At 51.3% G+C, this 57,671-nt stretch carries 41 protein-coding genes and 1 other RNA gene (2 of these 42 cut by a window edge); 33 read left to right on the top strand and 9 right to left on the bottom strand.

Features of this window, described 5'->3' with window-relative positions; translation table 11 throughout:
• Positions 1-724, bottom strand: partial view of a hypothetical protein gene (locus H7B67_RS25990; RefSeq protein ID WP_185122800.1) — the 5' portion only. It extends 668 nt beyond the left edge of the window; 724 of the gene's 1,392 nt are visible here — the first part of the coding sequence; its start codon is at positions 722-724; its stop codon lies beyond the left edge, outside the window.
• 277 nt (positions 725-1,001) lie between these two features.
• Between H7B67_RS25990 and H7B67_RS25995 the strand changes: the two genes are divergently transcribed.
• Positions 1,002-1,760: a sugar phosphate isomerase/epimerase family protein gene (locus tag H7B67_RS25995; RefSeq protein ID WP_185122801.1), complete on the top strand. Its 759-nt coding sequence runs from the start codon at positions 1,002-1,004 to the stop codon at positions 1,758-1,760.
• A 318-nt stretch (positions 1,761-2,078) separates the two neighbouring features.
• Here the strand turns inward: H7B67_RS25995 and H7B67_RS26000 are convergent, their stop codons facing one another.
• On the bottom strand, positions 2,079-3,293 hold the full coding sequence (locus H7B67_RS26000; protein WP_185122802.1) for an MFS transporter: 1,215 nt from the start codon (positions 3,291-3,293) through the stop codon (positions 2,079-2,081).
• A gap of 121 nt (positions 3,294-3,414) precedes the next feature.
• On the opposite strand from H7B67_RS26000, the gene H7B67_RS26005 reads away from it, so the two are divergent.
• The 10 genes from H7B67_RS26005 (at position 3,415) to H7B67_RS26050 (ending at position 14,718) form a co-directional block, all read left to right on the top strand.
• Positions 3,415-4,395, top strand: a complete 981-nt coding sequence (locus H7B67_RS26005; RefSeq protein WP_185122803.1) for a helix-turn-helix transcriptional regulator — start codon at positions 3,415-3,417, stop codon at positions 4,393-4,395.
• A gap of 143 nt (positions 4,396-4,538) precedes the next feature.
• On the top strand, positions 4,539-4,775 hold the full coding sequence (gene secG, locus H7B67_RS26010; protein WP_185122804.1) for a preprotein translocase subunit SecG: 237 nt from the start codon (positions 4,539-4,541) through the stop codon (positions 4,773-4,775).
• A 152-nt stretch (positions 4,776-4,927) separates the two neighbouring features.
• Positions 4,928-8,041, top strand: coding sequence for a ribonuclease R (gene rnr, locus H7B67_RS26015; RefSeq protein WP_185123028.1), 3,114 nt, complete (start codon positions 4,928-4,930; stop codon positions 8,039-8,041).
• Between the two features lie 232 nt (positions 8,042-8,273).
• The gene (pyrB, locus tag H7B67_RS26020; RefSeq protein WP_185122805.1) at positions 8,274-9,209 is read left to right on the top strand and encodes an aspartate carbamoyltransferase; all 936 of its coding nucleotides are present in this window, start codon (positions 8,274-8,276) and stop codon (positions 9,207-9,209) included.
• A gap of 227 nt (positions 9,210-9,436) precedes the next feature.
• Positions 9,437-9,922, top strand: a complete 486-nt coding sequence (gene smpB, locus H7B67_RS26025; protein WP_185122806.1) for an SsrA-binding protein SmpB — start codon at positions 9,437-9,439, stop codon at positions 9,920-9,922.
• A 238-nt stretch (positions 9,923-10,160) separates the two neighbouring features.
• Positions 10,161-10,525, top strand: a transfer-messenger RNA (tmRNA) gene (gene ssrA / locus H7B67_RS26030).
• A 173-nt stretch (positions 10,526-10,698) separates the two neighbouring features.
• Entirely contained in the window at positions 10,699-10,983 is a 285-nt protein-coding gene (locus H7B67_RS26035; protein ID WP_185122807.1) for an ArsR/SmtB family transcription factor, read from the top strand.
• Between the two features lie 158 nt (positions 10,984-11,141).
• Positions 11,142-12,311, top strand: coding sequence for an MFS transporter (locus tag H7B67_RS26040; protein WP_185122808.1), 1,170 nt, complete (start codon positions 11,142-11,144; stop codon positions 12,309-12,311).
• Positions 12,312-12,526: 215 nt separating this feature from the next.
• The gene (locus tag H7B67_RS26045) at positions 12,527-13,783 is read left to right on the top strand and encodes a hypothetical protein (protein ID WP_245363553.1); all 1,257 of its coding nucleotides are present in this window, start codon (positions 12,527-12,529) and stop codon (positions 13,781-13,783) included.
• A gap of 152 nt (positions 13,784-13,935) precedes the next feature.
• Complete coding sequence (locus tag H7B67_RS26050) at positions 13,936-14,718, top strand: hypothetical protein (RefSeq protein WP_185122810.1); 783 nt, start codon at positions 13,936-13,938, stop codon at positions 14,716-14,718.
• Here the strand turns inward: H7B67_RS26050 and H7B67_RS26055 are convergent, their stop codons facing one another.
• The 4 genes from H7B67_RS26055 to H7B67_RS26070 all read right to left on the bottom strand — a co-directional run bounded on the left by H7B67_RS26055 (position 14,719) and on the right by H7B67_RS26070 (position 18,623).
• A complete protein-coding gene (locus H7B67_RS26055) occupies positions 14,719-15,612 on the bottom strand; it encodes a CPBP family intramembrane glutamic endopeptidase (RefSeq protein WP_185122811.1) in 894 nt (297 codons plus the stop codon). It lies immediately after the preceding gene.
• 174 nt (positions 15,613-15,786) lie between these two features.
• A complete protein-coding gene (locus H7B67_RS26060) occupies positions 15,787-16,443 on the bottom strand; it encodes a response regulator (protein ID WP_185122812.1) in 657 nt (218 codons plus the stop codon).
• Positions 16,430-17,599 (bottom strand): sensor histidine kinase, encoded by a 1,170-nt coding sequence (locus H7B67_RS26065; RefSeq protein WP_185122813.1) that lies wholly within the window; start codon positions 17,597-17,599, stop codon positions 16,430-16,432. The genes H7B67_RS26060 and H7B67_RS26065 overlap by 14 nt, the downstream gene beginning before the upstream one ends.
• 133 nt (positions 17,600-17,732) lie before the next feature.
• Entirely contained in the window at positions 17,733-18,623 is an 891-nt protein-coding gene (locus tag H7B67_RS26070; RefSeq protein ID WP_185122814.1) for an AraC family transcriptional regulator, read from the bottom strand.
• Positions 18,624-18,897: 274 nt separating this feature from the next.
• On the opposite strand from H7B67_RS26070, the gene H7B67_RS26075 reads away from it, so the two are divergent.
• From H7B67_RS26075 to H7B67_RS26105, 7 genes are all read left to right on the top strand, one after another.
• Complete coding sequence (locus H7B67_RS26075; protein ID WP_185122815.1) at positions 18,898-20,337, top strand: ABC transporter substrate-binding protein; 1,440 nt, start codon at positions 18,898-18,900, stop codon at positions 20,335-20,337.
• Positions 20,338-20,409: 72 nt separating this feature from the next.
• A complete protein-coding gene (locus H7B67_RS26080; protein ID WP_185122816.1) occupies positions 20,410-21,333 on the top strand; it encodes a carbohydrate ABC transporter permease in 924 nt (307 codons plus the stop codon).
• Complete coding sequence (locus H7B67_RS26085; protein WP_185122817.1) at positions 21,330-22,199, top strand: carbohydrate ABC transporter permease; 870 nt, start codon at positions 21,330-21,332, stop codon at positions 22,197-22,199. The genes H7B67_RS26080 and H7B67_RS26085 overlap by 4 nt, the downstream gene beginning before the upstream one ends.
• Positions 22,200-22,238: 39 nt before the next feature.
• Positions 22,239-24,224 carry a glycoside hydrolase family 127 protein gene (locus tag H7B67_RS26090; protein ID WP_185122818.1) on the top strand — a complete coding sequence of 662 codons (1,986 nt, stop codon included), beginning with the start codon at positions 22,239-22,241 and terminating at the stop codon, positions 24,222-24,224.
• A 503-nt stretch (positions 24,225-24,727) separates the two neighbouring features.
• Complete coding sequence (locus H7B67_RS26095; protein ID WP_185122819.1) at positions 24,728-25,471, top strand: helix-turn-helix domain-containing protein; 744 nt, start codon at positions 24,728-24,730, stop codon at positions 25,469-25,471.
• 648 nt (positions 25,472-26,119) lie between these two features.
• A complete protein-coding gene (locus tag H7B67_RS26100) occupies positions 26,120-27,571 on the top strand; it encodes an SMEK domain-containing protein (RefSeq protein ID WP_342592491.1) in 1,452 nt (483 codons plus the stop codon).
• Between the two features lie 253 nt (positions 27,572-27,824).
• Entirely contained in the window at positions 27,825-29,033 is a 1,209-nt protein-coding gene (locus H7B67_RS26105; RefSeq protein WP_185122821.1) for an FRG domain-containing protein, read from the top strand.
• 535 nt (positions 29,034-29,568) lie between these two features.
• Here the strand turns inward: H7B67_RS26105 and H7B67_RS26110 are convergent.
• A complete protein-coding gene (locus H7B67_RS26110; protein WP_185122822.1) occupies positions 29,569-30,633 on the bottom strand; it encodes a type I restriction endonuclease in 1,065 nt (354 codons plus the stop codon).
• Positions 30,634-30,881: 248 nt separating this feature from the next.
• On the opposite strand from H7B67_RS26110, the gene H7B67_RS26115 reads away from it, so the two are divergent.
• The 7 genes from H7B67_RS26115 (at position 30,882) to srtB (ending at position 44,025) form a co-directional block, all read left to right on the top strand.
• On the top strand, positions 30,882-31,679 hold the full coding sequence (locus tag H7B67_RS26115) for a hypothetical protein (protein WP_185122823.1): 798 nt from the start codon (positions 30,882-30,884) through the stop codon (positions 31,677-31,679).
• A 21-nt stretch (positions 31,680-31,700) separates the two neighbouring features.
• On the top strand, positions 31,701-33,905 hold the full coding sequence (locus H7B67_RS26120) for an MrcB family domain-containing protein (protein WP_185122824.1): 2,205 nt from the start codon (positions 31,701-31,703) through the stop codon (positions 33,903-33,905).
• Complete coding sequence (locus H7B67_RS26125) at positions 33,877-36,288, top strand: restriction endonuclease-like protein (RefSeq protein ID WP_185122825.1); 2,412 nt, start codon at positions 33,877-33,879, stop codon at positions 36,286-36,288. Before H7B67_RS26120 ends, H7B67_RS26125 begins: the two co-directional genes overlap by 29 nt.
• 21 nt (positions 36,289-36,309) lie before the next feature.
• The gene (locus H7B67_RS26130) at positions 36,310-36,888 is read left to right on the top strand and encodes a hypothetical protein (protein ID WP_185122826.1); all 579 of its coding nucleotides are present in this window, start codon (positions 36,310-36,312) and stop codon (positions 36,886-36,888) included.
• A gap of 70 nt (positions 36,889-36,958) precedes the next feature.
• Positions 36,959-37,321, top strand: a complete 363-nt coding sequence (locus H7B67_RS26135) for a DUF423 domain-containing protein (RefSeq protein ID WP_185122827.1) — start codon at positions 36,959-36,961, stop codon at positions 37,319-37,321.
• 178 nt (positions 37,322-37,499) lie between these two features.
• Positions 37,500-43,148: a SpaA isopeptide-forming pilin-related protein gene (locus H7B67_RS26140; protein ID WP_185122828.1), complete on the top strand. Its 5,649-nt coding sequence runs from the start codon at positions 37,500-37,502 to the stop codon at positions 43,146-43,148.
• A 79-nt stretch (positions 43,149-43,227) separates the two neighbouring features.
• Positions 43,228-44,025, top strand: a complete 798-nt coding sequence (gene srtB / locus H7B67_RS26145) for a class B sortase (protein WP_185122829.1) — start codon at positions 43,228-43,230, stop codon at positions 44,023-44,025.
• Between the two features lie 251 nt (positions 44,026-44,276).
• On the opposite strand, the gene H7B67_RS26150 is transcribed toward srtB, so the two are convergent.
• Together H7B67_RS26150 and H7B67_RS26155 are read right to left on the bottom strand one after the other, a co-directional pair.
• Positions 44,277-45,164: a hypothetical protein gene (locus H7B67_RS26150; RefSeq protein ID WP_185122830.1), complete on the bottom strand. Its 888-nt coding sequence runs from the start codon at positions 45,162-45,164 to the stop codon at positions 44,277-44,279.
• Positions 45,145-45,705: an RNA polymerase sigma factor gene (locus H7B67_RS26155; RefSeq protein ID WP_342592490.1), complete on the bottom strand. Its 561-nt coding sequence runs from the start codon at positions 45,703-45,705 to the stop codon at positions 45,145-45,147. Before H7B67_RS26155 ends, H7B67_RS26150 begins: the two co-directional genes overlap by 20 nt.
• Positions 45,706-45,939: 234 nt before the next feature.
• Between H7B67_RS26155 and H7B67_RS26160 the strand changes: the two genes are divergently transcribed.
• From H7B67_RS26160 to H7B67_RS26195, 8 genes are all read left to right on the top strand, one after another.
• Positions 45,940-46,884: an ABC transporter permease gene (locus H7B67_RS26160; protein ID WP_185122832.1), complete on the top strand. Its 945-nt coding sequence runs from the start codon at positions 45,940-45,942 to the stop codon at positions 46,882-46,884.
• 13 nt (positions 46,885-46,897) lie between these two features.
• The gene (locus H7B67_RS26165; RefSeq protein WP_185122833.1) at positions 46,898-47,827 is read left to right on the top strand and encodes a carbohydrate ABC transporter permease; all 930 of its coding nucleotides are present in this window, start codon (positions 46,898-46,900) and stop codon (positions 47,825-47,827) included.
• A 107-nt stretch (positions 47,828-47,934) separates the two neighbouring features.
• Positions 47,935-49,461 carry an ABC transporter substrate-binding protein gene (locus H7B67_RS26170; RefSeq protein ID WP_185122834.1) on the top strand — a complete coding sequence of 509 codons (1,527 nt, stop codon included), beginning with the start codon at positions 47,935-47,937 and terminating at the stop codon, positions 49,459-49,461.
• Between the two features lie 155 nt (positions 49,462-49,616).
• Positions 49,617-51,377, top strand: a complete 1,761-nt coding sequence (locus tag H7B67_RS26175) for a sensor histidine kinase (RefSeq protein WP_185122835.1) — start codon at positions 49,617-49,619, stop codon at positions 51,375-51,377.
• Entirely contained in the window at positions 51,352-52,113 is a 762-nt protein-coding gene (locus H7B67_RS26180) for a response regulator transcription factor (RefSeq protein ID WP_185122836.1), read from the top strand. Before H7B67_RS26175 ends, H7B67_RS26180 begins: the two co-directional genes overlap by 26 nt.
• A gap of 7 nt (positions 52,114-52,120) precedes the next feature.
• Entirely contained in the window at positions 52,121-53,641 is a 1,521-nt protein-coding gene (locus H7B67_RS26185) for an ABC transporter substrate-binding protein (RefSeq protein ID WP_185122837.1), read from the top strand.
• Positions 53,642-53,775: 134 nt separating this feature from the next.
• Complete coding sequence (locus H7B67_RS26190; RefSeq protein WP_185122838.1) at positions 53,776-55,866, top strand: RCC1 domain-containing protein; 2,091 nt, start codon at positions 53,776-53,778, stop codon at positions 55,864-55,866.
• A 156-nt stretch (positions 55,867-56,022) separates the two neighbouring features.
• A protein-coding gene (locus tag H7B67_RS26195; RefSeq protein ID WP_185122839.1) for an ankyrin repeat domain-containing protein crosses the window boundary here: on the top strand, positions 56,023-57,671 show its 5' portion. 277 nt of this gene lie beyond the right edge of the window; the window shows 1,649 of its 1,926 coding nt (coding positions 1-1,649); it begins with the start codon at positions 56,023-56,025; its stop codon lies beyond the right edge, outside the window.

A 57,671-nucleotide genomic window follows, 5' to 3' on the forward strand; every position in this document is an offset into this window, starting at 1 on the left:
ATTCGAACGCGTCGTTAAGCTTCAGGTAGATATCCGCGTCGCTGGCGTAGCCGAGGTAGTGCTTATATTCGCCGTGAAAACTCAGAACCTTCCCGATCAGCGTCGCGGCAAGGCTGGCGGTCGTGCGGGCGTTCGGCTTCAGGTCGGAGTAGTAGGCGGACGGCAGAAGCTGGGTGTCGACGGCGGCGGCCAGTTCCTGCTTGGCTTGAAGGCTCAATGCGGACGACTTAACGGGAAGCTTGGCGATGGCTTTGACGGCCTTGGCTTCCGGGTAGGTGTACGCCAGCTCCTTCAGGTTGGCGGCTTTGAGCGCGATCTGAACCGCATTGACGGAGCCCAGCGGCTGGAGCGCGTTCACCGTATCCGAGGTCAGCACGCCGTTCTGGTAAAGGGCCTTGGCCGCGTTGTAGTAAGGGCTCGTAGACTCCAGATCCTTGGACGAGACGGCCTCTTCCGACGGCGCGAGCCCTAGAGCTTTCGCCAACGCGTTAAGGAATTCTCCCTTGGTCGGCTGGGCGGTAAGCACGATGCCGAACTTGTCCTGGAGGAAAACCGAATATTCCGCCGAAGAGACGTCAACCGCCGAAACGGAGGTAGCGGAGCTGACCGAATTCGGAGATGCCGCGTGCGAGACCGAGCCATAGCTAGGGAAGAGCAGGGAAGCGGATAGAACGGCGGCAATCAGCAGTTTGCCAGTCGTCGGAGCTTGAAGGGCGATTTTCATACGATAAAACCTCCTATGTACTATGTACGGATAATTAATTCAGACCGGATTAGTAGGAATATATTAGCATCGGCCCTAGCCCCTGTCAACGAGCATTTGCTCCTAATCCTCCACTCGCCAAATGCCATAAGAACTAAGCACAATTCGCTATCTCGTTATGAAAACGATTCCGTTATAATGAGGGCATAAGAAACGGCGTGCGAAGCGAACCTAGGGACGGCAGTCGGTGCGGCCCAGCGCGGAATCATGCCCCAATCAAACAAGGCGGTGCATAGCAATGGCTAAACCCCAATTCGGCATTCAGTTGTATTCGGTACGCGACCTGTGCGAGAAGGATTACCTCGGAACGATCCGCCAAATCGCGGAGATCGGCTACAAGAACGTGGAACTCGCGGGCTACTACGGAGTGTCGGCCAAGGAGCTGAAGGCGACGCTGGCGGACGCGGGACTTAACGCGAATTCCGCTCACATCGGTCTGAACCTGGCCGAGCCTATCGCCGACCAAGTGAAACGTCAGCTCGAGTACGCGCAAGAGCTTGGCCTGAAGCGTTATATCGTTCCTTATTATCCGCTGCAAGAGAACACGACCGAGGAAGGTGTCGCCAAGATGGCCGCGATTCTGACGGAAGCGGCGGAGATCGTGACGGCGGGCGGCCTGGAGTTCGGCTACCACAACCATGCGTTCGAATTTGCCAAAATCAACGGAGTTCCGGCGATCGACCTGCTGTTCGAACGTTTGTCTCCCGAGCTTGTTTTCGCGGAGTTCGACCTGGGTTGGGTGAAGGTCGGCGGCGAGGACCCTGCGGCTTACCTGCGTAAATATAAAGGAAGAGTGCCGGTCGTCCACGCGAAGGACTTCAAGGAAGACGGCGTCGACACCGAGATCGGCCGCGGCACGGTCGACTGGGATTCCGCTCTACAAGCGGCGGAAGAGACGGGCGTCGAGTACGTGATCATCGAGCAGGAACGTTACGACGTCGGCTCGCTCGAGAGCGCGAAGCTGAACTACGCTTGGTTCAAGGCGCGCGGCTGGTAAAAAGAAGAGAGGGGTTCGACGGATGCCGGAGGGCAGCTGTCGAGCCCCTTCTTTGCGCGATAGGGCATTAAAGGTGATTTTTCATGTTTATGTCTGCGGAAAATGGAGCGGTGGAGCCTTATAGGTGATTTTTCATGCTTAAATTGCCACTTTACCCTGGGTTGTCCCAAATAAGCGTGATATTTCATCTACAATTATCCATTTCGTCCTACTCCACTCGAATAAACATGAAATTTCATGTTCATTCGTCCGATGGCCCACCCTTATGCAAGAGCAGCCCCAACCGGTCGTTATCGACCGTGGGGCTGCTCTTGCGCGTCAATTGGACGCCGGGCGCCCTGCGGATGCGGCACGCGAAGACTCCCGGGCGAACAGGCCGCCCGCGAGAAACGTCGCCAGCGAAGCGGCCAGGCAGACGGCCGCGAACAGGCCTATGGCCGAGTAGCCGCCGAGATGGACGAACATAAGGCCGGCGAGCCAGGCGCCGAGCGTGTTGGCGCCGTTCATGGTGGCGTTCGCGAGACTGGAGATCGTTCCCCGCAGGGAGGCGTTCAGGGAGGTGAGCGCGCCCATGACGAGCGGGAACACGATGCCGAGCAGCGTGCAGATCGCGAAGTAGACGGCCGTTGCGGCGGACACCGGCGACAGCTGGGGAAGCAGCGCGTACAGGGCGGCGGCGCCTAGCATGGCGGCGGCGACCGTTCTCGCGGCGCCGAGCTTCCGCGAGGCGGAGCTGCTTATGGCGCTGCCGAGCAGGTTGCCGAGTCCGAGGAAGATGACCGCCGTGCCGATCTCGCCGACCGTAAGGCCGAAGTCCTCGGCCAGCCACTTGCCGGAGAAGGCGAAGGCGGCTCCGCTTCCGAGATGGATCAGCAGGTAGGCGAGGAAGCCGGCCCTTGCCTTGCCGCTGCGCGCGAGAGGGACGTAGCGGCGCAGAATGGCGCCGAGGCCGGTCGAGGCGCCGGCGGAAGAAGAAGGCGAAGGCATCGGCGGCATGCTCGGCAGGGCGAAGTAGGCGAAGACGGCGAGCAGAAGCGAGGCGCAGCCGATCGTCCAGAACGGCACGGACCAGCCGCCGGACGCGAGCCAGCTGCCGATCGGGACGCCGAACGCCTGCGAGGCGGCGAGTCCCGAGAAGGCGAGGCCCATCGTGCGGGCGATGCGCTGCGGCGGCAGGACGGACGGGATGGACGCCCACACCTGCGGCGCGGTGAACGCGGCGCTGATGCCGGCGAGCAGGCGGAACAGGCACATCGTCCAGAAGTCGGTCGCCAGGCCGCACAGGAACGTGCAGACGGAGAAAGCGGTCAAGCCGCACAATAAAACGACGCGGCGGTTCCAGCCGTCGGACAGGGGGCCGGCGATCAGCGCGAAGACGGCCGAGCCGAGCGCGTAGGCGCTCAGCATCCACCCGGCGGAATCGGTCGAGACGCCGAATTCGGCCTGCAGGGTGGGCAAGAGAGGCGAGACGAGAAACGTGTCCGTGCCGATCATGAACATGATCAGGAAGAACAGCGCGGGGAATTTGCTCATGGGGAGATCGCTCCTTACGAATGGGTTAGGTTGCGTTGCGAACCTATCGTAACGCATAATGGTGACAGATTCCGTCAACAACTCAGCGATTTTACATATAGAACAAAAGGAGCGATAAGAGATGCCGAAGTCCAAGCGGCTCATGGAGTTGATGATGACGGTCAACCGCAAGCGGCGGTTCAAGGTTCAGGAGCTGGCGGACGAGTTCGGCGTCTCTAAGCGCACGATCCTAAGAGATCTTCAAGAGCTGAGCGAGCTAGGGGTGCCGCTCTATTCGGAGCCGGGTCCCCACGGAGGCTACCAGGTCGTAAGGGAGCGGGTGCTGCCTCCGATCGCGTTCACCGAAGGCGAGGCGGTGTCGATTTTCTTCGCGGTGGACGCCTTGCGCCATTACGTGTCCCTGCCCTTCGAGAGCGAGTCCTCCTCGGCCCTCGGCAAGTTCTATCTTCATATGCCGGGGGACGTGAGAGACCGGATCGACGCCATGAAGAACAGGGTCGACATCGTGACGCCGCGAAGGAAGCTCGAAGCTCCTTATCTCTCCGTTCTGCTTGACGCGGCTATCCACGGCCGGGTGCTTCGGATCGAGTACGAGTCCGGCGGGGACGGACCGGAGAAGCCGAGCTGCCGGCACATTCAGCCGATCGGCATCTACGCGAACAACGGCCTGTGGTATTGCCCGGCCTATTGCTTCCTGCGCCGGGGAGTCCGGGTGTTCCACTGCGACCGGATCAAGGCGGCGGAGCCCGATGCCACGGGCATTCCGCCGATGGACCTAGAAGGACGCCACCTCGGCAACCGGAAGGAATACGAGCCCGGCTTCCCGACAAGGCGCGAAGAAGGTGCCGGAGCCTTGGAGCTGAAGGTGCGGCTTACCCCGGAGGGGGTCAGGCGCTGCGAGCTGGAGTCTTGGCTGACCGACTGCCTAAGCCTCCTGCCGGACGGGGAGGGCCTGCTGGAAGGACGGCTTCCCGCGGGAGAGCTGTCGTTCTATGCCCGTTTCTTCGCAAGTCTCGGAAGGGATGCGACCGTGGAGGAGCCCGCGGAGCTTCTGAAGGAGATTCGAAGCGAGCTGAAACGGACGATGGAGCATTATTCCTGAGCGGATCGGGGCGAATTTTGCGCAGGGCAGGTTGTCACAACTAGCGTCGTATGTTATTATGAAAATACTGTTTTTTGTGCTTATCAGACTACTTATCTCCGAACATGCTTCGGTTGCTGTCTTATCTTTAGGAGGTGGAAGCAGTGGAAATTGCTCTGAAGATCGTACTGATCCTATTCTCGATCGGCCTGATCCTGGTCGTCTTGTTGCAACGCGGGAAGAGCGCAGGTCTGTCGGGTGCCATCTCCGGCGGCGCTGAGCATCTGTTCGGCAAGACCAAAGCTCGCGGGATGGATCTGTTCCTGCAGCGCGCGACGATCGTACTGGCTGTCGGATTCTTCGTCCTGTCGCTGGTCGTTGCTTACGTGGTGCAAAATTAATTCCATCAATCACCAACCGAAAGCGGGAAGCAGGAGCTTCCCGCTTTTTTTGTATAGGTATCGCATGGGCAATGTTGGCAGGAGCGGGTCATCCGGTTGCCAAACGGGGAAAGAGTATATACTAGATGCAAGATGAGGTGATGCGGGTGCCATTGTGTACGGAGCAAGAGCTGCTCGGCTTCATGCGCGAGAGCGCGTACAAGCCGATGACGTACCAAGAGCTCGAGAAGCATTTGGAGATCAGCGACGCGGCGGAATTCAAGGAATTCCTGAGAATGCTGGCGGAGCTGGAGCAAGACGGGAAAATCATGAGAACCCGGACGGAGCGCTACGGCGTTCCAGAGAGAATGAATCTGATACGGGGCCGGCTGCAGGCCCATGCGAAGGGCTTCGCGTTCCTCCTGCCGGAGGATACCGACCATCCGGACTTGTATATCCATGCGAACGATCTTAAGGGCGCGATGAACGGAGATATCGTGCTCGGACGGGTTACGTCCAAGAGCGATGGCGGTTCGCGTCTCGAAGGCGAGATCGTCCGCATCGTGAAGCGTTCCGTGACGCAGGTCGTCGGCGTGTTCGAGAACCACGAGAGCTACGGCTTCGTCGTTCCGGACGACAAGCGGATCAACAAGGATATCTTCATCCGGCCGGAGAGCTTCCACGGAGCGGTCACCGGGCAGAAGGTCGTCGCGAACATCGTCAGCTATCCGGAAGGCCGATCGGCCGCCGAAGGGGAAATCATCGAGATCCTCGGGCATAAGGACGATCCCGGCGTCGACATCCTTAGCATTATTCGCAAGCACGGATTGCCGGAGGCTTTTCCCGACGAGGTCATGAAGGAAGCGGAAGCGGCTCCGGATTCCATCACGGAAGAGGAGATCGTCGCCCAAGGCCGGCGCGATCTGCGCGGCCGCACGATCGTGACGATCGACGGCCAAGATGCCAAGGATCTGGACGATGCGGTGAACGTGGAACGCTTGGACAACGGCAATCTGCTGCTGGGCGTCCACATCGCGGATGTCGGCTACTACGTGCGCGAGAAGTCCAAATTGGACGAGGAAGCGTACAATCGCGGGACAAGCGTGTACTTGGTCGACCGCGTGATTCCGATGCTGCCGCACAGGCTGTCGAACGGCATCTGCTCGCTGAACCCGAAGGTGGACCGGCTGACGCTCTCCTGCGACATGGAGTTCGATCCGGCCACGATGCGGGTCGTTCGCCACGACATCTACACGAGCGTGATCCGCACCGTCGAGCGCATGACGTATACGAACGTGCGCAAGATCCTGGTCGATCAGGATCCGGAGCTGATGGAGCGCTACGCCCCCCTCGTCGACACGTTCAAGACGATGGAGGAGCTCGCGATGGCTCTTCGCAGGCGCCGCATGCGGCGCGGGGCGATCGACTTCGACTTCCAGGAGTCGAAGGTTATCGTGGATTCCGAAGGCAAACCGGTCGATATTATCAAAAGAGAGCGGTCGATCGCGGAGCAGATCATCGAAGAATTCATGCTGGCGGCGAACGAGACGGTGGCGGAGCACTTCCATTGGCTCAAGGTTCCGTTCCTGTACCGGATCCACGAGGAGCCGAGCAGCGAGAAGCTGATGACGTTCATGCAATTCGCGGCGAACTTCGGGTACGCGGTGAAGGGCAAGGGCAACTCGGTCCATCCTCAGGCTCTCCAGCACTTATTGGAAGAGATCAAGGACACGAAGGAAGAGACCGTTCTCAGCACGATGATGCTGCGCTCGATGAAGCAGGCGAAGTACGACGCGCAGAGCCTCGGCCACTTCGGCCTGGCGGCGGAGTTCTACACGCACTTCACGTCTCCGATTCGCCGGTATCCGGACCTCGTGATCCATCGGATCATCCGCGAGGTAATCGAGAACGGCGGCATGCTTTCGGCTGAGAGGCTCGAGGTGCTGAACGCCCGCATGCCGGACATCGCGCAGCAGTCCTCGGAGCGTGAACGCCTCGCCGTGGACGCGGAGCGCGACACGGAGAAGCTGAAGAAGGCCGAATTCATGCTGGACAAGGTCGGCGAGGAATTCGACGGCATCATCAGCGGGGTGACCAGCTTCGGCATGTTCGTCGAGCTGGACAACACGGTAGAAGGGCTGATCCGGCTGAGCGACATGTCAGACGACTACTACCACTTCCATGAGCTGCACATGGCGCTCATCGGGGAGCGAACGAGCAAGGTGTACCGGATCGGCGACGAGGTGCGCATCCGGGTCGGCCGCGTGAACATGGCGGAGTATTCGATCGACTTCGAGCTGGTGGACATTCATCCGCGCAGCTTGAACAGGGTGAATTTTATCGATGCGAGAGGAGCCGGCCTTGGCGTCATGCGTGGCAAGCGCAAGAAAGGCGTCCGGGGCGGGGATCTCGCGGCTTCGTTCGGCGGCCGGGGAGGCCGTGGGGAAAGAACGGGACGAGGCGGAAAAAGACAGAATAGCGGTCGTGGTGACGGTCGTCGTGGGGGAAGAGGAATGGATAACGGACAAGTCGTAGGCAACGAAGTGGTGGACGAGCTGGGCGGAGCGGGAAGCGCCGCCGGGGAATCGCGCGTAGGCGGCCGCAACCGCAAGCGCAAGAAAGGCGGCCGGGGCGAAGCCGGCCGCAACGGAACGGGTGAGCGCCCTGGCGGCGCGGCCGCCATCGGCATTGCCGCGCCGGGCGCAACGCGCGGCGCGGCAGGAGGTACCGCCGCCGCACAGCCTAAGGCGGGCGGCGAAGGGCAAGGCCGCCGCGGCGACGGCGGCGGCAAGAAGCGCGGCCGCGACTCTCGCGGAGGCGGCCGGTACGATCGCGCGGCGATGGAGAAGCCGGTGTTCAGCGGCGGCGAGATCATCGGCGAAGGCCGGCTGAAGCCGATCAAGGCGACAATGGCGCGCGATGGCGGGCCGGTCAACAAGGACTCGGCGGATTACATTCCGCCCGCGGTCCCGCGCGGCAAAAGCGTGACACTCGACATGTGGGGTCTGCCGGTCACCGCGCGCCGCCGTTATGACGACGGCGGCGAGTTCGGCGGCGGCCGCCGCGGCTCCGGCGCGGGCGGCAAGCGCGGAGGCGGCCCGAAGGCCGGCGCTCCGGATGCGGGCGCCGAAGCGCAACAGGGCTCGAAGCCGCGCAAGAAGAAGAGCAAGAAGCCGGCTGCGGCCGTAGAGGCCGCGGCACCGGCAGCAGTCGAGCCTTCCGCCGCGAAGAAGCCGAAGCGCAAGAAGAAGAAACCCGTCGCACAGGTGCAAGAACCGCAACAGTAACGTAAGAAGGGGTCGCCGGCTCGTCCGGACGGCTCCTTTTTTACGGATAATTGGGGGCACCGCCGCTGGCCGCTCGAACGTATCCTGGTACGAAGGCTATTCCGCCTCTCCTCTTCACTCAGGTCGCGAGAATCGCCGGGTTGCGGAGGTCAACTCCCGATTTACTTTTGGAGGCGTATCCGATAGGATATTACTTGGTGTGTCAAGGCAACGGACGAAAGGATGGGACAAGATGAACCCGAATCTGTATCACGTACTGGGAGCGAAGCAGTTCAGCCGTTCGGAGCTAGACGAGCTGTTCGTCGCCGCCAAGGGAATGGAAGAGGTCGTCCGGACGGGCGGGAACCGGAGCCATCAGGGCGCCATTATGACGACGTTGTTCTTCGAGGCGAGCACGCGGACGAGGCTGAGCTTTGAAGCGGCGATGTCCCGCCTGGGAGGAAGCGTCATCGGAACGGAGAACGCGGCGCAGTTCTCGTCGGCGATCAAGGGAGAGACGCTGGAGGATACGATCCGCATCATCAGCGGCTACAGCGACGTCATCGTCATGCGCCACACGGAGATCGGAGCGGCGAAGCGCGCGGCGGCGGTGGCGGACGTGCCGGTCATCAACGCGGGCGACGGAGCGGGAGAGCACCCGACTCAAGCCCTGCTCGACGCGTACACGATCCAGAAGGAAGTCGGCCAGCTGGACGGAGTGCGGATCGCGATGGTCGGCGACCTGGCGTACGGCCGGACGGTCCACTCGCTGAGCTACATTCTCGCCAACTACAGGAACGTCATGGTCTACTACATCTCCCCGGAAAATGTCCGAATCCCCGGTTACGTCAAGCGTTACATGGACGAGAAAGGGATCCGCTACGAGGAGACGGGCGACCTGGAGTCGGTGGCGGGCTCGATCGACGTGCTCTACCAGACTCGCATCCAGAAGGAACGGTTCCCGTCGCTGGAGGAGTACGAGAAGGCTTCCGGCCACTTCATCGTGGACGAAGAGCTGATGTCCCGCATGAACAAGAACTCCATCGTGCTTCACCCGCTGCCTCGCGCGGGGGAGATCGCGGACGCGGTTGACAACGACCCTCGCGCCGCGTACTTCCGCCAAGCCCGGAACGGCCTGTATATTCGGATGGCCCTGATCGACAAGGCGCTTAGCGGCATTAATCGTTAATCCGGCATAAAGGCAGGGGCGTTAACGATTCGACATTCGTCTGGGTGCGCCCCTCCTAGCCCCGATTATCCGCACGCAGAGGCGACCGACTCCAGGTACTTCTTTTTCCCCATTATGCTTCTTCTCCCTTTCGCTCAGGCAGCTGCCTTGCTCCATGTTGTTTCGGGGGAGCCTGCCGTGATATAATGAGAGACCGATGACTGCGAAGAAGGAGATGAAGCTAGATTATGGGCAAGAAGGACAGCACCTTCGACAAGCCGCTCGCGCAGAACAAGAAGGCCTCCCACGACTACTTCATCGAGGAGACCTTCGAAGCGGGCATGGTGCTCACCGGCACCGAGATCAAGTCGCTGCGGGGCGGCCGCGCCAACATGGGCGATGCATTCGCGACGATTCGGAACGGCGAGATTTTCCTGCACAATATGCATATCAGCCCGTTCGAGCAGGGCAACCGGCACAACCCGTCGGACCCTACCCGCGCACGTAAGCTGCTTATGCACAAGCAACAAATCAACAAGCTGTACGGCCTGTCCCGTCAGGAAGGCTACACGATCGTGCCGCTGAAGGTGTACACCCGCAACGGCTACGCCAAGTGCCTGATCGGCCTCGGCCGAGGCAAGAAGAACTACGACAAGCGCGAATCGGCGGCCAAGAAGGACGCCCAGCGCGAGATCCAGCGGGCTCTCAAGGAGAAGCAGAAGGTCAGCTATTAATCGGTTAGCCGGCTGCTTGGAAGGGTAAGAAGAGATCGCCATCGCTGGCAGCAACACCTTAGAGTAATTCCGTTATGGACGTGTTATACTGAGTAAGTACCGCATGCAAGAACCGCCGATTCCTTCGATGGAAGAAGCGCCGTCGCGACCGACTTGATGTTCCGCATCCTTAGTATGCCGCAAGTTCGGTACGCAATCCGTCTCATCCGCCTAAGACGCGGGTGGCGACCTATTATTCGGGGCCGTTTTTGGATTCGACGGGGATAGTTCGAGCATGGGTAGCGGGTAGTAGGGCTGCGTCTGCTTCACCAACGCGGAAAGCCAATTAACTGGCAACCAAAAACAACAACTCGCTTTCGCAGCTTAATAACCTGTGATGCGGCTTCTACCTTCCATCGCCCATGTGGCGGGATAGGGGCTCAACTTTAGTGGGATACGCTGTCTAGTCTCCGCCTGGGGCTAGCTGAAGAAGACAATCAGGCTGACCCGAAGGGGACCCGGTTACGGGGGGCCTCTAGGGTGACATCAAAACCGTGACTACACCCGTAGAAGCCTGTGTGGCGTTGTCTTCGGACAGGGGTTCAACTCCCCTCGGCTCCACCAACATGAAAACCATCCGCGTGAGGATGGTTTTTTTGCGTGGAGACGAAGGTTGGAGTTGCCCCGGTCCGGAGGAAGAGGACTTTTTAATGCGGAGGCGCCATTGACAAAGCAACCTCCATTGTTTAATATATCGATATATATAGAAATATAAACCAATGAAAGGAGGGCAACCGATGAATAATGAACAATCTCATCTTGAGACGGTCAAGATCTATAAAGCGCTCGGGGAACCCAATCGGTTAAGCATCGTAAAACTGTTAACCAAGCATAAAGAATTATGCTGTACCGAGATTGAGGAGCATTTGGATTTTAAAGGTTCTACTCTGTCGCATCATCTCAAACAGCTTGCCGACTGCGGGGTATTAAAGCTGTCGCGCAAAGAAGGAACCTTTCATTATTATCAACTCAATCAAGATACCCTAAAACGGTATGTCGCGGTCGAGACCGTTCTTGATTGATCTTTTTTTGACCTATATTTCGATATTTATTAATCTATTGAAATAAGAAGGTTTCAATAAACGAACGGGCTGTCGCTAATTGACATTATTTTTTTATTCAATATTTCTATATATATAAATCTATTGAGTTAATGAATTTGCATAGAGGAGAAGCACCAATGAATAAAATGGGACTTGTTTATTTGCTCGCTTTCGGCGGCTTTGTCATGGGAACGGCCGAGATGGTCGTGATGGGGATCCTGGGAATGATTAGAGATGATTTTAACGTATCCGTTGGCACGGCCGGACAATTAGTGACCTTATATGCCATTGTCTTTGCGGTAGGCACCCCGATCCTGGTTTCGCTTACCGGCAGAATGAAAAGAAAAAGGCTTCTCATGCTTACCTTTCTTCTTTTCATCGTCGGCAATATGATCGCATTCTTCAGTCCGAATTTTACCGTATTGATGCTCTCTAGAGTTTTTCTGGCTGCCAGCCAAGGCGTGTTTACGGTGGTAGCCCTCATGGTTAGCTCCAGTCTGGTTGCGCCCGAGAAGCAGGGGAATGCCATCGGCATCATTTATATGGGATTCAGTACGGCCTTGGTTGCAGGAACTCCCATCGGAACCATCATCGGCGAATTCTGGGGATGGCGGCCCGTATTCATGCTTATCGCCATATTGAGCGTGCTTGCCGTTGTCGGAATTGCCGCCTGGATGCCGAAGGTGGAAGAACAGAAGCCTATCGGGATTCGGGACCAGCTGATGGCGTTGAAGGACCGTCGCATTGTCAGCGGGCTCGCGATCACCTTTTTCTGGATTACCGGGTATCAATTGATGTTTACATACATCGCGCCTTTCCTTGAGACTGCCGTTGGCATGAGTACGACGCTGATCAGCACGGCGCTCTTCGTATGCGGCCTCTTCGCTGTCGTGGGGTCGCGTATCGGAGGCTACGGCGCGGATAAGTGGGGGATGGTCCGAACGCTGCTCGTCAGCTTGCTTCTCCATGCAGCAGCGTTAGCCGTACTCCCTTTGGCAGCCGCTACAGTGGCGAGCGCGTTAATTATTCTGGCCATCTGGTTCGGAGCCGCTTGGATGACGACTCCCGCTCAGCAGTATTACCTCATCTCCCTTAATCCGGAGGCTTCCGGCCTTGCGTTGGGACTCAATAGTTCCGTGCTTCAGCTTGGAATGGCGGTGGGCGCCGGTTTAGGCGGATGGGTGGTCAGTCAGACCTCTCTCACCGATTTGGGATGGGTCGCAGCTATCAGTATTCTGCTAAGTTTGTTTGCTGCGTTGTACTCTTTCTCGCTCAGAAGCAATACCCAATCCGTACGGAGTCTTTAAAGCGAACAATCCTAAGAAATCCAAAACCTATAATGGGGTGTAAAAATATGCCGGAATATCAACTTACTTTGAAGGATAAGCGCATCGTATGGGGATCTGTTATCGATATTGAACCGCTAATCGGAAAATATCCCACTGACTCGATCAGGCAGGGAGCGGACTCGGGCTTGGATTGGAATTTGCCTAGCGGTATATATAGGGCGAAAGAGGTTGTCATGGAGCTCGATAAACTGCTCGAGGCGATGCTGGTTCAGCTGGGCGAACCGGTTAACGGCGATCCGACGGTGCTGCTGGACAGCCTTCAGGCCAATTTAGCGATTACCGGACGCGTGTCGTCTCTACCGCTAGGCCCCTTGGCTCTTGAGGATAAAGCCGGCGTCGAGCTGACAGCCCAGGCAGTTCGAATAGGCGAACAATTGGTAAGCTGGGCGAGGGAGATTAATTCACGGAAGAGAGTGCTCTCGCAATATGGGCCGGAAACGCTTGGAAAGCTTGAATTCAGAAGTCACTGCTATGGTCATCCCTTGATCCCGGAAGCTATTAGGCAAGTTTGGGGACCAAAGGGCGGCCCGAGGATCATGCAGATCTATAATGAATACCTGCACCAATTCGTATTGCTGAGGGATGCCTTGCTTCCGTTTGCCAATTGGGAGCAAGTACCTTTTGAGGTCAAGGAGCATACGGAATTCAAGGGACTGCGGTTTCTGGAACCAGCCCGGGAGGTCTTCCTAACCCATTTACTCGGGAAAAAGTTGACTCACAAAACGATTGTCCAATATGCGCAAAGCGTGGTCAGCTCAGGCTTGTCGGCAGCCGGATACGGCTTCCAATATCGTCTGGGCACCGTATTGCCGGCAGGCTTAGGCGAATCGGCCGGAATGGCGTCGAGGTACCTTCTGAGATGGCATCCGGTACAAACCATACAGGCGGAAGTCTCGCAGGATTTTCCTTCGATCTCATTCGATTATGAATATGGCGATTATTATGCCGCGCCGCGAAGCGAGGCAGGAAGCGGAACGCCGGGGAACGAGGATACGCTACTTCTTTCTGAAGGCCATTACGAACAACCGGATGTCGCCCGGTTGCTGCCGGCTACGGATTCCGATCGAACGATGCTGCGTTTCAGCCTGGAAGTGGAGGGACGCGAATTCTCGGTAGACCTCGGTCAACTCTTCAGAGGGCATCGTTTTCTCTATCGGCCGCAAGGGAACGGCAATGCCGATGTCGCATTCGCGAAGCGCGCATCCATAGGCCTGCATCAGGCGTCAGTCATTCTCGCGCATTCCGGATTGGTGACGAATGCCGATGGGATTCATTTCATTCCGACCGGGGGAAATGAACTTATTCGATGGGCTTTGTTAGGGAAGCTGTACCCTGAGAATGTGGTTTTGTTGGACAAAGGGGATCGGGATGAGCTCGAAGCGGCATATGTATCCGGCAAGGGTTTCGGAACGCAGTTTTTAGTGCTATAAGCGATTTACGGTATTACTAAGTCTATACATCGACTTGTAATTATGGTAAATTATATCCAATAAACGATTCGGACACGGAAGCACCGTGCGCGCGGAGGGATTTCTTCGCATGCACGGTGTTTTTTTGTCGTCCGCATAAGGGGAGAAGAGCTATGTATCCGAAGGTAGGAAGTCCCAAGAAGGTCACGATGAAGTGGTTGGACAAGGCGTTCGCGCCGCTGAAGGACTATTTGGATGCCCATCATCCGGAGAACGCGAAGGCCATCATGGGCTGGATGACGTACAAGGGCAACTTCGACGACCTCTATTGTTATGAGAACCGAATGACACAAGGGTATATCGAGTTCGATCGGTCCGGGCAGCTTATACGCTGCAGCGATAATGCCCTCGACCATGAATACGAGCTCGGCTATGAGCGGATTCCGGTGAAGACGGAATCTATTCATCCCAATGTGGATCGATGGATCGATCGAACGGTAAGCGCGAAGAAGGCGGATATTTTCCGGGAAGAGTTAAGACTGTTCCTTCAACACGTCTGGGGACCAATGGCTAATTATGATTTCAGCGACTTGAAGGCGAACTACCCGTTGCAAGGATCGGGCTCCCCCTATTGCTTATACGTGTACCCTTCCCGATTCAGCAAGATGATCGCGTTCCAGTTCGTCGGAGATGAGATCGTGGAGAAAAACTGCAGCTTGCGGGAGTATCAGAAATTCGAGAAGAGCGAACGGGAATTCATGTATCAAGGCTGGCATCTGGTGACGCTTATTCGCGAGTTTCTGGCGTTCGAGCCGGATTTATCGACCACCCGCGAAGTCGTCAGGAAGGGATGCGAATGGGCCGACATGCGAATCGACGAGAATACCGAGTTTGTTCTTACTGCCGAAGCGAGACGAATGCTTGAAGAGTTAGAGAAGGAAGAGTCGAAGAAATAGTCACTCCCCCTTCGGATCTTGACGGAGAGAGAGGAAATGCCCTTTGCGGCTAGCAAAAAACAGCATAGGGATGGCGATCAACAGACTGATGATTACGGGAATTATCGAAGCTTCAAGGCCGAATTTGCCTCCGGTGAGAAGGGCCGGGCCCGTAACTTCGACCGTGAAGAGACCTGAGGAGGGATGGCCCGATACGGGAATACCCAAGAGTCCCTCTATTGTATTCCAGAAGAAATGGAGGCCTATGATAAACCAAACATTGCGCCGCCAAAGGAAGGCTGCGCCCAGCAATACGCCGGCTTCAATGGCAATAGAGAGGCCCCCCCAAACCGTAGCGCCTGGGTTGCCTAAGTGAGCGATCCCAAAGAAGAGGGAGGTTAGGGTCAGGGCAAGGAAGCTTCCGCCCATTTTTTCAATGGCTTGAAAGGCAAGCCCCCGAAAGATTAATTCTTCTACGAAGGCAGCGCCGAGCGATGTGGCGATGACCGGCAAGACGACAGAGCTGGCGTTGCCGGTTGACCACTTGAAGGAATACCCACCAAACAAGACGATGAGGGCTGTTGAAACGATGATAAAGAGAAGGCCGACGACAGCGCCGAGAATAAATTCCGGTACCGCACGCCGTTGGAGCGGAAGTTCGGGAACCGAACGCCGCGCCAGAAATTTCATCGCAAGCCAGTAGATAACGACGGCAACGGCGCTTCCGGCAATCGTCAGTAGGGCGGAGCCTAAGGCTGTTAAATCTTCGGATAACAAGCTGAATGTCACGTTGGCGAGGAGAATCCCAAGCGCTCCCGCGAGCATCCAGACGAGGTGGAATCGGAAGAACGAAACAAACGCAGGTTGGTTCCCCCTTCTAAACGCTTCATTAACGGGTGTATTCGTCTTTCTCATGATCGGCGATCGCTCCTCTTCCCCTGACGGGATATCGATTTAATTGCTGGTTGCAAATCATACGATACCTTAAAAAAGTCATACGTCAGCAGTACCGTTTCGTCATATCATGGTCATATGACTTTTAGGAAAATAAAAGCCGACATCCGTTATGATGTCGGCTTTGAGCAGATCCTAAGGATCTATTATCCCTGTTTCCCTAGCCTTATAGGCAGCTTCTCTTCTTCCTTTTACATTCAACTTCGAATAAATATTCGAGATGTAATTTTTAACCGTACCTTCGCTAAGAAATAATGCCTTGGCGATATCCTGATTGCGCAGACCTAACGCCAGCTTGTGAAGAACTTGGACCTCGCGGGCGCTAAGTCCGAATTCATTGTTTGTATCCACAGTCGATGAAATCCCGCTTTTCAGCATGCTTTTAATCATTTTGTCAGCCATTTCCGGCGATATGAGCGTACCTCCGTTGTGAACCACCCGTATGCCGGCGATGAGGTTTTTGGGATGGATGGCTTTGAGCAGGTAACCTTCAGCTCCATGGCTTAACGCCGCAAGAACATATTCGACTTCTTTATACGAAGTCAGAATAATAATTTTCGCTAACGGGAATCGAGGCTTGATCTTCTCCGTAGCAACGACGCCATTCATAATGGGCATATTGATATCCATGAGGATGATATCCGGTTGGGATTTCTCGCAATAGTCGATCGCCTCTTCGCCATTCTTAGCCAACCCCACAACCTCGATATCGTCTTCCATCTCCAGGACTATATTTAGACTTTCAAGAATCAATTCTTGATCATCAACGATGAGTACTTTAATTTTCGGCAACCAACGCATCTCCTTTCAGGGGTATTTCGCATCTGACTTCAACGCCAGTAACCGCCAAGGCGGAGATTGCAAAGGTACCTCCCAGCATCTCCATCCGATTCTTCATGGTTGCCAGGCCGAACCCATGCTCTATCTCACCCAAGGGCTTTCCGTTATTTTGAATGGAAACTCGCAAGGTCGATGGAGAAAAACGGAGATTCAACTCGATTTCCGTTGCCTTTCCATGCTTAAGCGCATTCGTAAAAGACTCTTGGATCACCCGAATGATCGATTGCCGCACATCGAAACGAAGGGGGCGTTCCGTTCCATTCAGCGTGAGACGAATGATCGTCCCGGTATATTCTCGAAAGTCTTTGACGAGTCTCTCGACTCGGTCCACTAGACTTATAGTCTCTTCCTCCCCCATCTTATGCACGATGTCCCTCATCTCATCCAAGTTTTGTTCCGTCAGCCCCCTAATGCCAATCAATTTCTCTTTGGCTAGACTTGGATTTTTGTCTAGAAGGGCAATAGCAGCATCGAGACTCATAATAAGGGAAATAAAGGAGTGTCCCAACGTGTCATGCATCTCCTTGGACATGCGGCTTCGTTCCTCCAGCAGAGTCATCCTTTCGATCTCGGCAGCATATTGGGTTAACAATTTATTTTGTTCATCGATTTCTTTGGCTAATTTATTTTTCTCGTGATAGGCTTTGGCAATGAAGTTGACCCAAATCCCGATAAAGCAGAAAAGAAAGTTATCCGAGCTCGAACCGAGCGCCAAATCCCATGTCACTTCTCCGAATAACATGCTGATAAAGGGCATTAATAAGAGGACCGGCAAAGTCCAGGCCGTCTTTCTGGTCAATAGGTAGCCGATGGTAAGACTCGGAATCAGATAATCGACACTCCCCAGCTGATCCGCCTGCATGAACGATTTAATATAATAAGATCCCCCTAGCAATAGTTCAAGCAAGATGAACCCTTCCTTGTTCATCCTTAGCTGCGGAAACCAGAATAACATCGGAATAAGAAGGGCCGCCAAGAGCCAGACGACGTTCACGAATAATCGAGGCGAATATTCGTTCCCCATTAAAATATGAAATAACAGCAAAATATAATTATAGGACCGGAGCCCAAATATTCCCCAGTCCATAAGATAAATAACTTTTCTCATAGGGATCCTTCCTTACCCGAGCCTACTGATGGTTTTCCTTGATTATACATGAAATGCGGAAACCTGGAGCGGGGTCAGAATGCAGGATGAAGAAGAATGGCACCCAGGCTGGGTGCCATTTGTCACAAGATCCCTACCGCTGCTTAGCGAACTTCCTGCGAAATCCCGAAGGAGAGAGGCCTTCTTTCTTGGAGAAGAAGCTAGAATAGTGCGAGACATGATGGAAGCCCACTTCTTCGGCGATCCGGGCAATCGACCAAGGAGTTTGGAGCAGCAGCCGTTTGGACTGTTCGAGACGGTAGTACTGCAGGTAGGTCATGGGGGTCATACCGTATACCTTGAGCATCGCCTTGGCCAAGTAATTGGGGTGATAGTTCAGCTTCTTCTGCAGCACGGAATTCGTAATTTCGGTGGCGTAGTTCTGACGGATAAACAGTTCGATCCGGTCGGCAAGTTGAATCGCGGTGTCGTTCGTGGGGGAAGCCAAGTCGCGATCCAGATGCTGAAGGAACAGCTGGAAGGAGGCTTGCCGCTTCCAGTTCCGAAGCGATTGCGGCTCCTGCTCCTGCTGGAAGAAGGTCTCCAGCACCTCCATGGCCTTCGATGACAGCTTCATGTGCTTCGGGAGGAAGATGGAGCAGACGTCTGCATGATTGAGATACGCCAGCCTTTTATGTTCCTCGATTAATTCCATCTGGTTCCCCATGCATTCGTTCATGTCCAGGCACAACTTCCAACTGCCGTAGGTTTGAAAATGTATCCATATGATCTCCGTATCCGTCGTGCAGGGAGCGCTGCCGTAATGGTGTCCGTTCGGGAGAAGGATAAATCCTTCTCCCTCTTGGATCTCCCACGATTGTCCGTTCTCGCCGATCGGGAGAACCCCTTTGCGGACGACGATCAGATCGAATACTCTTATGCAATCCCGTTCGATGTGGGAATCGCCTACCCCGTAATAGGCATAACCGCAATCCACGAAATACGGGATGGGCGGGGAGATGAAGTGCAAGATCGCAGAGTCCATGCTCGTTCCTCCGGAGGCTGGAATCGAAAGCGTCCCTTTTTAAAGGTTGAAAATATTAAAAATTAGGTTGGAAAAATCTGTTTTCCTTTATCATAACTCATGGCAAAATACATTTAAAGCGCTTTCTTCAGTGGCATAGTCGAATACCGAAAATGGTTAGGGGTCATGATGCGCTTGATGCTAAACGTTTAACTTGCGTGCTTGACAGCTCTGGGGCGGCGAGTCGAACGATTAGACATATCATTCATGCAAATTTTGAAGGGAGAGCGGGGCAATGAAAGCAAGCAAATCAATCGGGGCAGGTCTTCTCTCGGTTCTGCTGGTATCAAGCGTCGTAGGCTGCGGAAATAACGAGAAAAACACAGCATCCTCGACGCCATCATCTTCGGCACCTTCTTCGTCGGCATCATCGGGAGGGGAGGCCAGCAAAACGCCCGAGAAGACGGATACCAAGAAGGAGAAGGTCAAGATTACCTACTCGATGTGGGGCAGCGCGGAAGAAGGGAACGTCACGCAGGCGGTAGCGGATAAGTTCAATGCTTCCCAAGACCGAATCGAAGTCGAAGTGGTCGCGATTCCTTGGGAGAGCTACATGACGAAGCTGAACACGCAAGCGACGGGAGGCCAATTGCCGGACACGGGAATGTTGAAGGAAGACGGCGTCATCCAATGGTCCTCCGAGGGCATGCTGAACGACGTAAGCGCCATGTACGAAGGGAGCGACAGCAAGCCGCTGGATAGCTTGGCCTATAAGTATCAAGGCAAAACCCTAGCTTACGCTGCCGCCAATGAAGTCCTCCTCCTCTATTACAACAAGGACATGTTCGACAAAGCGGGCGTGGCCTATCCTCCATCCGCGCTGGATAAAGCATGGACCTGGGACGAATTCGTCGCGACGGCCAAGAAGCTGACGGTCGACAAGAAGGGCAAACATCCCGGCGAAGACGGCTTCGATAAGGATAGCATCGTTCAGTACGGCGCATCGGTCGAGAACTTGCCGTGGCAGCTGGAGACTTGGGCGCTCAGCAATGGCGGAGGCTTCTATTCCGCGGACGGTACCGAATTGAGAATCGGAGAAGACGCCAGCGTCGAAGCGATTCAGAAGGTCGCCGATCTCTACTTGAAGGATCATGTCGCTCCGCTGTCCGTCGGCCAAACCGACGATGGCATTCAACGCACGATCATCGCCGGAACGGTCGCTATGGCTACGAACGGCGCGTGGAACGTGGGCACCAGCTTGAATACGGCGAAGGAAGAAGGCCTGAACTACGGCGTTGCCGTGCTTCCTTACATGAAGGATAAGGTTACTCTCAACACGGGCGGCGCGAACGTCGTCTTCTCCCAAACCAAGCATCCGGCCGAAGCGATGGAATGGCTCAAGTGGTACAACTCCGAAGAGAACAACTGGGGACTGATCAGCTCGGGAATCTGGATGCCGACGCTTGAGAAGTGGTATACGGACGAATCCCTCACCCGCAAGTGGGTCGAGAATCCGAACTTCCCTCCGTATGACGAATACAAGTCCGCTGTAGTCGATTATGCGCGGTCTTCCGCAGCGAGACCTGCTGCCTGGTTCTACACGAACCATACTACGGACTTCAACACCTTGCTCGGCTCGGTTCTTGGGGACGTCTGGACCGGCAAGACGACCGCCAAGGACGCGATCGCCAAAAATCTGGATGCCCTGAAAGCGGCTCATTCAGGCAACAACTAAAAGATAGGAAGGATGACCGCCGAGAGCGTGCCAGCGGCGGTCATCCTTTCAACATGAGGTGGGGAGCGAGCTATGGAAACCGTCAGCAAGTCGTCGAGACGTCGTGCCCGGATTTACTCGGCCGAGGCGCGCGTTGCTTATATCTGTTTGATTCCTGCCTTCCTCGGGCTGATCTTCCTGACTTATGTGCCCCTTCTTAGCGTATTGGGGATCAGCTTGACGAGTTGGACAGGGCTGGCCAAACCCGAATTTATCGGCTTCGACAATTATGTCAAGCTGTTTACCACCGATCCCTATATTAAGGATTCCATTATAGCGACGATTTACTTTGCCCTTCTATCCGTAGCCGGAAGCATGATTTATTCGCTCTTTATCGCGATGCTGTTGAACCGCAAGATTCCGGCAAGAGGCTTCTTCAGAGCCGTCTTCTATGTGCCTTATGTATTGCCGGCTGCCGCCATCTACGTAGGGTGGTCCTGGCTGTACGAGGCGAATTTCGGGTTCTTCAACTATCTTCTCTCCGAGATCGGCTTGTCCAAAGTTCTCTTTATCGCCGACTCCAGCTATGTAGTCCCTTCCCTCTCCTTGATCTCGGTCTGGCTGGCGGGGAATTTGATCGTTATTTTCCTGGCCGGGCTTCAGAACGTTCCGAGCGTCTACCATGAAGCGGCCGAGATGGACGGCGCGAACGGCTGGCAGCGTTTCCTGCATATCACCTTGCCCTGCATGTCCCCGATTATTTTCTACAACTTGTTAATGAGCCTGATCGCCAACCTTCAGGTCGTTACGCCGGCTCTGGCTCTAACCAACGGCGGCCCGGGCAATTCCTCGCGGTTCATGACTTATCTGATGTACGACCAAGCCTTCGTGAATTACAAGCTGGGCTATGCCTGCGCGACTACCTTTATTATCTTCGCCATTCTTGCGGCCTTCACCGCCGTATTGTTCAAGACGTCCAATCGATGGATCTTCAACGAAGGAGGCGACGACAAATGAGCGTAGCCGCATACGGAAGACTCAAGAGCAAGAAACGCAAAACCCGAATGGCAAACGTCATCACGTTCGTCGTCATCCTTATCTTCGCCGCGCTCGTTATTTTTCCGATCTGGTGGATCTTCCGCACGTCTCTCATGACGAATGCCGAGATCTACCGATACCCGCCTTCGTTCCTCCCGGGAGACTGGCTGTTCTCCAACTATGAGAAGACACTGGAGGTATTCAAGTTCTGGAAGTATCTCTGGAACACGATGATTATCATCGTTCCGTCCTGTTTGGCGGGAACGTTCACGGCGACCTTGTGCGGATATGCGTTCGCAAGGCTGCGGTTTCGCGGCAAACAATTCATTTGGGCTCTCTGCGTCGGTTCGATGCTTCTGCCTGCCATGGTGACTCTCATTCCGCTGTATATCGGTTGGACGAGGGGGTTGGGTCTCCAGGACAGCTACCTTCCCTTGATTCTGCCTTATTTCTGCGGCGGCGGCGCTTTTAATATCTTTCTGATCCGGCAGTTTATCGTCTCGATTCCGAGGGAACTCGATCAAGCGGCCACGATCGACGGAGCCGGGTACTTCCGAATCCTGTTCAGCATCATTATCCCGGCCATCCGGCCCGCCATGATCGTCGTCGCGTTGTTCATCTTCATCGGGCTATGGAACGATCTGCTCCAACAGATGATCTACATCAACTCGAGCGATAAATTCACCATAGCGCTGGGGCTGACCAACTTTAGGGGCCAATTAAAGCAGGACTGGTCGCTCACGATGGCGGCCACGTGCATGTCCTTTGCTCCGGGCGTCATTTTCTACCTGATTGGTCAAAGGTACTTCGTGGAAGGGATCACCCTGACCGGAATGAAGAATTAGCGCGAGGATGGAAAAAGATATAAAGAGGGAGAGAATACGATGACAACGCCGATACCGCGCATCAACCCCGAGAGCCTGTTCTTGCCGTTAAACAAGGTCCGGATCGAGGATTCGTTCTGGTCCGAATATATCCGCTTGGTGAGGGATGTCGTTGTTCCCTATCAATGGGAGGCATTGAATGACCGCGTTCCGGAAGCGGAACCGAGCTTTGCCATAAGGAATCTTAAGATCGCCGCGGGCGAAGAGTCCGGAGAGTTCGGAGGAATGGTCTTCCAGGACAGCGACGTGTCCAAGTGGTTGGAGGCCGTCGGTTATCTGCTCGCTTCGGGTCCGGACCCCGACTTGGAAGAGGTAGCGGACGGCGTCGTCGACTTGATCGGCAGAGCCCAACAGCCGGATGGCTATATCAATACTTACTTTACCTTGAAGGAACCGGACAATCGCTGGACGAATCTGGCCGAATGCCATGAGCTTTATTGCGCCGGCCATCTCATCGAAGCGGCGGTTGCTTACTATAGCGCGACGGGGAAAAGCAAGATTCTGGACATCGCCTGTCGGTTCGCCGACTATATCGACAGCGTGTTCGGCCAAGAGCCGGGCAAGCTGCAAGGCTACGATGGCCATCAAGAAATCGAGCTTGCGCTCGTCCGATTGTACCAAGTCACCGGCAGGCCGAAGTACCTGGAGTTAAGCCAATATTTTCTCGACCAACGCGGCACCGAGCCGCATTTCTACACAAGCGAGTTCGAGAAAAGAGGGGGCAAGACGCACTTTCCGCAATTAGACATGGCCCACGACCTTTCTTACAGCCAAGCTCATCTTCCGGTGCGGGAACAAGAGACGGCAGAAGGTCATGCGGTTCGAGCGGTCTACATGGCGACGGCCATGGCGGACGTGGCGGCCAAGTCCGGGGATGTTTCTCTGCTAGACGCTTGCAAGCGGCTCTGGCGCAACATCGTCTCCCGAAGAATGTATATCACGGGCGGCATCGGCTCCATGGAGCACGGCGAATCCTTCACGTTCGATTACGATCTGCCGAACGACACCGTCTATGCGGAGACCTGCGCTTCGATCGGCTTGATTTTCTTCGCGCAGCGCATGCTTCAGATCGAACCGGTAAGCGAGTATGCCGACGTGCTGGAGCGGGCGCTGTACAACACGGTCGTTAGCGGAATGTCCCGAGACGGTACCCGGTTCTTCTATGTAAATCCGTTGGAAGTCCATCCGGAGGCCTGCGGCAAGAACCATATTTACGATCACGTGAAGCCGGTCCGGCAGGGTTGGTTCAGCTGTGCGTGCTGCCCGCCCAATATCGCCAGGTTGCTGGCTTCGCTGGGCGGATACATCTATTCCTCGAAGGATCGAACCTTGTACACGCACCTCTATATCGGCGGACAGGCCGAATGGAGGCTGGGGCAGGACCAAGTACAGATCAACCAGAGCTCCAACTATGCGTGGGACGGCAAAGTACGTTTGGAGCTGTCCATGGATGCAGCCCTGTTGTTCACCTTGGCCCTGCGGATTCCCGAGTGGTGCCATGGACAGTTCAACGTCACGATTAACGGAGTCGCTCATGATATAAGCGAGTTTACTGTCGAAGACGGTTATCTCTTGATTGATAGGCTATGGCAGGATGGCGATATGGTGGACTTGGCCTTCGCGATGCCGATCATGAGAATGAAGGGCCACCCGAACGTTAGGCATACAGCGGGTAAAGTCGCGCTTCAAAGAGGCCCCTTCGTCTATTGCCTGGAGGAAGCCGACAACGGCTCCCAGCTTCACCGGATGATCCTTCCTCGCGAGGCAGAGTTGGTCGCCCGATTCGAGCCGGATCTACTTGGCGGAATTGAAGTGATTGAAGGGACGATGCTTAGGGAAACCTCCGGAGCGTGGAACGACGACCTGTACCGGGAGGAAGAGCAGGCGGGATTGGGGCTGTCGGAGACCCGAGCGAAGTTCATCCCGTACTACGCTTGGGCGAACCGGGGACCCGGCGAGATGATGGTTTGGGTTCGGAGTTTGTGAGGGTAAGGAGGGGATACGGCATAAGAACTCTGACCTTAGTGGGGGTCGGGGTTCTTTTTTTGGGGCTGGCTCCGTTTGTAAAGAACAATCTTGGAGGAAAAACTGGCGATTACCAATCGCAACTAAGATGCTGCGGTGAAAGCTATCCTTATCGATGACGAAGGGCTAAATATCCTTCTCTTTAAAAGGATGCTAGAGCCCTACGAGCAGATCATTATCATAAACGACTATACAAACCCCGAGAAATCCGGGGGAGAACGCCAACGGATTGTTCTGGCCCGCGCTATCCTTGGGAAACCTTCGGCTCTAGATTAGGCCATCAGCGCCCTGCGCTTTTTTGCTCATTCGTACTCGGTGGGGTACACCAATTTGACTCTGGGGTTTCTAATTTCTTGTGCTCAAGAGAAGGAAGAAATTGTCCTTACTTGACCTATTTGTATTGTTTCAATACAATGAAGTCATCTTTATTTGTATCGTAACAATACAAAACGGAGGATTCTGTGATGGATAAACTACGAATTTTTAGAAATACGTATTGCTTCAATAAAGAAGATATTCAAAAAGATTTTGAAAACTATATGCGCTTGTTTGAGCCTAATTCTGAGGAGGATTACTCGGAAGAATACAAAAATAAGATGTATGAATTATTTAAAAGGTTCCAGAATGCTCTCGAAAATTGTTGTCTTCCTCAACTTACCGATGACTGGTGGTACTACGATTATCAACAAAGTAATGATGGAATTGATTTGAAGTTATACTATTGTGAAGAGTTTGAGATTAGTGAAGATGGTGAAATGACATCTTCAACGTCCTCGGAAAATTTCACTCTGCTAAGTGTTAAATGTGATTACTTAAATGTAGAGCAGTTTGCTAAAAATCATAACATTACTGATACAACAGTTCGCCAATGGATACGTCGAGGAAAACTTCGGACGGCTAAAAAAGTGGGTAGGGATTGGCTTATTCCGTCCATCGCAACAAAGCCAACTAGAGGGTTTACGGCTGTATCATACTATTGGGATCGGCTTCCTAGAACCTTATCAGTTTCTTTTCCTTTTTTAATTGGGTATGAGACTATATATATCTCTCAAAATAAACTAGACAAACAGCAATTCGAAGGTATTCTAGGCTATCCGGGTCAAAAGAATCGAACAAAAGTCATATTGTCAACTAAGGAACGCGAAAGGTTAGAGTTAGCACTAATTAGTAGTAGTGTCGTTCAAGTTGAAGAACATGGTTGGAGATAATTTAGGTAATAATTGATTGGCATTTTTGAATCTTGAAAATTATACATTCAAGGCTAGATTCACTATGTCTTTTGAAATTATGATTGAATGAGTGAATATGAAAACAAATAGAGAGTATCAAGAGAAAGTTGAACAAAGACTTGGTAAACCATTAATAGACATCATGCATGAACTGATTGTTGATTGGTATGAACCAATGGAGTGGTTCTTCCAGTTGGGGGTACCCAAGGGAATGTTTGTAACTAAGAGAACCAGCTTGAGCCCTGACCAAAGAAGAGCCGACTATGCTGAACATATAAAGGTTAGCTAAATAGAATTGTTCTTGAAAGGTCAAAGAGATTATCGAAAGAATGATTGAATTGGAAAAGCAACGAAGGTTATTAGCGAAAATTGATACGATGATGGATATTTTCAGAGCAATGCGTAATGCAACGTTAGAAAATCATCGAATACCTTGATCAATATAGGCATTCTGTACTTCATGAAGCTTTTGAAACGTGATCTTGAGGTACTTAAATCAATTGTCTGAAAGTGGGTAGGCAAAGTTTCTGCGTTTATGGACTTGTACAACGAATTACTAAAGGCAATTCGCTTTAATATTATTAGTGATTTTAAGGAATAAATCAAAGCATCTTTCCCAAAGTAATTGTGCAGGAGGAGAAAAACACGCTAAAATCATCAGAATTACTTAATAAGATAAAAGGGTATATGAGTATTTTTAAGTACTATATTGAGCTTAGTAATGACGTTGGGGACACTGACATTAATAAGAGAAGTGAAGACTTTTTTAGTGGTCTTTTAAATCTGTTATTTAATTTAAATTTGATGAACATGAATAAAATTAAAATGAATTTCCCTGCTATTGATCTCGGTGATAAAGAGAGACGAATTTGTTATCAGATAACTGCTGATTCTACTTCTGGTAAAATACAAGAGACCTTATATAAATTCAGAAATTTGAAATTGTACGAAGAATTTGATGAAATAAACATTTTGATAATTGGGAACAAAATCAAAACAAGAAAGAGACGATTTGAGTATCCTGAATTTCAATTTAACACGACTGACAATTTGCTAGAACTTAATGATTTATTCAAAGAAATGGCTAAAAAGAATACTTCGGAACTAGAGAAGATACTCCATTTCTTTGAGTCTGAATTTGGCAACAATATAATCAATTTAATTAAATCGGTCGAAGAAGATAAAAGCCTCTATATTGACGAAACAATTTTAAGAGATAGACACGTTTGCTACTATGCATTTGGTTTAGGGCGGGTTAGACTTGATGCTTACATACCAGTCAATTTTGAACAAAGTCTCTCGTGTCTCATACTTTTTCAACAACCAGGTTTGTCGGATTGTATGATTACTCTTGAGGAAGACTCAATAAGGGATTTATTGTTTTATGGTGATAATGATTCTGATGAAATTGAGAAACGGAACTTCATCTGGTACATAGATGGGGACAAAATAGGAATTAAACTCCCGAATAATAGATTTGTAACAGATAGTGAAACCGTAAAACAATTTTGCGAAATTATTACTCGATTTCATAAGAATTATTTAAAAGTGCGTGAAGAACTACTAAGTATAATAGGAGCTACCAAATTTGTAGAAGAACAACCGGGGGAATTTCGGATACTGCGAGCACCTAAATATATTTGGGAATCAATGGTGGACTTTGCACAAAAACATGACCACTATTGGGGTGAGACTAAGTGGGATATATTCCATCCACTTAATCTTCACAAAAAAGACCGAATTATTATGTACAAGAATCACCTGAGTGAAATTAAAGCAGATATATTAGCAGAGCTACATGTTAAAGATTTAGGTTCTAACTATGTTGATATTATTTGGAAATCGGGGTTTACACCGTCACAAAGCAAAATGGAGGGATTCAATAATCTAATTAAATGGAGGGTTGACTACACCCACCACTGGATCGTTGAAGATTTTATTCCTTACTTATTTTATTTAGATTATTTGCGGAATAGGGGTTTGTTGAAAACGTTATTTAGGAAAAAGAAGACCTATGAGAAATTCAAGTGTGAATTTAGCTCTCAAAACTATGGTATCGAATCACTAGAGTTTTATTAGAGCCTGTGGCTTGCAAAAGAAGACAAATCAGGGTGATAACAAATCTGTCACTACACTCGTAGAATCCTTTGTGGTGTTGTCTTCGGACGGGGGTTAACTCCCCTCGGATCCACCATTTAAATCCACAACTGCGTGAGGTTGTGGGTTTTTGCTATAATGTATATTAATCTGAAAATAGTGTAGTTGGTTTCCTTTGATTTTCGATATTTGATCCTTCAGGTTTGTACGTATTATGGGTCGCGAGGGTTGTGAAATGGAGAAAAGATTCAAGGTAACTACAATTTCTCAATACTTGGATGTTATTAGAGAGAATAATTTTTCCGAATATATTTATCGTGGTCAAAATGAAGCTTATTATGGAATTGAAGCGAGTGGGTTCAGGCCTTATAAAGGCGGTTGGAATTCGGACGTTTTTTATAATATAGACGAAATGAAAAAGGAATACTACTACAAAGTAATTCGCAGAATCACATCGGACGAGAAAGTTCATTTTTTAGCATTTTGTCAGCATCACGGCCTGCCAACAAACTTGGTTGACTTTACAACATCGCCGCTTATTGCTTTATTTTTTGCATGCAGCGGTAAAACTTCCAGTAACTCCACTAGTGCTGAAATATACTTATTAGGCAAACAGCGACTTGTTGATATAACAGATTTGATTACGGACTACCCCAATCAAAATTTTTTCGATCTTTTGTGCTTCGATAAGGAATTTCAAAGAAAGATACTTTCCAAGTTGGAATACCTCTTTGAGAAAAATAAGGTTGAGTATATAACATGGATAGATAATTTAATTGGTAGTTACATAAATAATAAAATGAACCTTTATGGAGAACCAATTGGGTCAGAAGATGATGATCTGGAAGAAGGGGAGGAAGAGGGAGAATCATTCGAGGATATACCCAACCTGATCAATTATAAAGGTAAGATAAAAGACGATTCTGATAATACAATAAGGGATCTGTATTATTATTTATTAAATGAAATAGAAGACGAAACTCTCACTTATAGTGATGTATATTACTTAGAGGATTTTGAAATAATCGGGGAACTTACCACCAATGTAGGAGCAAGAATTTATCTCGTTCTATTAGTTAACCTTTTACGTATCGCTTATGAGGTAGGAGAAAGGTTACTATTAGAACTAGATATATACTTTATTTATCAGCCACCTAATTTATTTGATAGAATAGTAAATCAAAGAGGATTATTTATTTATCAGCCATATATTTATTCTGTGGAAACCACCTATAATTTTGGAATACTAAATTATCAATCCATAATCCCGGACTACATAATTGAAATTGAACAATATGAAACTATCTTGGAAGAATTGAATATTTTGGGTATAAATCTGGAATCTATATATGGCGATTTTGATAATATTGCTAAATCTATTAAGTATAATAATGATCTAAGTTTAAAAAAGAGAAAGCAATTATATAATAAAAAGAGAATCTAGCAAGTTTTTGGACATTAATTGACTTCCTTTTCCACATCTTGCTTGACCCCTCTTAATTAGCGAAAATAGTGGCAATTGCGTCAATCTCGGTGCAGTCGAGTACTCCTAGTAGGTGGCTGTCTTACCGACGTAGCTACTGATTAAACTTTGGACAAATTAATCAAGTAGTGTAGAAAAGCGAACCATCGCCTAGAAGCCGATGGTTCGCTTAATCACTTATACTTATCGTAACATCGAATTTATTTTTCTGCGGAAAAAAATTAATATCCCGCAAAAGCATTTCGTTAGATCAAGACGAAGGTTGGAGTTGCAACGATCCGAAGGAGGACAGGGGTTCGACCGCGCGCAGGTCTGCGAAATTACGAGGCCCACGCAAAGGTACTCGGAATATGCTTCAGAGAATTCACTTCACTTTGTAGGGTGTAGAAACAAGCATGGCATCTGAATCAACCTCTGCACTTTTCATTCATTGAAAAAACCAGCCTAAATGAGCTAGCTTATACTTTTATAAGACTGAATTGTAACAAATGAAATATTATAAAAATCTCTTAGCCACTTCAGAAATCTTTTCCTTGTAAGTAAGTATATCCGACACAGAGCTAATCTTTACTGAAGTATTATTTTCATCGTTAAATGTTATTGTTTTGTTGTTATTATTTAAATATAACCTACACACCCACTTTCTAATGCTGTTATCTATTAGAATGTTGAAATAACTTAAGTTATCTCTATAGTGAATACGATCGGGGGCGATAATTTCTTGCAATAAAACTTTTACTGTAATGTATCCTTCAATCTCTTCAGCTGTAGTGACAACTTCTTGTTGCTCGGGTTCTACTGCAACTTGACTTACTGCTGTTTCAGCGACAGTCAGATCTTGCTCTTTAGTATTTGCTAATGCAGATTGTAGCTTATCATTCAACATATCATTAACAAATTCCTTAAATGATTTCTTTACAATCCCATTAAACTTTTCAATGATTTGCTTGGTCTTTTTTCCAGAGTAAACTTCAGAAAGAATGTAAGAAACAAATTCATCAGAAGGAATATCCCATTGAGTTCTGAGGAACTTTTTTATTTCATTGGTATATCTTAATTCTGCGGCAGTAGTATTAATGTTTTCGATGTTAAATTTATCTTTATGGAATTTACTAAGCTCAATTAGTTGATGATCCTTAATATCAAATAAGTTGAACTCAAAGAATGGTGTTGCATCCATCTTGTTTTGCTCATCTAGGTCGGTGAAAAACCTATAAATGATTCCATTTGTTAGAATAGCAAATTTTGCAGTTGTTGTTCCGAAATATCTGAATAATTGGGAATCGTGTTTGGTAAGGATATCCTGAATCGATTTTGCCTCAATTAATATGACAGGCTTGCCATCTTGTAGAATCGCATAATCAACCTTCTCCCCCTTTTTAATTCCAACGTCAGCAGTAAATTCAGGGACAAACTCTTCTGGGTTGAAAATGTCATATCCGAGAATTTGGAAGAATGGCAACATAACAGAAGTCTTTGTGGCTTCTTCTGTTTGAATATTATCTTTGATTTTTTGAATTCTCCTTGATAGAGCTTTGATTTGATCCACGAAGTTCTCCATTCCGCATTACCTCCAAATATCAAATTTATGTACATGATACTAACAATTACAAATTATTATAATTCATTCGGGAGGATATGCCTATTATCTGTAGGTAATTTAACTTATTACTAATATACTGCGGCTTTTCTTTGCAGGTATTTCCTCCTGATTTGGCGAATCCTAGAAGATATTGTGTCTTATATATCTATTAAGTTACGGGGATAGTTCTATTGAAACGCGGATGAGGACAGCAGAGGTGAACACTTATGTGGGAATCTATATCTAAACTTATAGGAGCTAATTCGACAGCAGTACTTGTCATTACTATCATTGGGACATTTTCTGTATGGTTATATAAAGAGTTTAGAACAATGAACAAGGAGGATTTTAAGAGCAGAATTGCTTTGATTAATAAGAAAATTGAGATGTATTCGAAACTTGAAGCTGCAATCGCTGCTGTTCTAAACCAGAAAGATACAACTCAGGCAAAAAGCAATCTGTATGAAAAGTTTGGTGAATATAGTCCATTCTTTAGTGATGATGTTCGTAGGATAATGCGTGATTACTACAAACAGAATGATAATGGTTATTTGTATTCATTACTTGCCTTTACCGAAGTGGAAGTCAAATTGTTGGAGAATGAGAAGCACTCCCTATCAGCAAATGATTCTTCCACAGATGTTATGGATGCGATAAGAAGACTCATTAGACCCCTAAGTCCAATTATGATGATATGGTTATTTACGGTGTTCATGCTTTTCTTCTATTCGAATTTTATGCGAGAACAAGACTTATTTTCCCGACTTGTAATTGTGATAATGTTTTTCTCATGCTTCTTTTCACTCATCTTAATTTTTGTACTAGTGTCATTAGGGATGGATAATAATTTGAGGAAATTAGGATGGCGTCGTTGGCTATATATTGTTGGGATTTCCATGGTTCCATGGGCAGAAGTAATATTTACAGACTTGGCTTTGCTGTTTGTAGGGATTCAAGCATTCTCGCTATTTATGTTTATTAGAGAGAAGAAGAGAAAAACAGTAAATATAATTCTGATTAAATAAAAAACACCTGGAGAGATCACAATGGCGCTTTCTAAAGAACTGGCAACTATTTTTCGAGTAAAGCAAAAATCATATAAGATGGTACTCGTTCTAGCTATGATTAAGCAGTCGAGACTTCAAAATATCAAACGGTTAAGTTTGAATAAGGTTGCCGAGTTATTCATCAAGTATTACACAGAAGCATCTGCCCATGGTCTTCAGATAGATGTGCCACCTGCTGCATTAGCATCTAACTGGAATCGAGTAACACTCGCTCAGGCTAAGATAGTGATGAAGACTCCGATTGATGCTCTATCTTCAATCATTGAATGCAATCAAGACGAGATCTCATTTAAGCCACACATATGGGCGATGTTAGACGATACTACATTAATTGAACTCGAGCAGTATGCCCTGACTGAACTTGAAGACTACAATAACCAACTAGCTGCTTCTTCGTTTTCCCTTAAAGACGCGTTATCCCATATACTGAATCAGTATCAACAGGCCAAAGCGGAGAGTTTTTCAAATCACGAACTCGGTACTTATGTACGTCGTGCTATCCCGGACAATATAAAGGTTTTGCCCTTTCTTAATGAAAACTATAGAGTCCAGGGATCAGTCGGACAAGGCAATTGGGCGACTATTCCTTGGATAGCTATATTAGATAAGCGAATTACAGAAACAACTCAACACGGGGAATACATAGTGTATCTTTTTGCCGAGGATATGAACTCGGTTTATTTGACGTTTAATCAAGGGGTTACAAAGCCGACTAAAGAGCTTGGACGGAAAGAAGGCTATCGCTATTTAGAGCGGAAAGTGGAAGAAATGAGGTCGCAATTACCACTTAAGGGAATGCGTAAGGATTCAGAGATAGAGTTAACTTCAAGCGGCCTCGGTAAAGATTATCAAGTATCGACTGTTGCCTACATACGATACGATCGCGATCATATTCCTGCTGATGAGCAGTTGCTTTCAGACCTACAGAACATGGTAGAGAACTATAGACTATATGTTGAAAATGGACTTTATAACACCTCAGCTCCAGAGCAACGAGAAGTGGAGGAGAAGACTAGAGTGACGTTGAGCGTATCGGAAAGAATAGCGGCTATTCAAAGCTTTATAAAGAACAAAGGATTCTCTTTTCCCAATAAATTATTAGAAAACTTTTACCTCTCCCTAAAAACCAAACCCTTCGTCATCCTAGCCGGTGTATCTGGAACAGGGAAGACTAAACTCATTAAACTTTTTGCTGAAGCGCTAGGAGCAACGAGCTCAAACGGCCAATTTACTCTTATTCCTGTACGACCAGACTGGAGCGACCCTTCCGATCTTCTCGGTTATAAGGATCTATCCGGAGTCTTCCGTCCAGGACGGTTGACCGAAGTTCTTGTGGGGGCATCTCAACCAAGCAATCAACAAAAGCCATATTTTATCTGCCTGGACGAAATGAACTTGGCTAGGGTAGAGCATTATTTCAGTGATCTACTCAGCATTATCGAGACTCAGGAATGGCGCGATGACCGTATCGTTACGAATTCATTTTTCCACCTGAACTCTCTACAAGGAGAGGATCAACTACGTTATGGCAATCTTCATTTGCCGGATAATGTGTACTTGATCGGCACCGTGAACATGGACGAGACGACGCATCCTTTTAGCAAAAAGGTGCTTGATCGCGCCAACACAATTGAATTTAACTATATCAATTTGGAGCAGTATCCCGACTTGGACAACAGTGATACAGGCGCAGTAGTTGTTCAAGCGCCAAATGAGTTCATGAGAAGTGATTATTTGCAGCTAGTCGACCTCTATAAGGATGAGCCGGAACTTATAAAGAGGGCGACCGAGAAGCTTGTTAAAGTCAATGAAATCCTCGAGAAAATCCATTCTCATGTCGGCTTCCGGATTCGGGATGCGATTTGTTTTTACCTTGCGTATAACCAACGCTTTGAACTTCTGACAGAAGATGAAGCATTTGATTTACAGCTTCTTCAGAAGATTTTGCCGCGTGTACAAGGAAGCAATCTTTCGGTTAAGCGCGTGTTGTTGGAACTTATGGGAGTTGCACTAGACCGGACAATCGCAGCAGATAATTACTTAGACGATTCAACTGAGTTGTACCAAGAGGCAATCAGTCAGAAGGCAGGGGCATCCGCCAAGTACCCGAACAGCGCACGCAAAATTGCTTACATGTTGCGGAGGTTAGAGGAAGATGGATTCACTTCCTATTGGCTCTCCTAATCAGACGGTTGAGTTGCTCCGCATAGAAACGGATTTGTTCACTTTGTTTTTGCAGGGAAAGCCGTTCCATCCTACGGTTGAATCGATGCAATTACATCGAACGGAGGACCAGAGGCTTCTTCAGGCGCATCTACAAGTGGCGTCTTTAACTTCTCGGATGAATGTTGAGCAGGTATTAACTTATAACCCCGAGATTAATGCGTTAATGGATTGGGGCAATGGTATTAATTCTTATCCCGTTTTCTTTGAGACTCAGGAGTATTCCTTAGTTATCGAGAAGAAGCAAACGGAGGAACTAGCCTTCTACCACGAGAACGTCAAACTTAGACAAGCGATCAAACCTTTGGGGAGTAATCTTCTGACGGGGATTTTGAAATTCCAGAACGAAGTTGGTCTAACGGAGTTGGAGATTCGGTGGAATGGTCAACCTGCGCTACGTATCCAAATTGAAATCTACCCGTCCAAAATGGACTATAAAACGGACTACCAAATGATTTTAAATGATGTGAACAAACAGATTTATAATCTGTCTTTTGATTTTTTACGTAAAACTTATCATCTTACGGGACTGCGAGAAACACGAAATCAAAGCTTAGCGGAGTACTTTACGATCCTACAGCATGTATTTCGCCAGTTGGTTCAAGCGGTGGAACGAATAAGCATGGCTCCTCATTCCAAACACCATAAGGAGTATAAAATAACGGAGGCTTCTCGAGCTCGACAGGCGGCAAAGGATACGATTGCTTATCTTCACCGAAATCCTCATCTGTTAGTGGCAGATTCCAAGTTAGGTTTTATCCCGGCGAATGGAGAACGGTATTATCCGACACACGTGCGGCAAGCAAAGCGACAGATAAACTACGATACGAACGAAAATCGATTCATTCGATGGGTTCTAGTTCGAATCTCCAAGAAGCTATCGGAGATGAAGACGCGGCTTGCTCATCAGGAGCGGTATCAAGACCCTGAGCTTACCCGGAAGATAGCCGATATGCAAACTCAGTTACAGCGGTTGTTGAAATTGGATTTTCTGAACGTCAGCGAGATGAACCAGTTAACCGTAACCCTGGTGCTTCAGATGGCACCGGGATATCGAGATGTATACCGAAACTATCTCATGCTTATGAAGGGTCTATCCATTCAAAGCGATTTATTCCGGCTATCGATGAAGGATCTTGCTCAATTATATGAGTATTGGTGTTTCTTAAAGATTCACGAGTTGCTTAGCCGCAAATATGAGCTCTTGCAACAAGACATCATTAAGGTTGATAGAACAGGTATATTCGTTAAATTGGACAGGGGCCATAATGCCACGATGAAGTACCGCAACTCAAGGAATGGAGAAGTGTTTACACTCTATTACAACTCGTTGCCGAGCGGGGAGAAGACACCGACAGTAGGACAAAGGCCAGATAACATCTTAACCCTTAAGAAGAACGATTCGGCTCATGAGTATAAATATATTTTTGACGCGAAGTATCGTTTGAATCCGGCTTATGAAGGAACCCCGTATCACCGGGATTACAAAAATCCGGGACCAGAAGAATCCGATATTAATACCATGCACCGTTATAGAGATGCAATTGTATATGAGGATGGCAACGGAAGAGAGCTAGAGCGTAGTATGTTTGGGGCGTACGTGTTATTTCCCTACCATGATGAAGAGAAATTCCGTGAGCATAAGTTTTATAAGAGTATTGAACTGATTAACGTTGGGGCATTCCCGTTCCTTCCGAACTCGACGAACCTCATGGAAGCTTTCCTTGACGAAATCATTATGGACAGCCCGGAGAAAGCTTATGAACGCTCAACTCGGCCTCGGGGAACTAAGGATTATTATCGAGACAAGTTTTCAGGTAAAAATATGTTGGTTGGGTCACTTAGGGGTCCAAGTCAGCTTGAGGATGCTCTTCGTTATGGCTTTTACCATGTACCATTAAAGAATATTTCTGATCATAAAGTATTAACGCAGCTAGAATACGTGGCGCTCTATCAATCACGGGAAAAATTTAAACAACCAGAGCACACCGGAGTGCAATGGTATGGTCGCATTGTAGATTGGAAAGTTCTTCAGCGCAAGGAGATCACAGAAAGGCCTCCTCGCGTGGGCTCGGAAGAGAAACTTTACGTCAAATTTATCGTGGAAAAGTGGTTGAAGCGGCAGACTCCTATTATCCCTGGCGGGCAAGGGATATACACGTTGCTCTATACCTCGAAATACTTGTTCGATCGGGCAAGAGAACTTGCTGAACTTCGCTTGGAGGCCGAAGAAGACTTAGCTCTGTGGCGGGAGAAGCGTCGGTTAGGTCCAGTGATCGTTGAATTGGATCATGAGCAAGTGGACTTGGCCGAATTGGTAAAAGGGATTTGGCTTAGGGAGTAGAGAACAAAATTCGGAGGAGACATGAAAAACTTCGCAGAAGAACTAGCCTATTGGTACTTACGGTTTAACGGATTTTTTCCGTTGCCTAACTTTGTATTGCATCAGCGGGACCTGCAAAGTCATCAAAGTGCCGATGCAGATCTCCTAGGTATTAGGCAAAAGTATGTCTTGGAAGAGGTCGGCGGAACTCATCAAGATAGTTGTTTATTTAAACATTTTGGGAACGAGCTTTATCATATTGGAGTTATCTGTGAAGTGAAATCGGCTGGGATGGTTAGAACTAGAGATATTCTAATGGCCAGAGAAGACCGTCTCCGTTATGCTCTGAAGAGAATCGGCTTCTTCTCCGAAAGCAAAGTTGAGGAGCATCTGAATGTTCTCAGAACAGAAAAAGTTACTTTCGGAAGATTTCACGCAGTAGGGAAGGTCTTATTTACTGCACGACCCTTTCAATTAGAGGACTGGATCTGTATTACTCTTAAGCAAGCTGAGGACTTTATTGTGAATAGAATTCGACAGTTTCCCGTTGAAAAGGGCGGTGCTAAACACTTCTTTGATTCGGAACTGTTGCAGTATCTGATATGGAAGAACACAAGATGATACTCCTCCAGGGATGATTCAGGTAGCAAAAAGGTTATTGTATAGAGACTAAGTGAAAGGAGACTCACCCATGCAAACATTCATCGTACTAGGAAGCATTCTAATGGCCATCGCGGTTGCGGTGGGAGCGTTCGGGGCGCATATGCTGAAGAGCAAGCTGGAGCCGGACAAGCTGAAAGTATACGAGGTTGGCGTGCAGTATCATCTTATCCATGCGCTGGGCTTGGTAGGGGTTGGCCTGCTGGTTGGCCAATATCCAGAAGAAGGTCTGATCGAGCTCGCGGGTTGGTTTATGCTGGCGGGGATTGTTCTGTTCTCCGGAAGTCTGTATGTGTTGAGCATGAAGAGAGTTCGGCTGTTGGGCCCGATTACCCCGCTTGGCGGTTTGTCCTTCATAGTCGGCTGGGTGCTAGTCGCCTTGGGAGTCCTGTAGCAGCTAGCTAAACGGTACGATAATCATTCCTTTCTCACGATTGCGTTATACCGCCATATCTCGAAAAAAGCTGACAACGGATGCGTTCCGTCGTCAGCTTTTTTCGATTCAGAAAATGTTCAGATGGATGACCTACAATCATTTGTTGATGAACGTACGATAGAAGGGAGAAATATTCTTGCGGAAGTACGCGAAGATCTTAGTGAGTGCTTTGCTGATTATTGCGCTTCAGGCGGGGCCTGTATCCTCCATGTTCCTTGCCTATGCAGCGGGCAATGACGTAACAGATCAAGTCGCTTCTCAGTTTATTACAGGTGTGGATCTTAAAGAGAAAACGGGGGCGCCCGTAGAAAATGAAGTTACGCTGGTAGGTCAGCAAGATATCGACACGTCGACGCAGTTTTATTTGTGGTACGACTTTACCGTGCCTAATGTTCACTCTATCGAAGCGGGAGACTACATCGAAGTTGATGTGCCCCAAGCCCTTGTTTTCCCTGGCGGCGGTGGTACCATTCCATTGCCTGATCTAGTCACGGAAGACGGAGACACTATAGCGCAAGCTTATCTGGATCCGGGCAATAAAATAAGGCTTGTGTTCACAAGCGCCATAGAAACGTTATCGAACGTCGGCGGCGCCTTCTATATCGCGGGCAGTTTCGATCCGAGCGCCATAAATACGGATGGCAGCGACACCGATATTAATTTCACCGTACCGCAGAGAACGGTAACGCTGTCGTTTAAGGCAGCCCCTCCTCCCGAGCCGGAGCCGGTCACCGTCACGAAAGACGGTGCAATTACGAACGGAACGAGCATCGAATGGAAAATCACCGTGGATAAAGCCGATTTTAGCGCCACGAATGTGGTAGAGAATGCGGTGCTGACGGATGTTATTCCAGCAAGCCAAAGCCTCGATATATCCTCGATCGAAGTGAATAATGCGGCTCCTGATGCCAGCGACATCTCCTTGGTAGGCAATACGCTAAATCTATCGCTAGGCACCCTTTCGTCGAAGCAAGAGATCACGTTCGTTACCACTCTCACGGAGCAGGCCTTGCTAGACGCTTTGACCGCTGGCCAAACCTCGATCGACGTAACGAACGACGCGCTGCTAACGCATGACGGTAACCAAACCACCCCTGCAGATCACCCTAAGACGGTTACGATCCCCCTTAATATTTTGAGCAAATCCGGCAATTACCTTCCAACTACAACCGTTAATAATACCAAGAACATAGAGTGGACGATTGTCGTCAACGAGGATGAGTTAACGTTCGACAATGCCGTCATTGAGGATAAGCTGCCTAGCGGTCTTACCTTCATAGCCGGATCGGAGACGATTACGGGCGCAACCGGCGTCACGCCAACGGTGAACGGATCGGACGTTACGTTTAATCTTGGAAATATTACGGGCAAGGTTACGATTAAGTACCTAACGGAGATCGATCCGGCACGGTTTACGGCTAACGGTTCTTATACCTTTAACAACACCGCCGTGCTTAAGTGGGATGGTCTTACCGGAACGGGGATATCCAGAGGGGCCAATGTCGGCGTTGGAAGCAACCTGTTTACGAAGTCCGGAGCAGGCTACAACCGATCCAACGGCGTCATCTCCTGGTCGATGGTGATCAATAATGAGAGCATCAATCTAGCGGCACCAACGATTACGGACACCATTCCGAATAACCAGCAATACATGGAAGGCTCTGCCAGAATCGTAGACCATCAAGGTAATGTTTATTCGGGCGGGACGCTCGATTATGATACGGCGACCAAGACGTTGAGCTACGCGTTCAATTCGGCAATCAACTCGAAGTATGTCCTTACTTTCGATACCAAGCCGGTTAGCACGGAGAACATTACCTCGAACAGCAGCGGTCAGTTTACGAATAAGGCTACCTTTACTAGCGGGTCGATTGCCTTTGACAGCACGGGGACGCAGTCCTTCTCAAGCAATGTCCTTCGCAAGGAACAAGCGGGCTACAATATTTCCAATCGTCATGTGACATGGAGATTTATCGTGAACGAGAACGGCGATACGACTCCAAGCAGCAATGCTGGCGCTCTTGACCCAAGCTTCTATCAAGCCAACCCGCTGACTAACGTTGTGATTACGGATGCCATTCCGGCGGGTCTTGCCTATGCGGGCAACTTCAGCATTGTCGATAGTCTCGGAGCGGATGCAAGCAGCTTAGTAACGGTTAATGAAGACAATGGAGTCGTAACCGTCTCCTTCAACCAGCCGATTACCAAGAAGTATGTGATTCTATTCGACACTCAAATCGTTGACGAATCGCATTTTACCGTGAAGGACAGCAGCCTTAACAATGGCAACTTCAGCATTACCAATGAAGCTACGTTAACCCATAACGGGACAACCAAGACGAACAAGATGTCTGCCACGCAAGAAATCAAAAACCGCATCGTTAGCAAAATGGGCATTCCGACCACGTTCGGCAATAAGTATATCGATTGGGTCGTCTACCTGAACTCGAATGCGGTCAATCTGAATTCGTTGTTGAACGTAGATAGCTTCTGGCTGATTGACAATTTGCAAGAAGGTCTGGAGCTGGATACGACAAGCGTATCTCTGATAGCCTATGACCAAGCGGTTAACCTGCCGAATTCGCTTCCGGCTAGCGGAGATGACGGATTAGGCGCCGGCAGGGCTATTTCGCTGGATGGCAGTCATATTAAATACGATGCGACAACTAGACAGTTCAGATTCAACTTTCCGGGCGATATCGCTACGGCTTACAAGCTTTCGTTCCGTACTTACGTAACCGAAAGCGTGGTTTCGGGGGCTCAATTCTCTAATGGCATCAATCTATTCGGTTCCAAGAACGGTACACCGGTTAATATCGATAGCGCCTATCAATCCAGCGATGCTCGTCAAGTGACTTTCCTGGAAGGGGGCAGCTTGGGATATGGCAACCTAGGCAAACTTATCGTTAACAAGGTAGACCTGGAGGATACGAATAAGAAGTTATCGGGCGCCACATTTGCGTTGTTCGATCGATTCGGGAATAAAGTTCAAGAGAAGGCGACCGTAGATGGCGAGCTGGAATTTAACCGTATCAAAATCGACTTGCCCTACTATGTCAAAGAGGTAGAAGCCCCGACGGGTTATCTGCTGAGCGGCGACGTGAGCGTGGATGGGACCGCGGCAACGCCTACCGGAACAAGCGCGGTGGTAGCGGATGCCATTGAAGCGCAATTGGATTCGGCAACCAATCAGAAGTCGATGGAACTCATCTTTAAGAACCAAAAGATTAAAGCGAATATCCAGTTCGTGAAGCAAAATGAAGCCGGCGACGCGCTGGCCGGCGCGCAGTTCGGACTGTTCGAACGCGGGGCGTCCGCAAGCTCTGCGCCATTGGCGACAGCAACGAGTACAAGCTCGGGTGTCGTATCTTTTACGGATGTCGTCTATGGACAGTATGATATCCGTGAAATTTCGGCGCCCGTCGGCTATCGCACCTTAACGGGCGTGGTCCATGAGGTAGAGGTCACCGCCCAGGACCATGGACAAACGTTGAATCTCGCACCGGTTGCGAATGAATTAATTAAAGCCAATATTAAGTTCGTGAAGAAAAACACTCTAGGAGCCGGTATAGCGGGCGCCGAGTTCAGCTTGTATAACGACAATAATCAGGTAGTGGCAACAACCTTAAGCGCGGCCGATGGAACGGTAGAATTCAAGGATGTCTTGGCGGGGCAATATACGATTCGCGAGACGGCTGCCCCATTCGGTTATGTGCCGCTTACCGGCGTTATCGGAACGGCTACCATTACGGAAGCAGAGTATGGTACGACGATTCAGCTTGCCGATGTCACGAACGAGCTGATTCAATCGGATATCGAGTTCGTTAAGCACACGGAGAACAACCTGCCACTAGAGGGAGCAAGATTTGGATTGTACGGGGCCTCCGATGAGCTGGTACAGTCGCAGGTCAGCCAATCCGATGGCAAGGTTAAGTTCACGAATGTAGGTCAAGGCACCTACACCATAAGAGAAATCGAAGCGCCTTATGGTTATCTAACCGATAGCAGGGACATCTACAACGTAACGATAACGGCGAACGATCACCATCAAACGATCTCGCTTGCCCCGGTAGTCAATACGCTTATTAAGGCTGACATTGAATTCAAGAAGGTCGATGCGAAGGGGGATGGGCTGGCCGGCGCGGAATTCGTGCTGCTGGACGTTAACGATAGCGAAGCTGTCGTTCAGACGGTAACCAGCGGCTCCGATGGCCGAGTTGCGTTTACCGACGTTCATGAAGGCAAGTACTTGATCCGCGAGAAAACAGCACCGGTCGGGTATAACCCATTAACCGGCGACGTTGCGACCGTAGACATCGATGCGCTGAAGCATAATACGACCGTAACGCTTCCGGATGTAACGAACCAGATTATTAAAGGCGATGTCGAGTTTGTTAAGGTTGCTAAGTATACCGGCTTGCCTCTGGAGAATGCGCGCTTTGCTCTCTATGCGGCGGACGATACGACCTATGATCGCGAGATCGCAACCGTAACATCCGATGATCAGGGGATTGTTCGTTTCGAAGACGTGGAGTACGGAGACTATACCATTATCGAAGTTACTCCGCCTAGCGGATACAATCTCTCCAAGGACAAGCTGTCTGTGTCCGTTAGGCAAGAGGGTGAAACATATAGCCTTGGGAACTTCGAGAACGAACCGACACCTGCATCCATTATTATAGGTACAATCGAAGTAAAAAAGGTTAATGTCAACGGAGCTCCGCTTGCGGGCGCGAAGTTTGGTCTCTACGATTTACAAGGCGAGCTTGTAAAGGAAGCCGTTACGAACAGCTCGGGCATTGCTCGCTTCCTAGCGGTGCCGGCAGGCGCGTATACCGTTAAGGAGCTTGAAGCACCTGCTAATTATGTGAAGACGGACCGAGTAGAGAAGGCCGTTATTGCAACGATGAACAACGAGGTGAAGCTGACGTTCGTCAATGAACGCAGCGGCGATGCTCCTTGGCCGGACGTAATTGTTAACAAAGTCGACGATGCGGGCAAGCCTCTGGCAGGAGTAAAATTCGCCTTGTACAAAGCTTCCGATGCCTCATTGGCAACGCCAGTCGCGACGGGTACAACCAATTCGGAAGGCGTTGCGACGTTTAAGAACATTATTCCAGGCGAATATATCGTGAAAGAAATTCAAGCTCTCAAAGGGTATATTCTGACTAATACTACGTTGCCGGTAACCGTGACGGAAGAGGTTAAAGTCCATAATGCCGGCACCATGGTGAATAAGCTTATTCGCGGCGATATTGTCATTACGAAAGTGAATGAACGTAAGGAGCCGTTGCAAGGAGCCAAGTTCGGCTTGTATGATGGATCCGGTAAGCTAGTGCAATCTGTCGTAAGCAATAGCGAAGGAATCGCGAGCTTCAAGGGTATTCCTTACGGCACCTACCAGTTGCACGAACTGGTCGCACCTGAGTCTTATCAGAAGTCTACCGATAAAATAGCGATTACCATTACGGTTGACGGAGAAGTTCTGGCCTATTCGATCGTCAATAAGAAATCGAATGTGGCATCGGTAGGCAACGGCGGAACGCCGGGTCAGCAGGGTAACGGAAGCGACGATGAGGGAACTTCCGATGGCGGCGAGGCTAGTAATGGCAGCGTCGATGGCAATAGCGGCGACAATGGCGGCGGCGGAGATGCGGCAGCCGGAGTTGATTCGGAATTGCCGAAGACAGGAGACGCCATTGCTGCGATGATCTGGCTGTTTGTCGGCAGCGGAGTACTTATCCTCGCCTTGCTGGGAGTCGGTAGAAGAGTACGAAAACAGTAATTCCGTTTCTTGCAGAATGCGTACGTTCCTCGGAATGTACGCATTCCTTATTTGGCTGTTAGCTGAATTGAGGGATAGAATGGGGAAGGTAAAGGTCATTAGGCGAGTCTTGCTTGTTATTCTTATTGCCGTATTCGCGTACAGCGGCTATCGGATAGGGGTTTACCTGTATGACGGTTATGCAAGCGGCAAGTTGAACGATCGTATGAAGCAACAATATGAAGCTGCGCAGAAAATGCAGGAAGAGACGAACCCTTCCGGGCAGGGACAATTCATGGAGGAAGCGCAATCGAAGGCGAGCTATCAGCGACGATTCGATTCCTTGCTGGCGATCAATCCGGATATCGTAGGTTGGATTCGCATTGACGATACGGACATCGATTACCCCGTCGTGCAATCCGGCGATAATCAATATTACCTTAATCATAACGTGGAGAAGCAGCGGTCGCAGCGAGGCGCGATATTTATGGATTATCGATATACGGAGGAGAACGAGAACGCGCAATTGGTCATTTATGGTCATCATATGAAGGATGGCAGCATGTTCGGCGAGCTATCGAAATACAAGGACGCCGCCTATTATCAAGAGCACGATAAGATCGCTTTTGAAGGACTTAAGGAACCGGCGACCTATCAAATCTTCTCCGTTTATATTTATAGTCCCGAGAGTCGCTCCTTTGAATATGAGTTTGCAGATGCTCAGCAGTATCAAGCCTATCTGGATGCGATTAAGAGACAATCCTTGTACGATACGGGAGTTGAAGCGACCTCGGACGATCAACTTCTTACCCTGGTAACCTGCACCTATGAGGTTACCGATGCCAGATTAATTATTCATGCGAAGCGAGTACGGCTAACGGACGTGAGAGACGCTTAGAAGCGTAACCACACACTTTTAAAAATGTAACGGACATCTGCGACTCTTAGAGCTTGAGTTTCTAAGTAAAATGACCATTTTGGAGCTCTAAGGGTTCCTGGTGACCGTTAGAATTTTCGAAGGTAGGTTTGCGGTGTTTAAGCGTCGCTGATGTCCGTTAGAGTCGCAAAGAATAAGTTTAGCCGGTGAACTGGCAGTAATAACTCCAAACAAGCTGACGACGGAAGAGCTCCGTCGTCAGCTTGTTTCGTTTACTGGATCGAACCGGCGATTTGCAGGGCGCTGTCGGCCGACACGGGACCGATGATCGAATATTGAACACCGTCAACGGTCCAATAAAGCTCGACGAGCTCGGGCTGCTCGAACACGAACCCGTCCGCATCGCCGACTTGCACCGGGGTGAACAGATCGGTCGGGAACGCGGCGGTCATGCGGCTGGCCGAGAACGTCAACGTCTTATCGCCGGCCGTATACGTGAGGACGATATCTCTGGCGGGCTGTCCGGCTTCCCCGACCGCAACCATCTCCGTCAGCTCGAAGCCTTCCGGCGCGGCGGCGGGCAGCCGCAGGCCCTCGCCGAACGCCGCCTTCGCGTCTTCCGCGGAGCTTAGCGGAGTCGTAACGAGCGAAGAAAGCTCGGAGCCCGAGGCAGCCCCTGTCCCGCCGGACGGCTGGCTGGCGCTCGGCTGCCCGCCGGGATCCGCAACGGTCTGGTTCTGGCTCTGGTTCTGGTTCTGAACCAGCGCATACCCGGACCCGATCAAGATTGCGACCGCCACGACAGCGGCGCCGAGTCTCCAGCTTCGAGGCGCCAAGGAACGCCGTCCCGACTTGCTCATCTGCTTCTCCATCCGCATGCCTGAGTTCTCCGACGGCAATCCCGTCTGCTTCTCCACCCGAATCCCCTCCTTCTCCGTCGGCAACCCCATTGGCATTCTCGCTTTCGACCCGATCTTCTTTTCCATCCGCATCTCCTCTTTCTTCGTCTCCATCTTCAATTCTGCCTGGCCATCCGTCTCAATCGCCGCTTGCTCGCGGATTCTCTGCTTCGTTTGCTCGCTCAGTTCCATATTCGCGAATAACATCTCGTCCGACTCCTCTCTCAATCGCATTCGCAGCTTATGATCCGTATCGGTCATCGCTTGTGTCCTCCTTCATCTCCCTAGCCAGCGCTTCCCGAGCGCGGTGCAGGCGATTGCGCACGGTTCCTTCGGGAGTCGACGTCGCCTCCGAGATCTCCCGCGTGCTGTAATCCAGGTAATAGTACAAATACAACGCTTCCTGATACGGCAGGGGCAAGCGAAGCAGGTACTGAACAACTTCGCTTCTCTGCCATTTATCCAGCGCTTCCTCTTCTACGCTAATCGTTCGACCGAGCTCTACCCGGCTCAGATCGGCGGGCTGCTCCGTGAACATGCGGACGCCCATCTTGTCCCTGCATACGTTGACGGCGATCGTCGTCAACCACGTCTTAACGGAGCTCTCTCCCCTGAACGAGGTCCATGAACGGTAAGCCCTCAGGAACGTCTCTTGGCTGATATCCTCCGCCAGATGACGATCGCCGGTATAGAAATAAGCGGTGCGCAAGACCGTTGCGCCGTAACGTTCCATGAGCTGCTCCAAGGCTTCCGAAGGTTGCGGGGAGAAGTTGTCTTTGTCTCTCGAGCCGGCCGGCTTCACGGGATCATCACCTCCAACCTTATAGACGGCCTGAGCGCGAAATCCGCTGCATCCGTTCGAGTCCATTTCCCGGAAATCTAACGTTTGTTGACTGCGTTCTTATGTTTATGGTCTGGATCGGAGCGATCGAATTTCTATACAATTACATCAATTAGACGGATTCAGAGAAGCGTTTCACGAGCAAATGTAAGCGCGTACACACAAGGCGCGAACAAACGGAAAGGGGCGGTTCATATGGACACCAAGAGCGGACGCAGACGCTTGCGAACGCGCTGGCGCACGCAGGATACCGAGCTTACTCTGCTGGCGCTTCCGACGACCATCTGGTATATCCTGTTTTGTTTTCTGCCGATGTTCGGTCTCATTATCGCCTTTAAGGACTTCAAGATCCACGGCGGATTCTTAAGCAACGTCATCCACAGCGAATGGTCCGGCTTCAAGAACTTCGAATTCCTGTTCAAGTCGAACGACGCTTGGGTCGTGATCCGCAATACGCTGGGCTACAACGCGATATTCATCGTCCTGAGCATAGTGGTTCCCGTCGCGCTGGCGCTCATGATCGGTCAATTGCACAGCAGCAAAGCTGGCAAAGCCTATCAGACGATCATGTTCCTGCCCTACTTCCTCTCCTGGGTCGTTGTCTCCGCGATTGTCTGGGCTTTTCTAAGCTTCGATAAAGGGATCGCGAATCAATTCCTGGCGGACATGGGCAAGGATCCCGTGAACTGGTATATGGAGCCTAAGTATTGGCCGTACTTTCTCGTCTTTATGAATGTGTGGAAGGGCTTGGGGTACGGCATGGTGGTCTACCTGGCGACCATCTCCGGCATCGACAGCACGTACTACGAGGCTGCCGTCATCGACGGCGCGTCCAAGTGGCAGCAGGCGCGATACCTTACGTTGCCACTCATGAAGCTTGTCATCGTGATGATGTTCATCCTGGCCGTAGGCCGCATTTTCTATACGGATTTCGGTTTGTTCTTCCAAGTGCCGCGGGACTCCAACTCGTTGTTCAACGTGGCGACGACCATCGACGTTCTCGTGTACAAGCAGCTTAAGACCGCTACGGTAGGGATGGCTTCGGCGTCCGCGTTCGTCCAATCCGTGCTCGGCTGCGTGACCATTCTAACGGCCAACTGGATCGTTCGCCGCATCGATCCGGACAGCGCCATGATGTAAGGGGGAGCGGAAAATGAGCAAGAAAGCGGAGTATGCGACGGGCCTCGATAAGTTCAACCGGATCGGGAATGCCGCGAACGCGGGCTTCCACGCGATTTTTATCCTGCTGGCGTTGATCTGCCTCGTGCCCGTCCTGGTCGTGCTGTCCATCTCGCTATCCAGCGAGGATTCCATCCGCAACGACGGCTACCATCTCTTGCCGACGGCTCTCTCCGGAGAGGCTTATCAATATATTGCCGAACAGGGGCGGATGATCACCCGAGCCCTTGGCGTCTCGGTGCTCGTTACCGTCGTGGGTACCGCGTTGGGCGTGCTGCTGACGACTTCGATGGGCTATGTTCTCTCCCGGCCGAATTACAAGCTTAAAGGACTTCTGACTTGGGTCGTCTTTATTCCGATGGTGTTCAACGGGGGCCTGGTCTCCAGCTACTATATCAACTCGAATCTGCTTGGCCTGAAAGATACGGTTTGGGCGCTAATCTTGCCCCTGGCCGTCTCCTCCTTCAACGTCATCATCTGCAAAACCTTCTTCCGGAGCACGATTCCGGACGCGCTGATCGAATCGGCCGAGATCGACGGCTCGAGCCAGCTGCGCATCTTCTTCTCGATCGTGCTGCCGATCTCGCTGCCGGTGCTGGCCACCATCGGATTGTTCCTGTGCTTCTCCTATTGGAACGACTGGTTCCAGTCCATGCTGTACATCGACAACCAGAGCCTGTACTCGCTGCAGGCGCTGCTGAACAGCCTGATGACCAACGTGGACGCCCTGGCGAAGAACGCTTCCAGCATGGGCGTCAGCTATGCGGAGCTGGTCGCGACCATGCCTAAGGAATCCGCGCGCATGGCCGTTGCCATCGTCATCGTGGTTCCCGTGGCCATTGCCTACCCGTTCTTCCAAAAGTATTTTATCTCCGGCCTGACGGTAGGCGCCGTGAAGGGTTGACTCGCAATAAGCCGGGATCCATCCGGTTTATGATAACCGCCGGATGCTGTAGCCGGCGGGACAAAGAAGGATATCCAAAGAAAGATATCAAAGGGAGGAAATGTTTTATGGTGACGACTAGAAAGAAATGGCTTGCCATGGGAGCCGCGGCCGCGCTCCTGACGACAGCTCTTGCGGGCTGCAGCAATTCGAATTCGAATTCGGGATCCGAATCGAGCGCTCCGCCTTCCAGCTCCAGTCCTAGCGCCAGCTCGCAGCCTGAAGCGAGCAAGCCCGTCGATTCGGGCGAAGTGCCTACCCTGGTATGGTGGACGATCGGCGGCGTCGTGCCGGCTAACTTCGACAAGGCTATCGCGGCCATGAACGAGTACACGGCCGAGAAGATCGGCGTGAAGATCGACATCAAGGTAGCCAGCTGGGGGGACTGGGACACGAAGATCAATACCATCGTGAACACCGGCGAACCCTTCGACATCATGTTTACGAACAACAGCAAGTACAGCCAGCAAGTGGCCATGAACGCTTTCGCCGATATCACCGACCTGGTGCAGAGCGAAACTCCCGATCTCTATAACTTTATCCCTCAGAAGGTGTGGGACGGAACGAAGATCGGCGGGAAAATCTACTCCGTGCCGACGTACAAGGACTCTTCCCTGACGCAATATTGGGTGTTCGACGATAAGTACGTGCAGAAATACGGCATCGACGTCACCGGCGGCATCAAGACGCTGAAGGACCTCGACAAGCCGTTCCGCGACATGAAGGCTGGCGAAGGCAAGAGCTTCTACCCGCTGTCGCTCACCCAAGGCGACGGATTCAACGGATTCTTCAACGGCTACGACGATATGACGCTCGGTCTGCCGCCGGTCGGAGTGAAGGTGGACGACGCTTCCCGCAAGGTCGTCTCCGTGCTGGAGCAGCCGGACATCATGGAAGGTCTGAAGCAGCTGCACCAATGGTATAAGGACGGCATCATCAATCCGGATGCCCCGACCAAGACCGAAGCGGACAAGGGCCGTCCGTTCTTCGCGGCGCAGGCCTTCCCGGGCGCGGAAGCGAACTGGCAGATCACGGAGGGCGTCGAGAAGTACGATATGTTCCAGATCTTCGGGCCTATCTACACGACGAGCACGATCCAAGGCTCCCTGAACGCGATCTCGGCCAATTCGAAATATAAGAGCGAAGCGTTGAAGTACCTGCAGCTGGTCAACACCGATCCGAAGCTGCGCAACATGCTGGCCTTCGGCGAGCTGGGCGTCGACTTCGACAGCGTGGACGGCGATAAAGTCATCGAGCGCAAGACGGACACCTGGCCGCTGGCCGCGTATACGCAAGGAACGTTCTTCAACCTGGCCGTGACGAAGGGCGCTCCGGTCGATCAGTGGGAACAGGTTCGCAAGCTGAACGATCAAGCGACCTCTTCCGCGAACCTGGGCTTCGCGCTGGACATCAGCCAATTGAGCACCGAGGTGGCCAATACCAAGGCGGTATGGGATAAATACCGTTACGAGCTGATGACGGGCGCTTCCGATCCGGAGAAGATGGTTCCGAAGATCGTCGAGGAACTGAAGGCGGCCGGCATGGATAAGATCATGAGCGCCGCTCAAGAGCAAATCGCCGCTTATTTTAAATAAGAGTTAATCCTTGCGATCGATATCCAGGAGGCCCGAACGGAGAATGCCGTTCGGGTTTTCTGGCACCCATTGCGGGATTGCCAGAATCGACGACTCCGTTATATGGTGGAAGCAGTCGGGTGCGACCAAAGCCTATTTTGCGAAGGAGACGCCGCATGCGTTCATTTATGCAAATCAAGATTTATCGCGGCAAATTCATTGCATATGCGGTATTCGTGGTGTTCATCGGTCTGGCGCTCGGCGGGCTCACCTGCGCGGTCCTGCTGGATCAATGGGTAGGGAATTCCCGGAACGAGGCCGCCGGAGACTTCTCCCGGGTAGAGAGCGGGCTTCAATACGATGCCGACCGCATCGAAGCTTTCATGCAGCGGGTGTACTCCAACAGCGGATTGGTGGACGACATTCGCAGCTTCTTGGGGAATAACGCGGAAGGCTATCTCACGAGCCGGCTTCAGGGCAGTCATTATAACCGGACGCTTGTCTCCTTTCCGGATGACATCAAGTCCTTTCTAAGCAACGGGGGCAAGGGAGACATCACGCAAGTAAGCTTGCATACCGAAACGGAAGGCAACGTAATAAGCTTCGATAGCAACGGCAACACGAGTTATCGGTTCCGTCTGCCGAACTCGGATGCCATCTTCAGCGAGTCGATACGGAAGGGATTCGTCCACCACAAGAAATTTTCCGATCCGAACCAAATCTCTCGCCAGCTGGGGGAATTCCGGTTTCTGGTCAGCAGCGAACGGATCTTTAAGACGGTGCAAAATAACCATCTGAGCGAAACGGCTGCCGTCAGCGCCACCGGAGACGTCTACCTCATCAACGGCGGCGACCGCAGAACGGTGGAGCTCGTTCGCCGGGTCGTCGAAGACGGACGCAGTCATGGCTATCTCTCGACGGGATGGTTGGACCGCGCGTACTTCGTCGCCTTCAGCTCCAACGAGTTCGATTACCGATTCGTCAGCATCGTGGATTTGGCTACGCTGATTCAACAGAAAGCGAACGTCCTGCTCATCGTGTTCCTCATCGTGCTCGCCGCGATGATCTGCGTCCTGATGCTCATCGTCTACAATCTGCGCGAGGATGCGATCTTCCTGCGGCGGATAATCAACTCCATCGGACGGGTGAAGACGGCGGATTTCACGACGGTAACCCCGGCCCGCTACCGGAGGAACGAGTACGGCATGATCGCCCGGGAATTGGACGATATGATTCATCAGCTGGACAGACACATTCGCACGAATTATCTGTTGAAGCTCAAGCAGCAGGAAACCGAAATGAAAGCGCTTCAGAATCAAATCAATCCTCATTTTCTATACAATACGCTTGAAGTCATTCGTTCCTCCGCGCTGGTGAACAGTGCCGACTATACCTCGGATGCCATAGCTACCTTAGGGGCGCTGTACCGCGATATCGTGAAGAACGAGAATATCATTCCGCTCGGCAGCGAGCTGAATTTGCTTCAACAATACTTGAAAATCATGGAATTCAAATATCCGGACCGGTTCTATTATCAGTTCCATGTCGAACCGGCGTTGATCGACTTGCCCACCGTGAAGTTCTGGCTGCAGCCGCTGGCGGAGAACTTCTTTATCCACGGGTTTAACCCCGAGAGCGAGTTCAACCTGCTCCTCGTCAACGGCTGGGAGGAGGAGGAGCGCTTCGTGCTCGAGGTCGTGGACAACGGCAACAAAATCTCCGAACAGCGCTTGATCGAGATTCGCAACAAGCTCTCCGGAGGAGACGACGCTTCGGCGGACAGCATTGGCTTGCGCAACGTTTATACCCGGCTGCAATTCTTCTATGGGGCGGGCTTCTCCATGAACATCGACAATAACGAGGAAGCCGGCGTTAAGGTAACCGTGATGTTATCCAAGGAGGCGATTGGGGATGTACAAGCTGCTCATCGTGGATGACGAGCCGCAGATCCTGGAGGGAATGAAGCGTACGCTGGATTGGGAGAGCTATGGCTTCGGCCACATCGAGACCTGCGAAACGTTCGAAGGCGCCATCTCGAAGGCGGTGGTCCAGCTTCCGGACTTGGCCATCTTCGACGTATGCATCGGCAAGCAGCGCGGGTATGATGCCATCCACAAGCTCAACGAGCTGCGCATCCCCTCCAAATACATCATCATGAGCGGCTACGGCGAATTCCAATATGCGCTGGAGGCCCTTCGCTGCGGAGCCAAGGACTATCTGCTCAAACCGGTGGATCGGACGAAGCTGCAGCATCTGGTCGAGAAAATTATCGTGGAGGACCTGCACGGGACGATCAACGGAGTGGACCGCGGCGACCTGGACATCGACCCGGTGCTCGGCGTGCGCTACGACAGCCTATCCAAGCTGATCAATCGCATTCTGCTGATCGTCAAGGCCGAATACGCCCAGAACTTGAGCTTGAAGTCGGTCGCGGAACGGTTCCGCATGAACGGAACCTACCTCGGGCAGCTGTTCCTTAAGGAGACGCAGAAGAAATTCTCGGAATACTTGATGGCCTATCGGATGCTTCGCGCCCAAGAACGCATTCAGTCCACGGACGAGAAGATCGTCAGCATCGCGCTGTCCGTCGGGTATCCCAACCTGAATTATTTTTATTCTCACTTCCACGCTTATTTCGGCAAATCGCCCTCGGATTTGCGAAGAAGGGAATAAGGCCGCCATGCAGCGACAGTGGAATCGGATTCGTCCCGTTGCCTTCTTCGCGGCCGTTATGCTGCTGATCCTGCCTTCGGCCGGCTGCTTCTCCGGCTCAAGCCGTACCGAGACGGCGGGAGGGGGCGGCTCTGCGGTGAACTTGATTTATTACACGATCGGGGATCCCGACCCGGATCTTCAAATGGTCAACGATAAAATCAACGAGGTTCTGGTCAAAAAAATAGGCGTTACCGTCAGCTATATCAAAGTGGGCTGGCAGGAGTATGAGGATAGGCTGAATACCCTCGTATCGGCCGGCACCCCGTTCGACATCGCGTTCGCTCCGGAGTACGCCACCTACGCGCAGCGCGGCGCGTGGCTGAAGCTGAACGATTATCTGGGGAACGCGGGGAAGGACATGTATGACGCGATCGACCCCATCTTCTGGCAGGGCGTGCGGATGGAAGACGGCGGGATCTACGGCGTGCCGACGAACAAGGAAGCGGCCGTGCGCGATCAGTGGATGTACCCGGAAGCGCTTGTGAAGAAGTACAAGATCGACATCTCGAAGTATACGACGTTGGCTTCCCTTGAACCGCTGCTGCGGATGATCCAAGAGAAGGAGCCCGCTTATCAGCCGATGGAGCTCGACAAGGACTCCCAGAACTTCTTCGCCTTGGACGGGTACGCCTACGTGTCGGAGAAGACGCTTCCTCTCATGGTGCGCGTCCTGGATCCCAGCTCCCCGGTCGTGAATATTTTCGAAACCGCGGAAGCACGAAAAGTGCTGGACATCCTTCGCCGCTATTACACGGAGGGCTATATCAACGAGGACGCGGCCTTGCGGGAGAACCAAGGGCTGAAGCGGGGCGAGCTCGTCTTCTGGAAAGCCGCGGGGGGCGGCCCGTTGTCGGAGAACAGCTGGAGCAAGGATCGCGGCTACAAGCTTGTCGCATCCCCCGTAACGCCCGCGATCATCACGACGGAGTCCGTTCGGGGCGGCGTCATGGCGATCAGCGCGGATACGAAGCATCCTCTCGAGGCCGTCAAATTCCTTAATCTGCTGAATACGGATCCCGAGGTGCGCAACCTGTTCAACTTCGGAATCGAGGGCGTGCATTATAACTTGGATAACAACGGCCAGGTGGTCCCCATTCCTCGCAAGGACAACAACGGCAATCCGATCCCGGACGCGCTGCCGAGCTATGGAGGCGTGCAGTACACCCAGGGCAATTGGTTCATCTTGAAGACCATGGGCGGAGAGTTCCCGGACCCCTTGGACAAGTGGGACCGGTTCCGCGAGAGCAACCGGGAAGCCGTCAATTCGAGCACGCTGGGCTTCACTCCGGATTTGTCCCGGATGCCGCTCCAGATGCAGAACATCGAGATGGTTTGGGAGAAGTATTTTCCCAGCCTGATGACGGGCAGCGTGGACGTCGATACGGTGCTGCCGCTGTTTAACGAAGAGCTTCGGCAGGCGGGCATCGACGAGGTGCGGTCCGAAGTGCAGAGGCAGCTTGATTCTTGGCGGGCTGCCCATTCGTAGTATTCTTGCGAAAATTCAAACGTTGGATAAATTCGCCAATATTCTACATTTTCCGAGAATCCCGTAGTATAATGCTAGATGCTGGACATCCAGTATCTGGATTATACCATCAGGGACGATAGGAGAATACGAAGATGAGACGGAAGCTCGGCCTATTGCTGTTGTCGATTCTGCTCGCGACGGCAATGATCTCTAATCTGGAGGAAGCTAGCGCGGCCTCCACTAAGACAGAATACAAGAAGCTCGAAGCGGGCAAGTTCTTCACGGCGGCTCTGACGACCGACGGGACATTGTCGATTTGGGGCAGCCTGGAGGGCATGAACGAGGAGAGATACATGCCCGTCTTCGGCAAGGCGAAGGAATGGGCGGACGTCAGCGCCGGGATTTATTTTATAACCGCCATTAAAAAGGACGGAACGATGTGGAGCTGGGGCTTCAACGACAAGGGCCAAGTCGGCAACGGAACCACGAAGAACGTCATGAAGCCGACCCGGATCGGCGCGAACAAGAAGTGGAGAACCGTATCGAGCAACTACGCCCATAGCATCGCGATCGCGCAGGACGGCACGCTGTGGGGCTGGGGATACAATCCGTTCGGGGAGGTCGGAAGCGGCGATCTTCGGGACAAGTCCAAGCCGGTTCAGATCGGCAAGGACAAGGACTGGGTTCAAGTCGTCACGGGGGAATTCTTCTCGATCGGCGTCAAGAAGGACGGATCGCTCTACGCCTGGGGAGACGGCGAGGGCGGCAGCTTCGGCAACGGAAAGTCCAAAAGGTACCAGCCGACGCCGGTTAAAGTCGGCACGTCGGGATGGAAGTCGTTGTCCGCGGGCAGCGGCCACGTTCTGGCGTTGAAGGCCGACGGAACGCTGTGGGCTTGGGGATACAACGGGTATTGGCAGCTCGGCAACGGGACGAACAAGAACGCGCTGAAGCCGATCCGGATCGGCAAGGAAGCGGGTTGGGTCGCGGTGTCGGCTTCGGGGTACGATAGCTATGCCTTAAAGAAGGACGGCACGCTGTGGGGCTGGGGCGAGACGTTCGGCGGGACGCCGCGCCAAGTCGGCTTGGACCGCGATTGGAGCAAGCTTGCGAAGCATGCGGCGGGCGGACAGCATGTCATCCTGCAGAAGCAAGACGGCTCGCTCTGGGGATGGGGGAACAACGGGAGCGGTCAGATTACGCTGGGAGTGTCCTCCGACTCCTCCTTCGATATGAGGAACATCCCGCTTGAAGTCTCTCAGACGCTTCCGGCCCAGGGAATCGCTTCGGAGATCGCGCTTGCCGAAGCTCATCAATTGATCAAGGAAGACGACGTCGGCTTCTACAAGTCGGACGTGACTCGCGAGTTGGCGGCAAGCCTGTATTACTACTTGTTCGATGCGTTGTCCTGGGACGATCTCGAGATTCCGAAGGAAGAGATGCCTTACGACGACCTGTACTCGGCCATTCCGAAGATCGCCTACAAGCAGGGTCTCATCGAGCCGTTCTTCAAGGATAGGTTCGGTCTCTACGAGCCGCTCTCAAGGCAGGACTTCTTGACCGGCCTCTATCGAACGTTGAAGCTGACAGGCGTTCGATTGGATTCTCTGCCGCAGCAGTGGACGAAGACCTATGCGGATGCGAACCTGGTTAGCGCCAAGGCGAAGGAAGCGATGCAATACTTGGATCAGGCGGGGCTGCTCAAGAACGAGGGGGACAAGCTCCGGCCGGTCGAAGCCGTCTCGCGTGAGGAGGCCTACGTCTACGTCTGGCGCGCTTATGAGAAGTATCTGGCGAATACGCCGTACTCGGCCGCCGCGAAGGCTTTCTTCTACGACGAGGGTTATCGCATCTTAGCCGGGCACGGGGAGGATACCGAGAGCTACTTCGTATACGATAAGGATGTCGAGCTGGCGGACTGGACGCGGTTCTATCCGAGGACGGACGGCGGCAGCTATAACCGGGACGATTCGCTTCCGGCGCGCATAACCGTCGATTACACGCCGGGCAAGGACGAGAGGAAGCTAGATGTCATCGCCAAGGTCATCGAGAAGGAGATGGGCATCGAGCTTCCTAGCTTCAAGCAAGAATTATTGGCGAAGTTCGACGAGCTTAAGATCGACGATTTGCCTTATGCGGAGAGCACGGGCGAGCAGTATATCGCGGTGGACGGGAAAGAGCTGCTGATCATCCTGTTCAACGAGAGCAAGACGAAACAGAGGATTCTGGAAGTGGATTATTAAGGATATCGGCAAGAAGCGGCTTAGGGACTCCCTGACGCCGCTTCTTGCCTTGTGCTGCAGTCTATCGAGAAGGAAACCCCATGAACCATCGAGAATTAATACAACTGGCATAAATCGACAATTATCTGCAGATGGCACAGAAGGAGCACCGGAAGAATGATTAGTTTGCAGCAATTAACGCGGTTAGCGGAGAGCGGCAACGCCGATGCGCAATACGATTTGGGACTCTATTATTTATATGGCGAAGGGGCGCAGAAAGACGTAGCGAAGGGAGCCTTCTGGACGTTAAAGGCCGCGGAGCAAGGGCTGGTCGACGCTCAAACCATGGCCGCGGCGCTCTATTATGATGGCACCGGCGTTCCCGAATCGAAGGAGAGAAGCATCTATTGGCATTATAGAGCGGCGCAACAGGGCGACGTGTCCTCGATGGCCTTCGTCGGGATTGCCTACTCGATCGGCGAAGGCGTTGACAAAGACGACGCCAAAGCGGTCGAATTTCTCATCCCTGCAGCCCGCCAAGGGAATAAGTTCGCCCAGGAGAACCTTGCCGACCTCTATTTGGAGGGGCGCGGCGTGGAACGCGATATCGAGCAAGCGGTCCATTGGTATCAGAAGGCAGCCGAGCAGGGCAGCGAAAGCGCAAGGAAGCGCGCGGAAGCCCTCATGGAATGGGAGCGGAATAGGGAAGCGACCCGAAGCGCCCATGAGTACCTTGCCGAATTTGATAGAAACGGCGGTACTGCGGAAGCCTTTTGGCAGATCGTCGATTCTTGTTATCGCGGGCGACTTCGCGCCGTAGGCTTTACCCAACTCTTGGATGCGATGCCCACGACCGTCGCGGCCGTTCGGAACATAGAGAATTTATGGGGCGACTATAACCAACGGACCTGGAACGAAATGGAGTATACGGTTTGCGATGCATTCGGCATGGGTCTGCAAGTGGCTGCCGCGCATCGGTTAATGAGAGCGAACAAACTTAGCGCGGACGGCTTCGTTTTCTCTGATCTGTTGGGCGGTACCGTGGCGATGGCTAACGACCGTTCGGAATGGTGTTTGCAACTAGGCTTCGGATTCCGGTATACGGAAGGGAGAAGATCTTGCGATTTCGGAAGCGGGGAATGGGTGCGTTCTTCAACTTTGCTCGAACCGTCTAACTTAGACGCCTATTTAAAAGAGCTAACGAAGATAGCCGAGAAAGAGCTTATCGGCATGCTGACCTATAAAGCCCCAACCATCCCTTTGGCGGATGTGAAGCCAGTCATGGATCGATATTCCCACGGCAGGCTGGAAGATATCCATACTAATCGTGCCGGGCAAAATCAATCCGTCCTCGTAAACGCGGCCGCCCACGGATATTGCGGCGTTCTCCAAACGGAGTTAGCGAACGGAGTCAACGTACAAGAGAAGGAATATAACGGAACGACGGCGCTAGAGGCAGCGGCATACTTTGGGCATGCCGAAGCGGTAGACCTTTTGTTGCGCGCGGGAGCTAAGGTGAATTATCGGTCCGACTACCATCTGGAAACTCCGCTTATGATGGCGGCGTTGCAGGATCAAGAAGATATCGCTCTTACGTTGCTGCAGCACGGCGCGCAGGTCGATTACATAGGGGATTACGGCAGCGCGTTGCACTATGCCGTGTCGGCAAACCATAAAGAAATGGTTAAAGTTCTGATCAAACACAAAGCAAACGTGAATGCGATGGACAGTCAAGGATATACGGCGATGCATATAGCCGCGTATAAGGGCTTCGCCAATGTGCTTCAACTTCTGCTAAAGGCAGGCGGCATCGTGCGGATGAAAGC

It is taken from the genome of Cohnella thailandensis (genome assembly GCF_014212135.1).
Taxonomy (GTDB): Bacteria; Bacillota; Bacilli; order Paenibacillales; family Paenibacillaceae; genus Cohnella; species Cohnella thailandensis.

Excerpts from the sequence above, each read along its gene's own strand:
- H7B67_RS26005 (WP_185122803.1), top strand. The coding sequence starts at position 3,415 with ATGCCGAAGTCCAAGCGGCTCATGGAGTTGATGATGACGGTCAACCGC.
- H7B67_RS25995 (WP_185122801.1), top strand. The coding sequence starts at position 1,002 with ATGGCTAAACCCCAATTCGGCATTCAGTTGTATTCGGTACGCGACCTG.
- H7B67_RS26130 (WP_185122826.1), top strand. The coding sequence starts at position 36,310 with ATGAAAAACTTCGCAGAAGAACTAGCCTATTGGTACTTACGGTTTAAC.
- pyrB (WP_185122805.1), top strand. The coding sequence starts at position 8,274 with ATGAACCCGAATCTGTATCACGTACTGGGAGCGAAGCAGTTCAGCCGT.
- H7B67_RS26190 (WP_185122838.1), top strand. The coding sequence starts at position 53,776 with ATGAGACGGAAGCTCGGCCTATTGCTGTTGTCGATTCTGCTCGCGACG.
- H7B67_RS26075 (WP_185122815.1), top strand. The coding sequence starts at position 18,898 with ATGAAAGCAAGCAAATCAATCGGGGCAGGTCTTCTCTCGGTTCTGCTG.
- H7B67_RS26185 (WP_185122837.1), top strand. The coding sequence starts at position 52,121 with ATGCAGCGACAGTGGAATCGGATTCGTCCCGTTGCCTTCTTCGCGGCC.
- H7B67_RS26110 (WP_185122822.1), bottom strand. The coding sequence starts at position 30,633 with ATGGAGAACTTCGTGGATCAAATCAAAGCTCTATCAAGGAGAATTCAA.
- H7B67_RS26170 (WP_185122834.1), top strand. The coding sequence starts at position 47,935 with ATGGTGACGACTAGAAAGAAATGGCTTGCCATGGGAGCCGCGGCCGCG.
- H7B67_RS26065 (WP_185122813.1), bottom strand. The coding sequence starts at position 17,599 with ATGAGAAAAGTTATTTATCTTATGGACTGGGGAATATTTGGGCTCCGG.
- H7B67_RS26105 (WP_185122821.1), top strand. The coding sequence starts at position 27,825 with ATGGAGAAAAGATTCAAGGTAACTACAATTTCTCAATACTTGGATGTT.
- H7B67_RS26040 (WP_185122808.1), top strand. The coding sequence starts at position 11,142 with ATGAATAAAATGGGACTTGTTTATTTGCTCGCTTTCGGCGGCTTTGTC.
- H7B67_RS26125 (WP_185122825.1), top strand. The coding sequence starts at position 33,877 with ATGGATTCACTTCCTATTGGCTCTCCTAATCAGACGGTTGAGTTGCTC.
- H7B67_RS26160 (WP_185122832.1), top strand. The coding sequence starts at position 45,940 with ATGGACACCAAGAGCGGACGCAGACGCTTGCGAACGCGCTGGCGCACG.
- H7B67_RS26180 (WP_185122836.1), top strand. The coding sequence starts at position 51,352 with ATGTACAAGCTGCTCATCGTGGATGACGAGCCGCAGATCCTGGAGGGA.
- H7B67_RS26035 (WP_185122807.1), top strand. The coding sequence starts at position 10,699 with ATGAATAATGAACAATCTCATCTTGAGACGGTCAAGATCTATAAAGCG.
- H7B67_RS26080 (WP_185122816.1), top strand. The coding sequence starts at position 20,410 with ATGGAAACCGTCAGCAAGTCGTCGAGACGTCGTGCCCGGATTTACTCG.
- H7B67_RS26090 (WP_185122818.1), top strand. The coding sequence starts at position 22,239 with ATGACAACGCCGATACCGCGCATCAACCCCGAGAGCCTGTTCTTGCCG.
- H7B67_RS26085 (WP_185122817.1), top strand. The coding sequence starts at position 21,330 with ATGAGCGTAGCCGCATACGGAAGACTCAAGAGCAAGAAACGCAAAACC.
- H7B67_RS26045 (WP_245363553.1), top strand. The coding sequence starts at position 12,527 with ATGGAGCTCGATAAACTGCTCGAGGCGATGCTGGTTCAGCTGGGCGAA.
- H7B67_RS26050 (WP_185122810.1), top strand. The coding sequence starts at position 13,936 with ATGTATCCGAAGGTAGGAAGTCCCAAGAAGGTCACGATGAAGTGGTTG.
- srtB (WP_185122829.1), top strand. The coding sequence starts at position 43,228 with ATGGGGAAGGTAAAGGTCATTAGGCGAGTCTTGCTTGTTATTCTTATT.
- H7B67_RS26055 (WP_185122811.1), bottom strand. The coding sequence starts at position 15,612 with ATGAGAAAGACGAATACACCCGTTAATGAAGCGTTTAGAAGGGGGAAC.
- H7B67_RS26150 (WP_185122830.1), bottom strand. The coding sequence starts at position 45,164 with ATGACCGATACGGATCATAAGCTGCGAATGCGATTGAGAGAGGAGTCG.
- H7B67_RS26135 (WP_185122827.1), top strand. The coding sequence starts at position 36,959 with ATGCAAACATTCATCGTACTAGGAAGCATTCTAATGGCCATCGCGGTT.
- H7B67_RS26165 (WP_185122833.1), top strand. The coding sequence starts at position 46,898 with ATGAGCAAGAAAGCGGAGTATGCGACGGGCCTCGATAAGTTCAACCGG.
- smpB (WP_185122806.1), top strand. The coding sequence starts at position 9,437 with ATGGGCAAGAAGGACAGCACCTTCGACAAGCCGCTCGCGCAGAACAAG.
- H7B67_RS26000 (WP_185122802.1), bottom strand. The coding sequence starts at position 3,293 with ATGAGCAAATTCCCCGCGCTGTTCTTCCTGATCATGTTCATGATCGGC.
- H7B67_RS26175 (WP_185122835.1), top strand. The coding sequence starts at position 49,617 with ATGCGTTCATTTATGCAAATCAAGATTTATCGCGGCAAATTCATTGCA.
- H7B67_RS26095 (WP_185122819.1), top strand. The coding sequence starts at position 24,728 with ATGGATAAACTACGAATTTTTAGAAATACGTATTGCTTCAATAAAGAA.
- H7B67_RS26120 (WP_185122824.1), top strand. The coding sequence starts at position 31,701 with ATGGCGCTTTCTAAAGAACTGGCAACTATTTTTCGAGTAAAGCAAAAA.
- H7B67_RS26115 (WP_185122823.1), top strand. The coding sequence starts at position 30,882 with ATGTGGGAATCTATATCTAAACTTATAGGAGCTAATTCGACAGCAGTA.
- H7B67_RS26070 (WP_185122814.1), bottom strand. The coding sequence starts at position 18,623 with ATGGACTCTGCGATCTTGCACTTCATCTCCCCGCCCATCCCGTATTTC.